Origin of the sequence: Flavobacterium chilense, from assembly GCF_001602525.1 — a bacterium.
Lineage (GTDB): Bacteria > Bacteroidota > Bacteroidia > Flavobacteriales > Flavobacteriaceae > Flavobacterium > Flavobacterium chilense.
In genome coordinates this window covers 1-57,671 of record NZ_LSYT01000011.1, presented here as the reverse complement: position 1 = coordinate 57,671, position 57,671 = coordinate 1, and the positions used below count along the sequence as shown (strand labels likewise).

At 34.1% G+C, this 57,671-nt stretch carries 40 protein-coding genes (1 of these 40 running past the window's edge); 21 read left to right on the top strand and 19 right to left on the bottom strand.

What is annotated here, in order from left to right:
• A protein-coding gene (locus A4F88_RS22035) for a SusC/RagA family TonB-linked outer membrane protein (RefSeq protein ID WP_068844930.1) crosses the window boundary here: on the bottom strand, nucleotides 1–821 show its start. The gene continues 2,332 nt to the left of window position 1, outside the view; the window shows 821 of its 3,153 coding nt (coding positions 1–821); its start codon is at nucleotides 819–821; its stop codon lies beyond the left edge, outside the window.
• A gap of 343 nt (nucleotides 822–1,164) precedes the next feature.
• On the opposite strand from A4F88_RS22035, the gene A4F88_RS22030 reads away from it, so the two are divergent.
• Nucleotides 1,165–4,044, top strand: a complete 2,880-nt coding sequence (locus A4F88_RS22030; RefSeq protein ID WP_068844929.1) for a helix-turn-helix and ligand-binding sensor domain-containing protein — start codon at nucleotides 1,165–1,167, stop codon at nucleotides 4,042–4,044.
• Nucleotides 4,045–4,088: 44 nt separating this feature from the next.
• Here A4F88_RS22030 and A4F88_RS22025 read toward each other — a convergent pair whose 3' ends face one another.
• Together A4F88_RS22025 and gldJ are read right to left on the bottom strand one after the other, a co-directional pair.
• The gene (locus A4F88_RS22025) at nucleotides 4,089–5,375 is read right to left on the bottom strand and encodes a UDP-N-acetylmuramoyl-tripeptide--D-alanyl-D-alanine ligase (RefSeq protein ID WP_068844928.1); all 1,287 of its coding nucleotides are present in this window, start codon (nucleotides 5,373–5,375) and stop codon (nucleotides 4,089–4,091) included.
• Nucleotides 5,376–5,607: 232 nt separating this feature from the next.
• Nucleotides 5,608–7,293, bottom strand: a complete 1,686-nt coding sequence (gene gldJ, locus A4F88_RS22020) for a gliding motility lipoprotein GldJ (RefSeq protein ID WP_068844927.1) — start codon at nucleotides 7,291–7,293, stop codon at nucleotides 5,608–5,610.
• A 213-nt stretch (nucleotides 7,294–7,506) separates the two neighbouring features.
• Between gldJ and porU the strand changes: the two genes are divergently transcribed.
• The 6 genes from porU to A4F88_RS21990 all read left to right on the top strand — a co-directional run bounded on the left by porU (nucleotide 7,507) and on the right by A4F88_RS21990 (nucleotide 17,896).
• A complete protein-coding gene (porU, locus tag A4F88_RS22015; protein WP_068845012.1) occupies nucleotides 7,507–11,343 on the top strand; it encodes a type IX secretion system sortase PorU in 3,837 nt (1,278 codons plus the stop codon).
• Between the two features lie 41 nt (nucleotides 11,344–11,384).
• Nucleotides 11,385–12,593 (top strand): type IX secretion system outer membrane channel protein PorV, encoded by a 1,209-nt coding sequence (gene porV, locus A4F88_RS22010; RefSeq protein WP_068844926.1) that lies wholly within the window; start codon nucleotides 11,385–11,387, stop codon nucleotides 12,591–12,593.
• A gap of 78 nt (nucleotides 12,594–12,671) precedes the next feature.
• Nucleotides 12,672–13,154, top strand: coding sequence for a cytidine deaminase (gene cdd / locus A4F88_RS22005; RefSeq protein WP_068844925.1), 483 nt, complete (start codon nucleotides 12,672–12,674; stop codon nucleotides 13,152–13,154).
• A 158-nt stretch (nucleotides 13,155–13,312) separates the two neighbouring features.
• Nucleotides 13,313–14,311, top strand: coding sequence for a pyruvate dehydrogenase (acetyl-transferring) E1 component subunit alpha (gene pdhA, locus A4F88_RS22000; RefSeq protein ID WP_068844924.1), 999 nt, complete (start codon nucleotides 13,313–13,315; stop codon nucleotides 14,309–14,311).
• Between the two features lie 4 nt (nucleotides 14,312–14,315).
• Nucleotides 14,316–15,935, top strand: coding sequence for a pyruvate dehydrogenase complex dihydrolipoamide acetyltransferase (locus A4F88_RS21995; protein WP_068844923.1), 1,620 nt, complete (start codon nucleotides 14,316–14,318; stop codon nucleotides 15,933–15,935).
• A 113-nt stretch (nucleotides 15,936–16,048) separates the two neighbouring features.
• Entirely contained in the window at nucleotides 16,049–17,896 is a 1,848-nt protein-coding gene (locus tag A4F88_RS21990; protein ID WP_068844922.1) for a hydrolase/aminopeptidase, read from the top strand.
• Between the two features lie 101 nt (nucleotides 17,897–17,997).
• On the opposite strand, the gene A4F88_RS21985 is transcribed toward A4F88_RS21990, so the two are convergent.
• Nucleotides 17,998–19,242 (bottom strand): glycosyltransferase, encoded by a 1,245-nt coding sequence (locus A4F88_RS21985; RefSeq protein ID WP_068844921.1) that lies wholly within the window; start codon nucleotides 19,240–19,242, stop codon nucleotides 17,998–18,000.
• Between the two features lie 112 nt (nucleotides 19,243–19,354).
• Here A4F88_RS21985 and A4F88_RS21980 point away from each other — a divergent pair, with 112 nt between their 5' ends.
• Nucleotides 19,355–19,936 (top strand): MiaE family protein, encoded by a 582-nt coding sequence (locus A4F88_RS21980; protein ID WP_068844920.1) that lies wholly within the window; start codon nucleotides 19,355–19,357, stop codon nucleotides 19,934–19,936.
• Between the two features lie 50 nt (nucleotides 19,937–19,986).
• Nucleotides 19,987–22,743: an AsmA family protein gene (locus A4F88_RS21975; RefSeq protein WP_068844919.1), complete on the top strand. Its 2,757-nt coding sequence runs from the start codon at nucleotides 19,987–19,989 to the stop codon at nucleotides 22,741–22,743.
• Between the two features lie 42 nt (nucleotides 22,744–22,785).
• Here the strand turns inward: A4F88_RS21975 and A4F88_RS21970 are convergent, their stop codons facing one another.
• The 3 genes from A4F88_RS21970 to rplU form a co-directional block, all read right to left on the bottom strand.
• A complete protein-coding gene (locus A4F88_RS21970) occupies nucleotides 22,786–24,078 on the bottom strand; it encodes a hypothetical protein (protein WP_245179195.1) in 1,293 nt (430 codons plus the stop codon).
• A gap of 132 nt (nucleotides 24,079–24,210) precedes the next feature.
• Entirely contained in the window at nucleotides 24,211–24,471 is a 261-nt protein-coding gene (gene rpmA / locus A4F88_RS21965) for a 50S ribosomal protein L27 (protein WP_068844918.1), read from the bottom strand.
• Nucleotides 24,472–24,495: 24 nt separating this feature from the next.
• The gene (gene rplU / locus A4F88_RS21960; protein WP_068844917.1) at nucleotides 24,496–24,933 is read right to left on the bottom strand and encodes a 50S ribosomal protein L21; all 438 of its coding nucleotides are present in this window, start codon (nucleotides 24,931–24,933) and stop codon (nucleotides 24,496–24,498) included.
• Between the two features lie 265 nt (nucleotides 24,934–25,198).
• Here rplU and A4F88_RS21955 point away from each other — a divergent pair, with 265 nt between their 5' ends.
• Both A4F88_RS21955 and A4F88_RS21950 read left to right on the top strand, forming a co-directional pair.
• Nucleotides 25,199–26,521 carry a M16 family metallopeptidase gene (locus tag A4F88_RS21955; protein WP_068844916.1) on the top strand — a complete coding sequence of 441 codons (1,323 nt, stop codon included), beginning with the start codon at nucleotides 25,199–25,201 and terminating at the stop codon, nucleotides 26,519–26,521.
• Between the two features lie 12 nt (nucleotides 26,522–26,533).
• Nucleotides 26,534–28,582 (top strand): insulinase family protein, encoded by a 2,049-nt coding sequence (locus tag A4F88_RS21950; RefSeq protein WP_178368497.1) that lies wholly within the window; start codon nucleotides 26,534–26,536, stop codon nucleotides 28,580–28,582.
• A gap of 220 nt (nucleotides 28,583–28,802) precedes the next feature.
• Here the strand turns inward: A4F88_RS21950 and A4F88_RS21945 are convergent, their stop codons facing one another.
• Complete coding sequence (locus A4F88_RS21945) at nucleotides 28,803–29,669, bottom strand: DMT family transporter (RefSeq protein WP_068844914.1); 867 nt, start codon at nucleotides 29,667–29,669, stop codon at nucleotides 28,803–28,805.
• Nucleotides 29,670–29,770: 101 nt separating this feature from the next.
• Here A4F88_RS21945 and A4F88_RS21940 point away from each other — a divergent pair, with 101 nt between their 5' ends.
• Both A4F88_RS21940 and A4F88_RS21935 read left to right on the top strand, forming a co-directional pair.
• Complete coding sequence (locus tag A4F88_RS21940) at nucleotides 29,771–30,154, top strand: heavy-metal-associated domain-containing protein (protein WP_068844913.1); 384 nt, start codon at nucleotides 29,771–29,773, stop codon at nucleotides 30,152–30,154.
• A gap of 256 nt (nucleotides 30,155–30,410) precedes the next feature.
• Nucleotides 30,411–31,121: a hypothetical protein gene (locus tag A4F88_RS21935; protein WP_143155081.1), complete on the top strand. Its 711-nt coding sequence runs from the start codon at nucleotides 30,411–30,413 to the stop codon at nucleotides 31,119–31,121.
• A 234-nt stretch (nucleotides 31,122–31,355) separates the two neighbouring features.
• On the opposite strand, the gene gldD is transcribed toward A4F88_RS21935, so the two are convergent.
• Genes gldD through mutY form a run of 4 tightly spaced genes read right to left on the bottom strand, consistent with a single transcriptional unit; the run spans nucleotide 31,356 to nucleotide 34,761 of the window.
• On the bottom strand, nucleotides 31,356–31,916 hold the full coding sequence (gene gldD, locus A4F88_RS21930; RefSeq protein ID WP_068844911.1) for a gliding motility lipoprotein GldD: 561 nt from the start codon (nucleotides 31,914–31,916) through the stop codon (nucleotides 31,356–31,358).
• 1 nt (nucleotide 31,917) lies between these two features.
• Nucleotides 31,918–33,213, bottom strand: coding sequence for a gliding motility-associated protein GldE (locus A4F88_RS21925; protein ID WP_068844910.1), 1,296 nt, complete (start codon nucleotides 33,211–33,213; stop codon nucleotides 31,918–31,920).
• Nucleotides 33,214–33,236: 23 nt separating this feature from the next.
• Nucleotides 33,237–33,677 carry a single-stranded DNA-binding protein gene (locus A4F88_RS21920; protein ID WP_068844909.1) on the bottom strand — a complete coding sequence of 147 codons (441 nt, stop codon included), beginning with the start codon at nucleotides 33,675–33,677 and terminating at the stop codon, nucleotides 33,237–33,239.
• Nucleotides 33,678–33,714: 37 nt separating this feature from the next.
• A complete protein-coding gene (gene mutY / locus A4F88_RS21915; protein ID WP_068844908.1) occupies nucleotides 33,715–34,761 on the bottom strand; it encodes an A/G-specific adenine glycosylase in 1,047 nt (348 codons plus the stop codon).
• Nucleotides 34,762–34,902: 141 nt separating this feature from the next.
• On the opposite strand from mutY, the gene A4F88_RS21910 reads away from it, so the two are divergent.
• Together A4F88_RS21910 and A4F88_RS21905 are read left to right on the top strand one after the other, a co-directional pair.
• A complete protein-coding gene (locus tag A4F88_RS21910) occupies nucleotides 34,903–35,193 on the top strand; it encodes an HU family DNA-binding protein (RefSeq protein ID WP_007805026.1) in 291 nt (96 codons plus the stop codon).
• Nucleotides 35,194–35,576: 383 nt separating this feature from the next.
• A complete protein-coding gene (locus A4F88_RS21905) occupies nucleotides 35,577–37,121 on the top strand; it encodes an Rne/Rng family ribonuclease (protein WP_068844907.1) in 1,545 nt (514 codons plus the stop codon).
• A gap of 224 nt (nucleotides 37,122–37,345) precedes the next feature.
• On the opposite strand, the gene pbpC is transcribed toward A4F88_RS21905, so the two are convergent.
• The 3 genes from pbpC to A4F88_RS21890 form a co-directional block, all read right to left on the bottom strand.
• A complete protein-coding gene (gene pbpC, locus A4F88_RS21900) occupies nucleotides 37,346–39,721 on the bottom strand; it encodes a penicillin-binding protein 1C (protein ID WP_068844906.1) in 2,376 nt (791 codons plus the stop codon).
• A gap of 152 nt (nucleotides 39,722–39,873) precedes the next feature.
• Nucleotides 39,874–40,464 carry a transposase gene (locus A4F88_RS21895; protein ID WP_068844905.1) on the bottom strand — a complete coding sequence of 197 codons (591 nt, stop codon included), beginning with the start codon at nucleotides 40,462–40,464 and terminating at the stop codon, nucleotides 39,874–39,876.
• Between the two features lie 124 nt (nucleotides 40,465–40,588).
• Entirely contained in the window at nucleotides 40,589–46,258 is a 5,670-nt protein-coding gene (locus A4F88_RS21890; RefSeq protein WP_068844904.1) for an alpha-2-macroglobulin family protein, read from the bottom strand.
• A gap of 208 nt (nucleotides 46,259–46,466) precedes the next feature.
• On the opposite strand from A4F88_RS21890, the gene A4F88_RS21885 reads away from it, so the two are divergent.
• Nucleotides 46,467–47,000 carry a hypothetical protein gene (locus tag A4F88_RS21885; protein ID WP_068844903.1) on the top strand — a complete coding sequence of 178 codons (534 nt, stop codon included), beginning with the start codon at nucleotides 46,467–46,469 and terminating at the stop codon, nucleotides 46,998–47,000.
• Here A4F88_RS21885 and A4F88_RS21880 read toward each other — a convergent pair whose 3' ends face one another.
• Nucleotides 47,001–47,444 carry a nucleoside deaminase gene (locus A4F88_RS21880; protein ID WP_068844902.1) on the bottom strand — a complete coding sequence of 148 codons (444 nt, stop codon included), beginning with the start codon at nucleotides 47,442–47,444 and terminating at the stop codon, nucleotides 47,001–47,003.
• 60 nt (nucleotides 47,445–47,504) lie between these two features.
• On the opposite strand from A4F88_RS21880, the gene A4F88_RS21875 reads away from it, so the two are divergent.
• Genes A4F88_RS21875 through A4F88_RS21860 form a run of 4 tightly spaced genes read left to right on the top strand, consistent with a single transcriptional unit; the run spans nucleotide 47,505 to nucleotide 52,028 of the window.
• Nucleotides 47,505–48,278 carry a hypothetical protein gene (locus tag A4F88_RS21875; RefSeq protein WP_068844901.1) on the top strand — a complete coding sequence of 258 codons (774 nt, stop codon included), beginning with the start codon at nucleotides 47,505–47,507 and terminating at the stop codon, nucleotides 48,276–48,278.
• Nucleotides 48,279–48,285: 7 nt separating this feature from the next.
• Entirely contained in the window at nucleotides 48,286–49,149 is an 864-nt protein-coding gene (locus A4F88_RS21870; protein WP_082815832.1) for a hypothetical protein, read from the top strand.
• Nucleotides 49,150–49,202: 53 nt separating this feature from the next.
• A complete protein-coding gene (locus A4F88_RS21865) occupies nucleotides 49,203–50,990 on the top strand; it encodes a 1-deoxy-D-xylulose-5-phosphate synthase (protein ID WP_068844900.1) in 1,788 nt (595 codons plus the stop codon).
• Between the two features lie 36 nt (nucleotides 50,991–51,026).
• Nucleotides 51,027–52,028: a DUF3078 domain-containing protein gene (locus tag A4F88_RS21860; RefSeq protein WP_068844899.1), complete on the top strand. Its 1,002-nt coding sequence runs from the start codon at nucleotides 51,027–51,029 to the stop codon at nucleotides 52,026–52,028.
• 89 nt (nucleotides 52,029–52,117) lie between these two features.
• Here the strand turns inward: A4F88_RS21860 and A4F88_RS21855 are convergent, their stop codons facing one another.
• Nucleotides 52,118–53,464 carry a deoxyguanosinetriphosphate triphosphohydrolase gene (locus A4F88_RS21855; RefSeq protein WP_068844898.1) on the bottom strand — a complete coding sequence of 449 codons (1,347 nt, stop codon included), beginning with the start codon at nucleotides 53,462–53,464 and terminating at the stop codon, nucleotides 52,118–52,120.
• A gap of 177 nt (nucleotides 53,465–53,641) precedes the next feature.
• Nucleotides 53,642–54,103, bottom strand: coding sequence for an Lrp/AsnC family transcriptional regulator (locus tag A4F88_RS21850; protein WP_042566180.1), 462 nt, complete (start codon nucleotides 54,101–54,103; stop codon nucleotides 53,642–53,644).
• A 157-nt stretch (nucleotides 54,104–54,260) separates the two neighbouring features.
• Between A4F88_RS21850 and metE the strand changes: the two genes are divergently transcribed.
• The gene (metE, locus tag A4F88_RS21845; protein WP_068844897.1) at nucleotides 54,261–56,585 is read left to right on the top strand and encodes a 5-methyltetrahydropteroyltriglutamate--homocysteine S-methyltransferase; all 2,325 of its coding nucleotides are present in this window, start codon (nucleotides 54,261–54,263) and stop codon (nucleotides 56,583–56,585) included.
• 98 nt (nucleotides 56,586–56,683) lie between these two features.
• On the opposite strand, the gene A4F88_RS21840 is transcribed toward metE, so the two are convergent.
• The gene (locus tag A4F88_RS21840) at nucleotides 56,684–57,361 is read right to left on the bottom strand and encodes an IS1 family transposase (RefSeq protein ID WP_068844896.1); all 678 of its coding nucleotides are present in this window, start codon (nucleotides 57,359–57,361) and stop codon (nucleotides 56,684–56,686) included.
• Nucleotides 57,362–57,671 lie beyond the last annotated feature (310 nt).

The following is a 57,671-nucleotide window of genomic DNA, read 5'->3' as shown; positions in this document are numbered from 1 at the left end:
ACACCACCACCATTAGTAAAAGCCTCGTTCATTATAGTAACATATTGGCTGGCATCTAATAAGTCTAATTTTTTAGCAGCCTGAGATGTTCCTGCAAATCCAGTATAATTTACAGAAATTTTACCTGCTTTACCTTTTTTAGTCGTTACCAAAATAACTCCGGCAGCAGCACGAGAACCATAAATAGCACCTGAAGCACCATCTTTTAATACCTCGATAGACTCAATGTCTGATTGATTTAAATATCCAATTCCTCCATTATCTACTACAACACCATCAACAACCCATAACGGGTCATTATTATTTAATGTAGTAAAACCACGAATACGAATTGTAGAAGCTGATCCTGGCTGACCTGCATTGGCAGCAATAGAAACTCCGGAAACTCTACCTTGTAGAGCCTGCTCTACTCTTGTTATAGGTAAGCTTTCTAAATCTTTAGCTTTTACACTAGAAATAGAACCTGTAACAACACTTTTCTTTTGAGTACCGTATCCTACTACTACAACTTCATTTAATGATTGAGATTCAGGACGCAATTTAATTTCAAGTTTTGTTCTTCCGTTTACTGCTTCCTGAACAGTAACATATCCAACAAAACTAACTGTTAAGGTTGAATTTGATGGAGCTGTAATTTGAAACTTACCATCAAAGTCAGAAGCAGTCGCTTTACTTGTACCTTTAATTAAGATTGTTGCCCCTGGGACGGGTAATCCACTTTCATCATGTATGATTCCGTTTACCGTAACATCCTGTGCCATTGCGATAACTGAAAACAGTAGAGACGAAATACAAAAAATAAGTAATTTTGTTAATTTCATTTTTCTAAAAATTTTGGTTAATTAATTAGTAATTTGATGCAATAATAAAGTTAAATTTTAACTATTTCGAATAAAATTTCCTTACAAAAACACATCAAAGTATATTTTCATACTCTACAAAAACACATCAAATTATTTTTAAATATTTGATTTTAAATATTTTATAAAAACTATTATATTGTTATAGAAATGTTAAGTTTAAAAATAAACACTACATTTATAAAATAATAACTATTTCGATATATATTTAAAATAATTCTGCAAAAGTGGAACATTGTAAATAATAAATCAAAAAACAAAAGCCTTTATAAAACATTTCTAATAAAAATACATTCTAATTTTTATGAAATTCATAAATACATATTTAACGCTAATTATTGTAATTTTCTCACAAACAAATGCTGCAGCACAAGTAAAAAACATAGGTTTACCCGCCATTAAAAACTATAAAAGGTCGGAGTATAAAGGCGGCACTCAAAATTGGAGTATTGATCAGGATAAAAAAGGAAATATGTACTTTGCAAATAATAGCGGCTTATTGCAATTTGACGGTTCAAGCTGGTACAAATATTCCCTTCCTGCCAAGACAGAAATTAGAAGCTTAAAAATTGATTCTTCAGGCAAAATATTTGTGGGCGGAAATAATGAATTTGGTTACTTTCAAAATAATGATAACGGAATTTTAAAATATCATTCTCTATCTGATCAGGTAAGTAAAAAAGACAGACAAAATATTAACCTGATCTGGAGGATACATATATTTAAAGGTGAAGTAATTTTTCAGTCTTTTACAAAGGTTTTTATTCTAAAGAATAACAAGCTAACCTTATTAAATGCTCCTCAAAAATTTCAGTTTTCTTTTCTGGTGAATAATCATCTTTATTTTCAGGATAAATCATTGGGAATTCTGGAATACAAAAATGGAAAGTTGACTCCTATAAAAGGTACAACTGTTTTTAATGATAAAGAAATCTGGTCGGTATTTCCATTACCCAATAACAAGATGCTGCTGGCTACTTTAGAAAAAGGTCTTTTTATATCAGATAATCAAACTGTCAAGCCCTGGGAAACTGAGGCAAACGCATTTATCAAAAAAAACACATCACTTGGAGGATCTATCATAAAAGGCAAATTTATCGTCCTCAACTCTGTATTAGACGGTGTAATCATTTGTGATTTGAACGGAAAAATAATTCAGCATCTTAATCGACAAAAAGGACTTCAAAACAACACCATATTGACCTCTTTTGTCGACAATAAAAACAATGTCTGGCTTGGTCTTGATAATGGTATTACTTTTATAAATGAAAACGCTCCTTTTTCTTATTTTGATTATAGTTATAATATAGGAACTGTATATGCCTCGATTACTTACAACGGCAATCTTTATGTTGCAACTAATCAGGGATTATTTTATCATTCCTGGAGCGGATCATTCAAGGATAGTCCGTTTACGAGAGTAGAAGGAACTATCTCGCAGGCATGGAACATTCAGGTATTAAACGGAACGTTGCTGTGTGCCAGTAATAGTGGTGCATTGGTTATTAACCAAAATAAGGTTTCAAAAATAATGGATACCAAAGGTTATTTTGGTTTCAAAAACATTCCAAATCATGAAAACTATATTATAGGAGAAAGTTACAATGGCTTTTCTATTTTCAAAAAATCAGCAAATGGATATGATTATTCACATCAGGTACAAGGATTTGACGAAACCACAAATACTTTTTCTATAGAACTGGATGATACTTATTTGTGGTTAAAAAAGAATCCATACTTATATCAAATGAAATTATCAGACGATTTGAAAAGATTTGATCTTATTCAAAAACACAAAGACATTTCATCAACATATAAAGGAATCAACAGCTTACAAAGCATTAATAATAAAGTATATTTTCAGGCTCAGAATCACTTTTTCAGGTTTTCTAAAGAACAGGATGCTTTTTTTGAGGATAAAAAAATAAGTAAACTATTCAGCAAAATACCAACCATAAATACCTTAATTGAGGATTCTGAGGGAAATTTATGGTATGCTTTTAATGAGTCCTTAGGTGTTCTCACAAAAAACTCAAATGGTACTTTTACAAAAAAACAAGCTCCGTTTTCGAACTTATCAGGAAATCTGGTTAACAATTACATTTCTGTAAATACCATAGATCCTCAAAACATTTTTATAGGTTTAACTGACGGTTTAACGCATTATGATTCTAAAATATCAAATACCTTTATTACAAAACCAAAGGTATTCATTGCCAGTTTTTCTTTTCCAGGAGATACAATTTTAACGGGCAATATAGCCGATAACGAAAAATCATACACCATACCATACAGCGCAAACCACGTTAAGTTTACATTTTCATCTCCAACATATGAAAATCAGGAAAATATAATGTACTCTTATAAACTGGAGCCGTTTGAAGACAATTGGCGCAGCTGGTCTCCAATATCCCTAAAAGAATACACCAATTTACGGGAAGGAACTTACACAATGAAGTTAAAATCAAAAAACAGTTATGGTATTGAATCAGATGTTAGCCAGATTCAATTTATAATTTCTCCGCCATGGTACAGGCATTTTCTGGCGTATTTGATTTATTTCATTCTTGTTGTTACCGGAATTTATGTAATATCGAACAGGATTAAACTAAAAATCAGAAAGAACAAATATTATGAAACCATAGAACAGCGAAGGCTATATCTTGAAAAAGAATCAAAAATCAGACACGAACAGCACGAACTAGAAAAAGAGATCGAAAAGCTTAAAAATGACAAGCTGCAAATCAAGATTTTATCAAAAGATAAAGAGTTAGTAAATAACTCATTACAAGTTGTAAAGAAAAACAAAATCTTAAACGGAATTATTAACAAACTAAAAGATATTGATACCAATATCCTGGATGATTCAACTAAGTTTGAGTTTAACAAACTCCATAAAAGTATCGTAAAAGAGGTAAACACAGATAAGAGCTGGAAAGACTTAGAAAAACATATCAAGAATGTGCATTTTGAGTTTTTAAAACGCTTAAAAGAAAAATACCCGACAATATCTCCACGCGAACTCGATTTGTCTACTTATTTACTCATGAATATGTCAACAAAAGAAATAGCTGAAATCATGAATATTTCAACGGGAGGAGTAGAATTAGCCCGATATCGTCTAAGAAAGAAACTTGGACTGAATAAGAAAGAAAACCTTATTGGTTTTTTAATGAGTATCTAACCAAAACAAGAAAGCCATTCGTGTGAATGGCTTTCTTGTTTTGGTTAATTTATAAATTCTAATGTTCGTTCCAGAGCCATTCCTCTCGACCCTTTTATTAAAATAGTATTTTCATCAAAATGTAATATCTTTAGATAAGCTGCAAAAGCATCAAATGTTTCAAAAAATTTAATTTTTTCATGAGCGGTTTCATTTTCATAAAATGACTTCCCAATTAAATAACATGTAGATTCATTTTGATTTAATAAGGAATCTACAATTATTTTATGTTCCTGCTGGCTTTCATTTCCCAGCTCAAACATATCTCCTAAAATCATTATTTTGTTTTGATTTTCTAATTGCAAAAAATTAGCAATTGCAACAGCCATACTACTTGGATTGGCATTGTAAGCATCCAGAATAATTTGATTAGAGCCTTTTTTCAACAATTGAGATCTGTTATTCTCCGGGATGTAACCTTCAATTGCTTCTTTAATATCGTTTTCATCAACTTTAAAATAATATCCCATAGCAACTGCCGCATTGATGTTATTTGCGTTGTAAAGACCAATTAAATGAGATTTAAGACTGAAATTAATATAGTCTATAGCAACAAATGGATTGGCTTCTATTTTTTTAATATTTACATTCGCTTCACTCTTATGGACTCCAAATGTAAAAGAAGTAATTCCTGCAGATTTTTCGATTTGAATTGGATCTTCAAGATTTACAAAAGCCTGCTTATTGTTTTTTGCAAGATATTGATACATTTCGCTTTTACCTTCTATTACACCTTCAATACCTCCAAAACCTTCTAAATGCGCTTTTCCAAAGTTGGTAATATAACCATAATCAGGCTGTGCAATTTCGCATAAAAATGCAATCTCTTTTTTATGATTTGCTCCCATTTCGACAATACCAATTTCCGTTTCTTTAGTAAAAGACAATAAAGTCAACGGAACCCCAATATGGTTATTCAAATTACCTATTGTTGCTTTGGTCTTGTATTTTTTAGACAAAACCACATTTATAAGCTCTTTGGTAGTCGTTTTTCCGTTACTCCCCGTTAAGGCTACAATGGGTAATTTTAAATAAGTACGATGAAACTTTGCCAATTCCTGTAATGTTTCCAGACTATTTTCGACAAGAATAGTTCTCTCGTCTATAACATAAGATACATTATCAACAACAACATATAAAGCTCCCAATTCTAATGCTTTTGCCGCAAATGTATTGGCATCAAAGTTTTCTCCTTTTATAGCAAAAAACATGGCATCCTTTTCAATCTTTCTGGTATCAATTGAAACAGATTTGCATTGTAAAAATAAATTATGAATTTCCTGAATATTCATTTAAAAACAATTTTATAGGTGATAAAATTAGAAAAAAACAATGAACTTATCCTGACTTTTTTTAATTGGCTTCAAAATGATCTTTTTATTTCAAATTACGTCCGTTTATTTATTCTGCAGCAGTATCAGCAGCAGAGAAAAGTCAAAATAAATACCATAAAAAAATTCCAAATTCCTTACTGAAATATTCAGCTTTGGAATTTGGAATTTTATATGTTGAAATTTCTAAAACTTAATTTCTAGGCGATTTTCTTCTTTCAGCTTTTGCACCTACTCTAGACATTGCACATCTAAATCCGATGTAATCTGTAGCCATATCCTGAGGGAAATATCTTCTTTGTGCAGGATCTAACCAATAAGCTCTGTCTCTCCAAGAACCACCTTTGTAAACTCTTACATTATCATCGATTAATGTGGTACGTTTACTAGAGTTGTCATATTTTCTAACCATTTGACCTAAACTATCTGTAGTAACATTATGCTTAGGAGAGTTGTACATTGCCTGATCTGCTTTTGAACCAGCTTCTGAATCTCCAAAGTCAAAATATTTAGATGATTGTTTATCACCATCTCTATAATTGATGTTGTCACTTGTACTGAAGTTTTGTCTCAGGTAAGTTTCATTTTCATCAACCGGAACCTGAGCAATTTCTCCTGGTAAGTTTGTAGCAACTTTTTTACCGTTACTTAACGTTTTGTATTGAACATTATCTTTAGTGATAATTTCAATTTTACCATCTTTTCCAATTTTGTTTTTAGCATATTGATTTCCTCTAAAGTAGTTAAAATCATTTGCTTCATTATCAATAATAGGTCTGTAAACATCGGCAACCCATTCGGCTACGTTTCCAGCCATATCGTATAATCCAAAATCATTAGGAGCATAGCTTTTTACAGCATTTGTAATATCTGCACCATCGTCAGACCAACCTGCAATTCCACCGTAATCACCGTTTCCTTGTTTAAAGTTAGCCAATTGATCTCCTTTGTTTTTACGTTTAGATGAACGTGTATAATCTCCGGACCAAGGATATTTCTTTTGTCCTTTATATATATTGTATTCTCTTTGTCCAACATCAGCTGCTGCAGCATATTCCCATTCTGCTTCAGTAGGAAGTCTGTATTCAGGAAGGATAATACCTGAAGAACGTTGTGCGTATACGTTTTTAGCTTCTGGAGTTGTACCGTCTTTTCCTGCTTTTAGTCTTCTTCCGTTAGGGTTTTTCTTTAAAACAAGTTCTTCGTTACCTCCGTAAGTAGTACTTGGAGAAGCTACATAAGCTTCAGTATTAAAGATACTTTCAGCAGTAACATCTTGTGTTTTTGCACCTTTTTTAAGATATCCGTTTTTCTCTAAAACTGCCTCGTTAACACGGTCAGTTCTCCATTTACTAAATTCAACAGCCTGAATCCAGTTTACACCAACTACAGGATAGTTTGCATAAGATGGGTGTCTTAAGTAATTATTAGTCATCGTTTCGTTATACCCTAAACGATTTCTCCATACTAATGTATCAGGAGATGCACCTTCGTAAATATTTTTGTAATTTTCTTCTGTTGGTGGGAAAACTTTCTTTAACCATTCCAGGTATTCTAAGTACATACCATTTGTAACTTCAGTCTCATCCATGTAGAATGACTGAACGTGTTGTTGAGTTGGAGTGTTATTCCAATCGTGCATAACATCATCCTGTACTTTACCCATTGTAAATGTACCTCCCTCAACAAAAACTAAACCAGGTCCTGCCTGTTGTTTTTTTCCTGCATTTCTGGCAGCAGTTCCATTCTGACTATCTACATCCCAACCAGTTGCTCTGGAAGCGTGACTGGAACTCGATTTTTTGCTACAACTAGCCGTGCCCAACATCAATACCATTGACATCATTAATTGCAAGACTACAATTTTGTTTACTTTCATACTCATTCTTAGGTGATAAATTTAGGTGCTGCAATATAATAATTAACATTTAATTAGCAACATCTGTTCTAATAATTTTATTTAGCTGTTTTTTACCAGAAAATAACCTATAGTTACGAACGCAAAAATATACTTTTTATTATTTACTATAACATGAAATACTATATTTTTACTTACCAAATTTTTTTTAATTTAAAACCGTTTTACCTACTGATGAAACAAGCTTTAATCTTATATCTTTTTTTGATTCCAATTATCTCATTTTCCCAGATAAATGGCAACTTCACACTAGATTGGCAAAACAAAAAAGACATGAGTTTTGGCGACTCAAAAATAAAAATCCCGTATTTTTCAGGAAACAGTTTTCGCTACGACACTACAAAAAAAAGCATAATATTATTGCTAAATCTGAGCGAAACGAATTATTCAAACAGCAATTCTGTTCAAATTACGAACATAATCTATGAGCCAATGTCTGTTGCTGACCTGGGCGACCTGTCACATGAAAACATACCTGAAAAACCAAATGAAACGTTAAAAACAACCACCTCAAGAGATCAAAAACAAACTTTTCTATCGCTGTCTCCTATAATAAAGGACGGAAATGGCTATAAAAGGATCCAATCATTTTCTTACATTACAACAAACTCGGCATCAGCAAACAACAACACTTCTTCTTTTCAAAAATCAAATGCTGTTTACAATTCCGTTCTCGCTTCCGGAGACTGGTATCGTTTTTACATTGAGAAATCAGGCGTTTATAAAATCTCTAAATCTTTTCTGCAAAGCCTTGGGTTTGATCCGGGCAAAGTCGATCCGAGAAGAATAAAAATTTACGGAAACGGCGGCAGAATGCTACCTCTGGCAAATAACATTTATTATCCGGAAGATTTAGCCGAAAATGCGATTCAAATTATTGGTGAAAGCGATGGCGTTTTCAACAATGAAGATTATATTCTTTTTTATGGCGAAGGAGTAAGCAATTGGAATACCGAAAGCCAAACCAATCTTAACTTATACGACAACAAATCATATTACTATATTACTGCCACTGGCAACGACGGAAAACGAATTTCAAATTTAAACCAGCCGTCAGGAAGCACTACTTTAGAACTAAACACTTTTGACGACTATCAATTTCATGAAATCGACAAGACAAACATTGCTCACCTGGGACGCCAATGGTACGGAGAATCTTTCGACATTAATCAGGAACAGGAATTTGAGTTTAATTTTCCTAATCTGGAAACCACAACTCCAGTAAAAATACAATTAAACACAGCTTCAGCTGCTTACACCCCTACTTCTTTTGCAATTTCAGCAAACGGACAAAATATCGGAACGCTTAACTTTCAGGCTTTAGTTCCAAATGGGGACCAAAAATTTTACGAACAAAAACTACCCGCTAACAGCACTTTTGCAGGCGCTGAAAATGTAAAAATAAAACTTACCTATAATAATAATGGTGTACCGGGATCAAAAGGATATCTGGATTACATTAATTTAATTGCAAAAAGAAAACTATCAGGCACAGGAAAACAATTTAAATTTCAATACGACTTAGCCGGTTCAACAGCAGGAATCGCAAATTACACTATTGGAAACGCTTCCGGGATTTCTCAAATTTGGGATATCACAGACCTATATAATGTATCCAAAATAGAAAACACAAATCAGACTAGTTTTAGCTTTAAAGCTGCATTGGGAGAAATTAGAAAATATATCGCAATTGATGCTACTGATTATTATACTCCACTAAAAGAAAATCAGCCAAAGGTTGCTAATCAAAACTTAAAAGGAACTCTTTTCAAAAACATTCAAAACAGCTTCCAGGATATCGACTATGTTATTGTCACACCTAAATTTTTAGTTAATCAGGCCGAAAAGCTAGCCAATTTTCATCGAGTAAATTCTAATTTAAACGTAAAAGTAATTTCATTAGAGAACATCTATCAGGAATTCTCTTCAGGAAAACAAGATATCGCAGCCATTAGAAATTGCATCAAATACATTTATAACAATGCTTCATCTTCAGAAAAAAGAATAAAATATTTAAATTTATTTGGAGATGCTTCATTTGATTATAAAGACAGAATCGCAAACAACAATAATATTGTACCTATATATCAATCTGTAGTTAGCAATACAACCGGAGAAGCTTCGTTTGCATCTGATGACTTTTACGGACTTATGGATGCTAATGAAGGTATTGTCGTATTTCCTTTTGGAGGAATTGACATTGCTACAGGAAGAATGCTGGTTTCAGACAATGCTCAAGCCGGAGAAATGGTTAACAAAGTTCTGGAATACTACGACACCAAATCATACGGAAACTGGCGCAATAACATTGTTATGGTTAGCGATGATTCTGATCGGGATTCAGATGCAACATTACAATCCCGTCAAAACAATCTGGCAGATGTTATTGCTGCCCAAAAGCCTTTTTTCAATATAGACAAAATCCTTTTAGACTCTTATACACAGGAAGCATCTGCCGGAGGAGCGAGATACCCAAAAGCAAAAACAGATTTATTTAACGCTTTTGAAAAAGGCGCTTTAGTTTTTAATTATCTGGGACATGGTGGTGAAGATGGGTTATCAGCCGAAAGAATTTGGGAAAAAGCAGATGGTCAAAACTTAAGCAATCAATATAAGTATCCATTATTTATTACGATAACTTGTGAGTTTTCGAGATTTGATGACCCAACACGACCAACAGCCGGCGAATATACTTTTTGGAACCCAAAAGGAGGAGCAATTTCAATGCTGACAACAATTCGTGCAATTGGGCAATTTAATGCCGAAAATTTCAATGATAGTTTGAGCAAAAATTTATTTTCGTACGGATCAAATCAATACAACACAATTGCAGAAACCCTTCGAATTTCTAAAAACGAAAATCCAAGTTCAGCCAGTAATGTCATTTTCTATATTGGAGATCCTGCCTTAATGTTAGCTATTCCAAAACCAAGAATCAATTTAACAAAGGTAAACGACATTCCTGTTTCGCAAACCCTTCCGGATTTTCAATCTTTGGCAAAAATTAAAATATCAGGACAAATTACAGATGAAAACGACAATCTTTTAAGCAATTATAACGGAGAACTGGCTACAGCCATTTTCGATAAATTAATTACCACTACTACCTTAAATAATGATGGATATAGCCCTGCAATGTCATTTAAAATTCTGGGAGAAACTATTTTTAGAGGAAACGCTTCTATAACCAATGGCCAGTTTGAATTTAGCTTTGTAGTGCCACGTGATATCCGAATCCCGTTAGACTATGGCCGAATTAGTTTTTATGCAAAAAAGAATCTGGTTTTAGAGAACCAGACAGGCTTTAATACAGCCATAAAAATTGGTGGAATAAATCAAAATGCACCTCAGGACAATATAAGTCCAAAAGTGAAGTTATATATGAACGATGAAACTTTTGTATCTGGTGGAATCACAAATGAATCGCCTTTTTTATTGGCGTTTCTTGAAGATGAAAATGGTATTAATACAGCAAGCGGAATCGGGCATGACATTGTAGCAATTCTGGACGGAGACGTTAGTAATCCTTATATTTTGAACGATTATTATCAAACAAAACTTGATGATTACACCAATGGAAATTTGCGTTTTCCGTTACGAAATTTAGCTCCCGGAATGCACACTATAAGCTTCACAGCATGGGATGTTTACAACAATCCCGTAACCAGTGAGATACAATTTATTGTTGTTGGAGATGAAACATTGACTTTATCACACGTTCTTAATTATCCAAACCCCTTTTCAACTTACACCCAATTTTGGTTTTCACACAACAGGCCATACGAGCCTTTAGACGTTCAGGTACAGGTAATGACGATAACCGGAAAGGTAGTCTGGACAAAAAATCAGGTCATTACAACTGAAGGTTTTTTATCCAGAGAAATAAGTTGGGACGGAAAAGACGATTTTGGTGACAAAATCGGAAAAGGTGTGTATATTTACAAACTCACAGTTAAATCTAATTTAACGAATAAAAAGGCAGAAAAATACGAAAAGCTTGTTATCTTATAATAATATATATATTTGTATCATAAATACCATTAAACACGTAAATGAAAAAAATATCACAACTACTAATTTGTTTTTTAGTTATTTCTTACGCAAAAGCCCAAACCATTGAACGCCCCATTACGACTGGAGTTCCATTTTTATTAGTAGCTGCAGATGCAAGAGCAGCCGGTTTGGCAGATCAGGGTGTCGCAACTTCAGCCGATGCTTTTTCTCAACAATGGAACCCTGCAAAATACGCATTTTCAGTGGACAAACAAGGTCTTTCCATTAGTTACACCCCTTATTTAACAGACTTAGCCAATGACATCTCGCTGGGCCAGCTAACGTATTACAACAAAATCAACGAAAGAAGTGCCTTTGCAGGTAGTTTCCGTTATTTTGGTTTTGGAGACATTGAACTTAGAACAACAGGAGACCCAAACGAAGCCGCAAGAATTGTTTCACCTAATGAATTTGCCTTAGACGGATCTTATTCATTAAAGCTTAGCGAAACTTTCTCTATGGCAGTTGGCGCAAGATATATTCGTTCAAACTTAAAAATCGCTTCAGAAGATATTGACGCATCAGCAGCAAGTACTTTTGCTGTAGACATTGCTGGTTTTTATCAATCTGAGGAAATTGCTTATTCTGACTTTAACGGAAGATGGAGAGCCGGTTTCAACCTGCAAAACCTTGGTCCAAAAATAAGTTATGACAACGACAATATAAGCTCTAACTTTTTACCGGCAAACCTTAGATTAGGTGGAGGTTTTGATTTTATCCTTGATGATTACAACAAAGTTGGACTTAGCGTTGAATTCACCAAATTATTAGTACCAACTCCTCCGGGACCTGGAACTCCTGTAGATGCTAATGGCGATGGCGATTATAATGACCCGGGAGATATTTCTCAGGAACAGGCAGATGCAGCAAACTACAAAAACTACAATAATATAGGTTGGGTTTCGGGAATTTTTAAATCTTTTGGAGATGCTCCGGGCGGATTTAGCGAAGAATTAAAAGAAATCACTTATAGTGCAGCAGCAGAATATATGTATCAGGATGCTTTTGCTTTACGTGCAGGATATTTTCACGAAAGCCCTATGAAAGGAGCGAGACAATTTTTCTCTTTAGGTGCAGGTTTTAAATACAATGTAGTAAAAGTTGACGTTTCGTATTTATTTTCGACATCAAAAGTTAAAAATCCGTTAGAAAACACCCTTCGTTTTTCTTTAACCTTTAACTTTGGCGACAAATACGAAGTATATTAAACGCAAAAAATAAAAAAAACAATAACAATCCAAATTTCTATTTCTTAGAAATTTGGATTTTTTTTCCCATAAAAAGAAATGAAAGAAATAAGCATAACATCATCTTTTACCGTTTACAATTCATTAGAAGAACTTTCAAAAGACACACAGGATTTAATGAACGAGGCAATTGAAATTCGTAAAAAAGCATACGCACCCTATTCACAATTTAGAGTTGGAGCCGCATTATTGCTCGATAATGGCAAAATAGTTTTAGGTTCAAACCAGGAAAATGCTGCCTATCCATCCGGATTATGCGCAGAACGCGTTGCCATTTATCATGCCGGAAGTATTTATCCCGAAGCCAAAATCCTAAAAATTGCCATTACTGCAGCTTCAGACACAAATCAGACAAAAGCACCAATTCCGCCTTGTGGTTCTTGTCGTCAGTCTATTGCAGAATATGAAATCAAACAAGACACCCCTATTGAAATTTATTTTATGGGAGAAATTGGCGAAGTTTACAAATCTGCATCCCTAAAAAATTTACTCCCTTTTATGTTTGATAAAAAGTTCTTGTAAAAAAAAGCCAAAAAGTGGCTTTTAAATTTTACTTCTTAAACGGAATGTCTTATTTTTGCATCCCGACCTTTCGGGCGCAAATTTGTGGGAGGAAACTATTTTGCGTTATAGGCAACAATTGATAACACAAACAAACTTTAGCAAAAGAAAGAATTCAGATGAAAGAAGTTACAAAAGAAGTATATTTAAAGTGGTACGAAGACATGCTACTTTGGAGAAAGTTTGAAGACAAACTTGCAGCATTATACATTCAACAAAAAGTTAGAGGTTTTCTACACTTATATAATGGTCAGGAAGCTGTATTAGCAGGTGCTTTGCACGCTATGGATTTGACCAAAGATAAAATGATTACTGCTTACAGAAACCACGTTCAACCAATTGGAATGGGCGTTGACCCAAGAAATGTAATGGCTGAACTTTTAGGAAAAGTTACAGGAACTTCTAAAGGTATGGGAGGTTCTATGCACATTTTCTCTAAAGAACACCGTTTTTATGGAGGTCACGGAATTGTAGGTGGACAAATTCCGGTAGGAGCTGGTTTAGCTTTTGCTGATAAATATTTTGAAACCGGAGGAGTTACCATGACTTATTTTGGTGATGGTGCTGCAAGACAAGGTTCATTACACGAAGCTTTTAACATGGCTATGTTGTGGAAATTACCAGTTGTATTTATCGTTGAAAACAACGGTTATGCAATGGGAACTTCTGTAGAAAGAACTGCAAACCACACTGATATCTGGAAACTTGGTTTAGGATACGAAATGCCTTGTGGACCTGTTGACGGAATGAACCCTGTAAAAGTTGCTGAAGCAATGACTGAAGCAATTGACAGAGCCCGTCGTGGTGACGGACCAACTTTCCTTGAAATGAAAACGTACCGTTACAGAGGACACTCTATGTCTGATGCACAATTATACCGTTCAAAAGAAGAGGTTGAAGAGTACAAAAAAATTGACCCTATTACTCAGGTTTTAGATGTAATTAAGGATCAAAAATATGCTACAGAAGAAGAAATCGAAGCAATCGACCAAAGAGTTAAAGACTTGGTTGAAGAATGTGCGAAATTCGCTGAAGAATCTCCATATCCGGACTTACAACAATTATACGATGTAGTATACGCACAAGAAGACTATCCATTTACACCTCATAAACTATAACATCATGGCGATTAAAGTAACAATGCCTCGTTTGAGCGATACTATGACGGAAGGAACGGTAGCGACTTGGTTAAAAAAAGTAGGCGACAAAATCAGCGAAGGAGATATTTTAGCTGAAATTGAAACAGATAAAGCAACTATGGAGTTCGAATCATTCAACGAGGGAACTCTTTTACATATTGGAATTCAGGCTGGAGAAACTGCTCCGGTTGATTCATTATTAGCAATCATTGGTAAAGAAGGAGAAGATATTTCTGCTCTTTTAGCCGGTGGTGATGCTCCTGCTGCTGAAGCAAAAACAGAAACTGCTGCTCCTGCAAAAGCTGCAACTGAATTACCAAAAGGTGTTATAGTAGTAACTATGCCACGTTTGAGTGATACAATGACTGAAGGTACAGTAGCAACCTGGTTGAAAAAAGTAGGTGACACTGTAGCCGAAGGCGATATTTTAGCTGAAATTGAAACAGACAAAGCTACTATGGAGTTTGAGTCTTTCAATGCCGGAACATTATTATATATAGGAATTCAGGAAGGAAACACAGCTCCTGTTGACAGCTTATTAGCTATCATTGGACCTGCCGGAACTGACATTTCAGGAATTGCTGACAATTATACTGCCGGAGGTGCTACAACTACAAGTGCTCCTGCTGCAGAAGAAACAAAAGCTGCTCCTGCTGCTGAAAAAGCAACAGAAACTGTAGCTGACAATTCAAACGGAGGAAGAATTTTAGCTTCGCCTTTAGCTAAGAAAATTGCTTCTGACAAAGGAATTCAATTAAATCAGGTGAAAGGTTCTGGAGAAAACGGACGTATCGTAAAAAGCGACATCGAAAACTTTACTCCATCTGCACAAGCACAACCTGCTGCAACTACAACTTCTGCTGCACCAAAAACTGAAACTGCCGCTCCTGCTGCACCAAAAGTATTTGTTCCTGCCGGAGAAGTTTACACAGAAGAGATCAAAAACTCTCAAATGCGTAAAATTATTGCAAAACGTCTTGCTGAATCATTATTTACAGCACCTCACTACAACTTAGTGATCGAAGTAAGCATGGATGAAGCAATGGGCGCAAGAGCAACAATCAATACTGTTCCTGATACAAAAGTATCTTTCAACGATATGGTAATCAAAGCTTGTGCTTTAGCATTGAAAAAACACCCAAAAATCAACTCTCAGTGGAAAGAAGATGCAATCATCATCAACCACCACGTAAATATTGGTGTTGCTGTAGCTGTTGAGGACGGATTAGTAGTTCCTGTATTGAAATTTACAGATGCTATGAGCTTATCTCAAATTGGTGCTTCAGTAAGAGATTTGGCAGGAAGAGCTAAAAACAAAAAATTAGGACCACAAGAAATGGAAGGAAGTACTTTTACAGTATCTAACCTTGGAATGTTTGGTATCACTGAATTCAATTCAATTATCAACCAGCCAAACTCTGCCATCCTTTCTGTAGGTGCAATTGTTGAAAAACCAGTAGTTAAAAATGGTCAGATCGTAGTTGGAAACACCATGATGTTATCATTGGCTTGTGACCACAGAACAATTGACGGTGCAACTGGTGCTCAATTCTTACAAACATTAAAACAATACATCGAAAGCCCGGTTACTATGTTGGCATAATTTTATTGTCAGCCGGAGCCAAGTCGAAGGTTATATTTAATAAAATCCCGTTTTGTTTATTCAAAACGGGATTTTTTGTTTAATTTTCATGCTCAAATTCAATACTTCATAAAATGAAAAAACTAACCCTTCTAATCTTGTTTCTTACAGCAATTGCCTGCCAGAAAAAAGACCAAACAGAAAAACCAACCGCCGTTATAGACGAACACAGCTATTCTAAACCCGAACTTGCTGTTGTAAAACACCTGGATCTTGACATCAAAGTTGATTTTGATACCCAAACCATATCAGGAAAAGCTTCGTGGTTAATTGATAACATCAGCAAAGGAAATGAAATTATTTTCGACGAAAACACTCTTAACATTACCAAAGTAACCCTGGGAGACGACGAAAAAGAAACCAAATTTGAACTTGGTACAGCCGCTGAATTTCACGGAAAACCACTTCATATTACAATCGAGCCTAACACAACCAGAGTAAACATTTACTACAACACAACAAAAGATGCCGTAGCATTACAATGGTTAACACCTGCACAAACAGCTGATAAAAAGAAACCTTTTCTTTTCTCACAAGGCGAAAGTATCTGGTCACGCACCTGGATTCCGTGTCAGGATTCACCGGGAATTCGTTTTACTTATAATGCAAAAGTTACCGTTCCTAAAGATTTATTAGCGGTTATGAGCGCTGTAAATCCACAAAAGAAAAATGATACCGGAGTATATACCTTTAAACAAGACAAAGCAATTCCGTCTTATTTAATGGCTATTGCAGTAGGAGATATTGAATTTCAGGCAATCGATAACAGAACCGGAGTTTACGCAGAACCATCGATGTTAAAAAAATCAGCCTGGGAATTTGCTGAACTTGGCAAAATGGTTGTTGCCGCCGAAAAACTTTACGGGCCTTACCGTTGGGGACGTTATGATGTACTGGTCCTTCCTCCTAGTTTTCCTTATGGTGGAATGGAAAATCCAAATTTAACATTCTTAACTCCTGGCGTTATTGCCGGAGATCGTTCTTTAACTAGTCTATTGGCTCACGAATTAGGACACAGCTGGAGCGGAAATTTAGTAACAAACGCTACCTGGGATGATATCTGGCTAAACGAAGGTTTTACAACTTATGTAGAACACCGTATTGGTGAAGCCATTTTTGGCAAAAAAGAATTTGACATGCAAAATGTTATCACACGCAAAGAATTAGTTGATAATGTAGCAGAATATGGAGACACCAATCCAGATACCCGCTTAAAAGTATCTCTGACAGGAAGAAATCCTGATGATGGAATCAGTATGATTCCTTATGTAAAGGGCTATGCTTTTTTAAGAGTAATTGAAAATGCTGTAGGTCGTGAAAAATTTGATATTTTCATTAAAAATTATTTTGATGCACACGCTTTCAAATCTATCACAACAGAAGATTTTGTAAAATACATAAACGAAAACCTTATTAAAGGAGACAAAACCCTGGCTGATAAAATAAAACTGGAAGACTGGATTTACAAACCGGGTATTCCATCTAACATTACACCAGTAAACTCTGCCGAATTTGATGCTATTGATAAAATTCAAAAAAGCTGGAGAGAAACCGGCGTAAAAGGTTTAAGTCAAAAAATAACAACAACCGCAGAAAAACAATATTTTATAGACCATCTTCCAACTGATATTACACCAAAAGAAATGGAAGCACTTGATAACGAATTCAACTTTACAAAAGGCGGAAATTTCATTATCAAACGCCAATGGTTTGTTCAGGCAATTCGCTATCAATATAAAGCTGCAAATCCTGCAATCGAACAATTTTTGATTGGAATTAGCAGAACAGGATCTGTAATGATGCTTTATAAAGAAATGATTAAAACCCCTGAAGGAAAAGTTTGGGCAAAACAAGTTTTTGACAAAGCCAAATCCGGATATCATGCTACGACAATTCAGGCGGTTGAAGGAATCTTAAAATAAGATCTCTCACTCAGCAAACTATTTATAGTTCTACTCAAAATATATAAACCTAAAATCCCCTGTTACAAATTGTAACAGGGGATTTTTTTTGATATAAAAAACTAATCTTTATTCTTAGCTTCTATCCATTTTGCCATATATTTTGTGCTTTTTAAAGTATGATGCTGGAGCAGACTCCCCATAAAATTATGCAGGCGATGATTTTCAGCATTGTTCAGCAACGATTCAACCGCTTCAATAAGTGAATCTGAGTATTTACTCTTTTGAAAACACTCATTTACAATATCAATTCCGTTTTTTTGAGATTGTTCCCATAGAGTTTTATTCTGATACAAAGCAATTGCCTGATTTGCAAATTCCTGAATATCATCGGCAATAAAGCCATTCCAGGGTAAATTAGCATGCATTGCCTCAGAACCTGTTAAAGTTGTTATACTTGGCGTTCCGCATTGCATTGCTTCGAGTAATTTTCCTTTTAAACCAGCACCAAAACGAATTGGAGCCAGAACAACTCTCGATTTTTTCACGACTTCATTTGCATCTTCAGCTCTTCCCATAATAAAAAAACCATTTTTGGGTTGGTGTAGTTGCAAAACTTTTTGAGAAGGATAAGCGCCATACACTTCTAAAACAGCTTCAGAAAATTGATTTCTGATTAACGGCCAAATTGTTTCTTTTAAATACTGAACAGTATTCCAATTGGGTTCATGAAGAAAGTTCCCTATAAAAACAAAGTTCTTTCTGTTCTCAAATGAAGGCAATCTCAAAAGATCCTTTTCAGACATTTGATCAACCAGAAAAGGCAAATAATACAGTAAAGCCGAATCGATTTTAAACACCTCATTCAAAACATTCATTTCGAATTCAGAAATAATCAAAGACAAATCACATCTTAAAATACTAGCAATTTCTCTTTTTGCTACTTCTTCAGACAACAAATCACTTAAAACAAATACCCTGTTTTCTTTAAATGCTTTTTGTCTCGCTGTTCGCAAACAATGCAAATCCTCTGTATCTAATAACCTAATTGCTTTAGGACAATTTTCAGACACGCGCCATCCAAACTGTTCTTCAATCATAAAACGATCAAACAAAACCACATCCGGATTGAGCGCAATTATAAATTCATCAAAACTTGAATTATTTAGTTCAATAGATTTTTTCTCTACACCCAATTCAGACAAATCAACCATAAAATCACTATCCAAAGCGGGACTCGCAAATGTAATCTCATACTTATTCTGCTTAAAAATAGAGATCAATTGCATCATTCTGCCTCCTGCCGCAGACGAATTTGGTTCAGGCCAGACAAAGCCAATGATTAAAAGTTTTTTTTCTTGATTCATTTTAATTCTTTCAAGCTACAAAATAATGCTTTTTTAAGCGCATTTACACGATATTTCCTAATTTTCAGTTCTAAAATGACTAATTTTGCAGGATACTTTTTTTCAATAAATTATGTTAGGATTAAAATTAGCCACAGACCCTCGTTGGGTAAATATTGTCGAATCAAATATCGAAGAAATTTTGACGGACCATGCCTGGTGCGAACAAAAAGCAGCTTCGAATGCCATAAGCCTTGTTACTTACAATTCTGAATTAGAAGAACTGGTAACCGAAATGCTTGTAATTGCCAGAGAAGAATTAGAGCATTTACAAATGGTTCACGACATTATCAAAAAGAGAGGTTTGACTCTGGGGCGCGAAAGAAAAGATCATTATGTAAATGAGCTTTTTAAATTTATGAAAAAAGACGGTAGCCGAAAAGATGCACTTTGCGATCGTTTATTATTCTCAGCTATGATCGAAGCCAGAAGCTGCGAGCGTTTTAAGGTACTTTCAGAAAACATAAAAGATCAGGAATTAGCCAAATTCTATCATGACTTAATGATTTCTGAAGCCGGACATTACACTACTTTTTTAGGATTTGCACGTAAATACACAGACAATATAGATATCGATAAACGCTGGAAAGAATGGATTGAATACGAAGGTTCTATTATTACCAATTACGGAAAAAGTGAAACCGTACACGGATAATTGATCCTTTAATTTTATTTACCTCTTACCTATAAATACACAAATTTGTTATGTCTACAAATAAAACGAAGTCTATTTTATTAAAAACGGCTAAATATCTAGGAATTACTTTTGTTGTTATTATTGGGTTATTGTTTTTGACACCTATTATTTTTGCTGATAAAATCAAGGAACAAATCAAAAAAACGGCTAATGAAAGATTAAGTGCAGAACTGAATTATTCTGATGTTTCTGTTTCATTTTTTCACCATTTTCCATCATTAACCCTAACATTAGACAACTTAAGTCTTAACGGATCAGCCCCTTATACAAACGAAAAATTCATTACTGCAAAAGAAGTTTCTTTTGGAATAAATATCGCGAGTTTGGTTTTTAGTAAAGAAGTAAAAATTGATCAGATCTATTTATCCGATTCGTTTATCAATGTAAAAGTAAACCCAAAAGGAGAAGCCAATTACAACGTTTACAAATCATCTTCACAAGCTTCAAAATCAAAAGACAGCTCTGAGACAGCTTTAAAACTGGAACGTATAGAGATTTTAAACAGTAAAATTATATACGACGACCAGTCAACCAAAGTTCATTTTGACGCTTTTGGTTTTAACTATTTAGGAAAAGGCGATTTAAACAAAGCTGTATTTGATTTATATTCGAAAGCCAAAATCGAAAAACTAAATATCGTTTATGAAAATGAGCCTTATTTAATGAATAAAAAAATTGATGCAGACCTGATCACAAAAGTAAATGTAAACTCGTTATCGTTCTTTTTTCAACAGAATAACTTAAAAATCAACCAGCTTTTGGTCGATTTCAAAGGGAAATTCGATTTCCTGAAAGACGGCTACAATATGGATTTTGTCATCAAATCTGACAACAGTGATTTGTATGATGTTTTTACCGCTTTTCCTCCAAAATACATTACCTGGCTTTCTAAAACCGAATTAAAAGGAAACACCAATTTACTTTTAACTTTAAAAGGAGATTATATTGCTTCAAAAAAAATAGCTCCGGATCTTAACTTAGATGTCAAAATAGACAACGGATTTGTAAACTATAACAAAAGCGCATTTCCGGTTTCTAATTTAAATTTAGACATAAAAACAAAAGTGCCGTCACTAAATCCGGACCTTGTAATTGTTGATGCTAAAAATTTATCTTTAAACATCAATAAAGATTACTTAAAGTCACAATTCTATATCAAAGGTGTGAACACTCCTGATATTAATGCTGATTTTAAAGCCAAAATTGATCTGGAAAAACTAACAAAAGCACTCGGAATCCCGAATATCGTTTTAAAAGGAAGTTTAGCAGGCGATATAAAAGCAAACGGAATATTTGATCAGAAAAACAAACGTTTTCCTGTTACAAAAGGAATTCTTGATTTAGAAAACGGGTATTTAAAAACACCTTATTATCCAAATCCAATCACCAATATTACTATAAAATCAAAAATCGAGAATCAAAAAGGAACTTTTGATGATTTAAGAGTGAGCCTGAAACCTACTCAGTTTACCTTTGAAGGCAAACCTGTTTTTGTTGAAGCCGATTTAAGCAATTTCGATAACCTTGCTTATGATATCAAAGCAAAAGGCGAATTGGACGTAAACAAAATATATAAAGTTTTTTCCCAAAAAGGACTTGATTTAGATGGTTTTGTAAAAGCTGATTTGGTTTTAAAAGGCAAACAAAGCGATGCTGAAAAAGGAAACTACAGCAAACTTTACAACAAAGGAACTCTGGAGCTTAGAAACATTGGTATCGCATCAGAATATCTGCCTAAGAAATTTATCATCAAAGAAGGTGTTTTTAAAATCAATCAGGATAAAATGTCTTTCAATAACTTTTTGGCAGCTTACGGCGAATCCGATTTTAAAATGAACGGTTATTTACAGAATGTCTTCAATTATGTAACCACAAAAACAGGCATTTTAAAAGGCTCTTTTAAAGTTACCTCGAGATACATCAATGTTGATGAGTTCATGTCAAGTACCCCAGCCAATACCTCTGTTACAGCACCCAAAACCGAAACCACAGCTTCTCAATCCGAAGCCAGACAAACCGGAGTTATCATAATTCCAACCAATTTGAATTTACAGTTTATCGCAAATGCCCAAAAAGTAAATTTTGACAAGTTAAATCTTCAAAATGCTGTTGGAAATTTAAACATGAACAAAGGAAAATTGAGCATGCAAAACACAGGCTTTAATTTAATTGGCTGCAATGTAAACATGAACGCCACTTATCAGGCCGTTACACCTCAAAAAGCAAATTTTGAGTACGCAATTAAAGCTGACGATTTTGATATTAAAAGAGCTTATAACGAAATTGAGGTTTTTAGAAAAATGGCGAGCGCTGCCGAAAAAGCACAAGGAATCGTTTCTGTAGATTATCAATTAAAAGGCCGATTAAATGGCAATATGGATCCGGTTTACCCTTCGCTTGTTGGCGGAGGAATACTTTCTGTAAAAGATGTAAAAGTAAGAGGATTAAAAATGTTTAATGCTGTAGGGAAACAAACCAATACTGAATCCATAAAAAATCCGGATCTTTCTAAAGTTGATATTAAAACTACGATTAAGAACAACATCATAACTGTAGAACGCTTTAAATTCAAGTTTGCAGGCTTTCGACCAAGAATTGAAGGCACAACAAGTTTAGACGGAAAACTAAACTTAAAAATGCGCTTAGGCTTACCTCCTTTTGGTATCTTTGGAATTCCGTTAACCGTGACCGGAACACAAAATAGCCCAAAAGTAAAAGTTGGCCGCAAAACAGAAGATCTCGAAGAAACAAAAGACACTGAATAATAAAAATCAAAACCTGTTCGACATGAACAGGTTTTTTTATTTTTAAGCTAAATATAACATTTGCGACACATACAAAATACCTTTTGCCAACAGCCATAACAATACTGCCATTCCCAAAAATCCCCAGGTCCAGGTGTTACTTCTTTTCCAACTGAAGAAAAATGATGGAATCTCCCAATATTTAATTACAATAAAAACACTTACTCCAATCAAAGAAACCCAGATCATCTGAGCCGAACGAATATTAAAACTATATACCAAAACAGCTGCAAAAAAGAAAACCGTAATAAATTGTATGTAATAGTAGTTTCTATAATTGCGTTTGAAATTATCTTTAAGCGACAACAACAAGAAGGATATAATCAACAAACTTGTCAAAGCAACGATCATATAAGAAAAAACAGGATTTTTGAGCCACACAAGCACACCACCAATAATCAAAGCCAAAACAACGCAGGCAGCAAGCGAATAAACACTTCTTTCTACATAAGTATCCTTATCTTTAAACGGAATAAGCACAGGATACATATATTTCTCCAAAGTACGCCAAAAAGGCAAAGCACAAATAAACGCCATACCTGAAACCACAATTTCATAATTGTATAAAGTATCAGCCGGAATTTTATATAGTATATACAAAAGCGCCATAGTAACAATAAGAGCTGGCAGGCAAATTGTTTTTAGCGTTTCCCATTTATCATTTCTCCAAAAATTATTCTTTATTTCGAAAATATACTTCTGAACTAAATATTTACGGGTAAAAATTGCCGTCGACTGACTCCATAACAAAAAGAGACCTGTATGAATTACTATAGCACGCAATGTCATTTCATCTATCAAACATCCACCAACAATACACACAACACCTATTAATAAAAGTTCGTAAGTCAATAAAATTGCCGAAAACAAAAGTCTGAATAATGGAGCAAATTGTTTAATCAGAATATCTATAAGTGAGTTCCAATAATTACGCAACAAGCCTATTATAGCACATATTGCAATAAATGCCGCCAGATATAACATCCAATTCGTGAGAGACTGTGCCTGCATCCATACCTGAACCACAGAATCCTTTACAGGAATATAGACAACATGGGAGTTGATATAGATCTCATTTGCCAAATAGTTTCTTGTCGTATCATTAATCCCGGGAAGCTGATTTTTATGACGCTCCCAATACACATTGCCATCAGAGCCATTTTTTTGCAAAACAGCAAATTCGTATAAAATCTTTTTTTGAGAGTCACTCAATGACGCTAATTGTTCTGTAGTATGAATTTCTTTTGCAAACAGACTTGTACAGAAAAGAAATAAAAGGAAAACTATATTTTTCAAGATTACGATAGATTTGTCTATCCAAAAATACAAATAATAAACCTTTAATAAGAAACTACATTGGGTTCATATTTCACCAAAACAAAAAACCCGCTCTTTTCAGAACGGGTTTTGTAATAAGTAATCTAATGATTATGCTTCGAATGGAAGGATAGATACATAAGATTTGTTATCTTTTTTCTTTTGGAACTTAACAACTCCAGCTACTCTTGCGTGTAATGTGTGATCTTTACTAATGTAAACGTTTTCACCTGGATTATGTTTTGAACCTCTTTGTCTAACGATAATGTTACCAGCAATAGCAGCTTGACCACCAAAAATCTTAATGCCTAAACGTTTTGATTCTGATTCTCTACCATTCTTCGAACTACCGACACCTTTCTTGTGAGCCATGACGTATGAGTTTAAATATTGTTATTATTCTTTAGTAGCTTCTTTTTTTGCTTTTGGAGCTGCTTTTTTTGCTTTTGGAGCTTCTACTTCTTCAGTAGCTGCATCTTCTGCTACAACTGCTTTTTTAGCTGCTGCTTTTTTAGTTCCTCCAGCTGCAGTAATACCTTCAATTACAATTTGAGTAAGATATTGTCTGTGACCATTTCTTTTTTTGTATCCTTTTCTTCTTTTCTTTTTGAAAACGATAACTTTGTCTCCTTTTAAGTGTTGTAACACTTTAGCTTCTACTGAAGCACCTTCTATAGCTGGGGCGCCTAAAGTTACATTTCCATTATCATCTAATAAAAGAACTTTGTCAAAAGAAACTTTTGAACCTTCTTCATTAGCTAAACGGTGAACATAAACCTTTAAGTCTTTGCTTACTTTAAATTGTTGCCCTGCTATCTCTACGATTGCATACATACCAAATTGATTTATTGATTTTTAAGGTTGCAAATATACAATTAATAATTTATTGTGCAATCTCTTATTCTAAAAATATTTTTTTGCCTTTAAAGTCTGTTTTTCAGGTTCTTTTAACAGCGTTTCTAAAAATAAACATATGTAAAATACTGTTAAAAAACTTATTATTCATATAAGATAAACAAAAAAGTTTACTTTTGGTGTAACGATAACCAACTCTTTACTACCTACTAAAAACAGGTAAATATAATTTTATTAATCTTTTATGAAAAATTCAATAATGATGTTAAGTGCAGCACTAATGCTTGGCGGAGTAGCTCACGCTCAAAAGGTAGCTTTTGAAGAATATAATTTAGACAACGGTATGCATGTTATCCTGCATAACGACACATCGGCTCCAGTAGTTGTTACCTCTGTAATGTATCATGTTGGATCTAAAGACGAACGACCGGACCGTACTGGTTTTGCTCATTTCTTTGAACATTTATTATTTGAAGGAACGCAAAATATAAAACGTGGAGAATGGATGAAAATCGTTACCGCAAACGGAGGAGTAAACAATGCAAACACTACTGATGACAGAACTTATTATTATGAAGTCTTTCCATCAAACAACTTAGAGCTTGGTTTATGGATGGAATCTGAAAGATTAATGCATCCTGTAATTAACAAAATTGGAGTTGAAACCCAGAATGAAGTTGTTAAGGAAGAAAAAAGAATGCGTTACGACAATCAGCCTTACGGGAATATACTTCCTGAGGTAAAAAAGAATATGTTCAAAAATCATCCGTACCGCTGGACAACAATTGGCTCCATGAAAGATCTGGATGCCGCAACTCTGGAAGAATTTCAGGCGTTTAATAAAAAATTCTACACTCCAAACAATGCAGTCCTGGTTGTAGCAGGGGATTTTGACAAAACCAAAGCCAAAGAATGGATTCAAAAGTATTTTGGACCAATTCCAAAAGGTGAAGTTGTAAAAAAACAAACTTATACCGAGGAACCAATCACCCAAACTATAAAAGCAACATACGAAGATCCTAATATTCAGATTCCGATGATTGTTGCTTCTTACAGAACACCATCAATGAAAACAAGAGATGCCAGAGTTCTGGATCTAATCTCTTCTTATTTAAGTGATGGAAAAAGTTCAAAACTGTACAAAAAAATAGTCGATGACAAAAAAATGGCACTTCAGATTGGAGCCGTTGGTTTTAGTCAGGAAGATTATGGTATGTACATTTTATACGGCTTACCAATGGCACCAAACACAACAGCGGACATTTTGAAAGAAATGGACGAAGAAATTGTAAAAATCCAAACCGATTTGATTTCTGAAAAAGATTATCAGAAATTGCAGAATAAATTCGATAATAATTTTGTGAATGCAAATTCAAGCTTAGAAGGAATTGCTGACAACCTGGCTTCTTTTTACTTACTTTATGGAGATGTAAATTTAATTAACACTGAAATCGACCTCTACCACTCTATTACAAGAGAAGAAATCAGAGAAGTCGCTAAAAAGTATTTAAATCCAAATCAACGTTTAGTTTTAGATTACATCCCTTCAACAAAAGCTCAAAATTAAGACCATCGAATCATGAAAAGAATACATACATTTTTAATCCTTTTATTCCTAACTGGAATTATGCAAGCACAAGACCGTCCACAACCAAAACCAGGCAATGCGCCCGTAGTCAATATCAAAAAGCCACAAACTTTTGTATTGGCAAACGGTATGAAAGTTTTGGTAGTTGAAAATCATAAATTACCAAGAGTAAGTTTTAACCTGACCTTAGATAACGCTCCTTTTACTGAAGGGAATAAAAAAGGCGTTGATGAGTTAACCAGCAGTTTAATTGGTAACGGAACTAAAAAAACAACCAAAGAAGCCTTTAACGAAGAGATTGATTTTTACGGTGCTAATATCAATTTTTCATCTTCGGGAGCTTATGCAAGTTCGCTTTCTAAATATTCAGGACGTGTTTTAGAACTTTTGGCCGAAGGCGCTTTACAACCTAACTTCACCCAAACTGAATTTGACAAGGAAAAAGCAAAATTACTGGAAGGTCTTAAAGCCGACGAGAAAAGTGTTCCGGCAATTGCAGGCAGAGTTGTTGATGTTTTAGCCTTTGGAAGAAATCACCCTTCAGGAGAATATCTTTCAGAAGAAACTGTAAAAAATGTTACACTTGCTGATGTTCAGACTAACTACTCTACTTATTTTGTTCCTGAAAATGCTTATCTAGTTATCATTGGCGACATTAAATTTAAAGAAACAAAAGCAGCTGTAGAAAAACTTTTTGGCGGATGGAAAAAGCAAGCTGCTCCAAAAAACAGCTATCCAAATCCGGAGAATGCTTCTAAACTTCAAATTGACTTTGTAGACGTTCCCAATGCAGTACAATCTGAGATCTCATTGGTAAATACAGTTAATCTAAAAATGAGCGATCCTGATTTTTTCCCTGCAGTTATTGCCAATCAAATTTTAGGAGGTGATTTTAATAGTTACCTAAACATGAATTTACGTGAACAACACGCCTGGACATATGGCGCAAGTTCAAGCATTGGAGCCGGGAAATATGTAACAAAATTCAAAGCTTCATCTGCCGTTAGAAATACCGTTACCGATAGCGCAGTTGTTCAGTTTATAAAAGAAATTAAACGAATCAGAACCGAAAAAGTTACTGAAGAAATGCTACGAAATGTGAAAGCGGGATACATTGGACGATTTGTAATGCAGGTTGAAAAACCACAAACTGTTGCCCGATACGCCTTAAACATTGAAACCGAAAAGCTTCCTGTAGATTTCTACGAAAAATACATTCAGACTGTAAACAACGTTACGGCAGATGATATTTATCGTGTTGCCAACAAATATTTCTTATTAGACAATATGAGGATCGTAATTGTCGGAAAAGGCTCTGACATACTTACAGGTTTAGAAAAACTACAAATTCCGATTTTTTATTTTGACAAATACGGAAATCCTGTTGAAAAGCCTGTAACTAAAAAAGAAGTTCCGGCAGGAATTACAGCCAAAACCGTTTTCGAGAATTACCTAAAAGCAATTGGAGGAGAGAAAGTAGTTGCTACTGTAAAAACTTTATCTATGAACGGTTCAACTACGATTCCACAAGCTCCAACTCCTTTAACTTTTACTTCTAAATTAGATTCAAAAGGAAAAATGATGGTTTCGCTTGCAATGGGAACAATGAATTTAATGAAACAGGTTGTAAATGAAAAAGGTGCTTACATAGAACAACAAGGACAACGCAAAAATCTTGAAGGAAACGATCTTGTCGAAATGAAAGCGAATGCTGCTCCTTTTGAAGAATTACAACTTGTAAAAAGAACAGATTTAAAAGTAGACAGAATCGAACCAATAAACGGAAGCGATGCTTATGCCATAAAAGATGACAAAACAACTTATTTTTATGATGTTAAATCAGGCTTGAAAGTAGCAGAATCTAAGGTACGTGAACAAGGCGGAAAGTCTGCAACACAAATTACAAACTTCAATGATTACAGAGAAGTAAAAGGTGTAAAAGTTCCCTTTAACTTAGTTCAGAATGTAGGCTTTGAATTGGATATCAAAATGTCTGACATTAAAATAAACGAAGGAGTTTCGGATAAAGATTTCTTATAGAAAGACTCAAAGGCACAAAGACTCAGAGCTGCAAAAGCTCTGGGATGATTTCCTTATAAAGCTCTCTCAAAGTACAAAACTTTGAGAGAGCTTTTTTTTATACTGTTTTGTCAGGCTGAGCGGAGTCGAAGCTTCGTTCCGGTTGACACTCCCTTCAACTTCGCTCAGGCTAACATTCATAGTCATTTTACAAATCACATTTCACATTTCACAACTAAAACTACTTCTTAGCTGACAAATAAACTCCTATCAGAATAATAAAGGCACCAAAAAACTGAATTGGCGTTAGCATTTCATTATCCATTAATCCCCAGAAAAAAGCAACTATAGGAATTAAATACGTTACTGATGTTGCAAACACAGGCGAAGACATTTGTATTAATTTAAAAAACAATACATTCGCTATTCCGGTTCCTAAAACACCTAAAATCATTACGAAGAAAATGGAATGCTGTGTAATATCTATATTTATTCTTTGTGAAATATCTGTCGTACTTAAGATAATAAGTGCCGGTAAAAGTAAAACTGCAAAATTCCCTGTTGTGATACTCAATGAGTTCAGATCAGATAAGTACTTCTTGATTAAATTTACATTTATAGCATAACAAAGTGTAGCAATTACCACCAAAATCACATAATAATAGTTTTGACCGGGATGAGATGAAGCTCCGCTTAAAACCAGCAGTAAACAGCCTGCTAACCCCACAAAAACGCCTAAAACCTGTCGTTTTTGAAATTGGATTCCAAAAGCAATTATTCCCAAAACCAATGTATTCAAAGGTGTAAGCGAGTTTAATATTGCAACGATTGAACTGTCAACCTGAGTTTCTGCAATGGCAAAAAGATATGCCGGAGTAAAAGTGCCAAAAACAGACGTTATCGCGACAAATTTCCATTGTCTGCGCGAAATCTTCTTCAAACTTTTAAAGCCAACGATCAACAGAAACAAAGCCGCAAAAATAATTCGGAAAGATCCCACCTGAACAGCTGTTAATCCTACCAAACCTCTTTTTATTAAAATAAAAGAGCTTCCCCAAATAAGTGAAAGCACAAATAAATAAAGCCACTTTAATTGCTTTGCATCCATAAAACGTATTTTACTGCAAATTTGTAATAATTTTATGAACTGACCACTTCATTTTTATTAATTTTGCAAAGAATACAACTGTCTAATTAAAATCATATATAATGAAATTTACGAAGATTATAGCAACTTTCGCCATAGCAAGTTTAGTATTAGTAAGCTGCAAAAAAGAAGAAGATAAAAGCTTAGCTTTAATTAAAGCTCAAGCCGAAAAAGAAGCTCCAAAAGAACATAAAGTAATTGCTGCTGAAAACGCACAAACTGCAAGTTTCACCATCGAAGGAATGACCTGCGCTATGGGATGTGCCAAAACAATCGAAAAAGAATTATCGAATTTAGACGGAGTAGAAAAAGCTACTGTTGATTTTGATAAAAAAACAGCTACTGTTGTATTTGACAAAACTGTTCAAAATCAAGAAAACCTAACCAAAGTTGTTCAGGCAACCGGAGACGGAAAAACATATAAGGTTTTGAATTTTAAATCTTAAATTCGAAATTCAACAATTAAAAAAGGCGTTCAAATTTGAACGCCTTTTTAATTTATATTTGCTAACAAACTTTGCATTCACGAGCAAAATGCTCGCCAGCATGGGGAAGAATAAATATGTACAATGAAATACAAAAAAAACTTTTAATCATATATTTAGTTGACATTACAGCCTGATGGAATTCTATTTACACCACATCGAAAAGTTTAAATTGTTAGCAGTAATTTTATATCACTCCAAAAAAAAAAAAAAAAAAATGAACCAAAAAACAATAGAGGAACGACATCCGTTGTTTAAAGAATTATATAGTCGAGTAAATGATCTAATTTATGTAGGCAATTGTTCAACTTTCAGATTACTTACTGATTTTTATAAGGATGATGTTCCTTATACAATCCAAAATATGTATGGAGAATTGTTAAATAGTTATCCAGATTTAAAAGATATACCTTTTGCTGAAGAGTTTAATTTTAACGATAACGACAAGGTATTACTTATATCACCTGAAAATTATATTACGTTTATTGACCGCAACAAAGACAATAGTTACAAGACAATCTGTAATTCAATTGAACAGTTGTTAGAGAAACATCAAGTTGATGAAGTTCCATTTAATCATGATATCAATCATATGAAATCAATGGGGCATAAATATCAAATAATCACGAGTGACATAACAATTGAAGATATTTTGCCTTCAGACCGATATATTGAATTAGATGAAAATGGATATTATACAATTGATGATTACAAAGAATTAATATTAAAAATTTTTCTTCTTGATAGAGATTCCAAAGACATCTATTCTGTAAAGATAAATACATCAAAGACTGAAAGCGATATTAAGCATGAAATTATCTTGCTGAAAAACAACAAAACTGACAATTTTGATTTAAAGGAATCAGAAGAACCTAACACATTCAATAGTGATGATGGTTTTCTGAGTTATGACTTCATCAAAAGCTGACAAATTATTTCGCTATTAATAAAAGCGAAAATTCCTTTTTTATATTTACAGAAACTCCTAAAGCTTTTGCCCAACACAAGGAATATTTTGTATTTATTAATCAAGCTGAATTTGAGCAATTGATTAAATGTAGCTTTCGATTTAGATTTTAAAACTACAACTGCTGCCGCGAGCATCTTGCTCGTGAACGCAAAGAAATTTAGACAAAAAAAGAATCCAAATTGGATTCTTTTTTTATTTCCATTTCAATGTTTCCATCAGCCTTTGCATATCATTCCGAATATAACTTGCCGCCGGCATAACCGAATCAAAATTGGGTTTTGCATAAAAGTAAACAGACCCTGTTATAAAGTGCTTTGTACTATCTGTAACATAAAATTGTGAGTTTGTAGCAGCATTTCCGTCAACCTGATAGAACATTCCGTAAACCTTTTTTTGAGGATTTAAATAGGGCTGTTCCAATATATCATCTGCCTTAATCACATGCTCGTAAGTTAACTTCTGAGCATCTTTAAGCAATTTTTGTATATCGCCATGTACTGGCTTATATGTCAGATAAATTGTTGCTTTCATTTTTGGGTAAGTAATGGCAAATCCACAATCTTTTTCCCCTTTAATTACAGCAGCTTCATTCATTTCAAAAGTAAACGGACAAGTATTTTCGAAACCAACATATTTTGCTTCGGGATAATCTAAACGTAAAAAACCAGCCGGTTTAGGTACTACATCATCCTTGCAACTTAAAACAGTCAATGCCAGTAAAATTGTCGCTATTGAAATTGTTTTTTTTAACATTCTAATCTATTGTTACTTTTATTTGTTTTACACGCTTTTTATCGACAGTTTCTATAGTAAAGACACAGTTTTCAAAAGCAATTTTTTGATCTTTTTTAGGAAAATTACCCAGAACTTCTAAAATAAATCCTGCCAGTGTTTCGGCTTCTCCTTTACGGGATTCAAAAACATCTTCGTTGACATCAACGATTCTGTAAAAATCCTTCATGTTTATTTTTCCTTCAAAAAGGAAGTTTTTTTCATCAATTTGAGAGAAATTTAAATTTTCATCATCAAATTCATCACTAATATCCCCTACTATTTCCTCAATAACATCTTCTAAAGACACTAATCCCGAAGTTCCGCCATATTCATCCACCACAATTGCTAAATGGCTTTTAAGGCTCTGAAAATCCTTTAACAAATTATCCAGTTTTTTGTTTTCCGGAACAAAAAAGGCCTCTCTTACTAAAGTTGTCCAGTCAAATTCTTCTTTGTCAATATGAGGCAACAAATCTTTTACGAACAAAACACCTTCTATCTGATCTATATTATCACGATAAACCGGAATTCTCGAAAATCCTTTCTCGATTATTTTAGGACAAATGGCACTAAATGATTCTGATACTTCTAATGCAAAAATATCGATCCTTGGACTCATAACCTGTTTAGTATCTGTGTTTCCAAAAGAAACAATTCCTTCCAGTATTTTTTGTTCTTCACTTGATGTTCCTTCAGAATCTGTAAGTTCCAGGGCCTGCGAAAGCTGGTTTATCGAAAAACTGTTTTTTTGTTTCCCCAGTTTATGGTGCAAATATAGCGTAACACTACGCATAGGCAAACTAATTGGAGAGAGTAATTTATCTAAAACAGCAATTGGGTATGCAACGCGTTTTGCAAATTTTATATTGTTACGACTGGCATAAATTTTAGGTAAAACTTCGCCAAATAATAAAATCAGAGAGGTAACTAAAATTATTTCGAGAATGAACTTTATTACAGGGGAACTTATCTGAGCAAAAATGTTTTGCCCAATCAAAGAGAACAAAATCACTACACCAATATTAAAAAAGTTATTGGCTACTAATAAGGTCGCTAAAAGTTTTTTGGGTTTATCTAAAAGATTAGAAATAATTTTTCCCTTTGAAAGGTTTTCCTGTAAAGTATCGTCAATATCTTTTTGAGATAAAGAAAAAAGTGCTACTTCGGCACCTGAAACGATTGCTGACAAAAACAGCAAAACAAATATTCCGACAAAACCAATAATTAAATTGACGTCTAAAGTTGTAGCAAAAAATAAACTGGGCTCCGGGTCCAAATTAAAGAAGATTAGTTAAACAATCAAAAAGGCAAATCATTTACAGGTAAGCCTTCATTCGTCGCATCAAAGTTAGTGTTTTTTGCGGATTCAGTATCCTGATGTGGCTTATGATTTCCAGTTTCTTTTTTGGTAGTCAAGAAAGTAAACTCCGTAACCTGAATTTCTGTAGTATATTTCGTTGTACCATCTTCGGCTTGCCACTGCCTTGATTTGATACGTCCTTCAACATAAATCTTATCTCCTTTAGAAAGATATTTTTCGCAAATTTCGGCCGCTTTATTGCGTACAACTAAGTTATGCCACTCGGTTGAAGTTATTTTTTCATTGGTCGTTTTATTGATATAAACTTCGTTTGTAGCCAATTGAAAACGCCCAATGCAATTTCCTCCATCAAAATAATGCATTTTTACATCATCACCTAAATGGCCAATTAGCATCACTTTATTTAATGTTCCGTTCATAATTATTTAGTGGTATTTATCCCAAAGATACATTTTTTTAGCAATTTATTTCCTGCTTTTCAATAAAATTATAAATCACTATAGGAAAAGGAAAAGTTTTTAAATCACTGATATTCAATCCATTTTTAATAGTTTCCGCAATTTTAACCTTCCAGAACTGAATATGAAGATGTTGATGCGAAAGTTTATGGATTACTGTCGCTTCAGTACATTCTTCTATACCTAATATAGTATAGGAAGAAAAAACATCATTTCGAACTGCATTTGAAACAATGTCAAATCCTGCAATTTCAGTAGTTTCAAAAAGAGGAAACTCATATAAGTTGTGCCAAATTCCTTTAGCTGTTCTTTTTTGAATTAAGGTATTTCCCAAAACATCTTCTAAAACCAGGTAATTAAAGAAACGATTGGTTACTTTAAGTTTTTTAGATTTTACAGGTAATACCGAAACTTTCTTTTTCTGAAGTGCCACACAACTATCATTAAAAACACAAACCGTACAATCCGGACTTTTAGGTACACATTGCAAAGCACCAAACTCCATAATAGCCTGATTAAAAATAGCCGGGTTATCTTTTGGCATTAATTCCTGTGCCAGTTCTGTAAACTCTTTTTTAGTTGCAGGCAAAGCAATATCCGATTCGATATCAAAATAACGGGAAAGTACACGAAATACATTTCCATCAACAACAGGAACAGCTTCATTATAAGAAAAAGAAGCAATTGCCGCTGCTGTATATTCACCAACACCTTTTAATTTTAATAAATTTTTAAAATTATCCGGAAAAACTCCATCTAGCTCATTTGCGACATATTGAGCCGTTTTATGCAAATTTCTGGCACGAGAATAGTATCCTAATCCCTGCCAAAGTTTCAAAACCTGCTCTTCGGAGGCATTTGACAGGTCAAAAACAGTAGGAAATTCCTGTGTAAATGCAAAAAAGTAAGGCATTCCCTGCGCAACTCTGGTCTGCTGCAGCATAATTTCTGAGAGCCAAATATGGTACGGATTGGTCGTTTTTCGCCACGGTAAATCACGCTTGTTCTGTAAATACCATTTTATCAATATGTTAGAAAAATTCATTGCAAAATACTTAGAATACAAAAGTAAATGTTTATGTAATTAAAATTTAACGAATTAGCTTGATTAATTATTTTTTTAATTCCTATATTTGCAAACTCAAAAAAATAGTACACCATTTATAAAAATAAAATAGGAAAGAAAATGACGAAAGCAGATATCGTAGCGAAAATTTCAGAGAAACTAGGTCTTGAAAAAGGAGATGTTCAAGCAACAGTAGAAACTTTTATGGAAGAAGTTAAAACTTCATTGGAAACTGGAGACAATGTTTACCTTAGAGGTTTTGGAAGTTTCATTGTAAAAACAAGAGCTGAAAAAACAGGTAGAAACATTTCTAAAAACACCACTATCAAAATTCCAGCACACAACATTCCTGCGTTTAAACCTGCAAAAGTTTTTGTAGAAGGAGTAAAAACGAATAACGAAGCAAAATAATACTATTAATTAACATAAAATCTGACACGATATGCCAAGTGGTAAAAAAAGAAAGAGACATAAGGTAGCTACTCACAAACGTAAAAAAAGAGCGAGAGCTAACCGCCACAAAAAGAAAAAGTAGTTTTAAACTACTTTTTTCTTTTTAAACGTTCATTGAAATTGAAAATTAGTATTCAGTCATCAGTTTTTAGTTTTCAGTCTGCTGATTACTCCGAACTGCAAACTGCCAGCTAGTTTTCCCCGGGTTCAATACCTGTTAAAAATATTGTTTAATCCATCCTTGTAGAAGTTGATGGTTTTTGGTTTTTAGTTTTTGGTTTCTTTTACCAACGACTATCAACAAACAACCGACAACCTATTCACGGATAAAAATTTACAGTGTGAATAAAGAATTAATCATTAGATCTAGTTCTGAAGCCGTAGATTTTGCCTTATTAAAAGATGGAAAACTAATTGAATTACATAAAGAAGAAGAGAAAAGCAACTTTCAGGTGGGCGATATATTTATTGCCAAAATCAGAAAACCAGTTGCAGGACTTAATGCTGCTTTTGTAAACGTAGGCTTCGAAAAAGATGCCTTTTTACATTATCATGACTTAGGACCAAACTTAGCTTCTCAACTGAAATTCATAAAACTTGTAAGCGCAGGTAAAATAAAAGATTTCTCCCTAAAAACCTTTCAGTTTGAAAAAGAGATTGACAAAGATGGCATCATTACTGATATTTTAAGTGCCAATCAATCTGTTTTAGTTCAAGTTGTAAAAGAACCTATATCTACCAAAGGTCCAAGAATAAGCGCTGAGCTTTCATTGGCAGGAAGATTTATTGTTCTCGTTCCGTTTTCTGACCGTGTTTCTATTTCTCAAAAAATAGAAGATAAAAAAGAAAAGGATCGTCTAAAAAAACTTGTTCTATCGATCAAACCTAAAGGATTTGGTGTTATTGTTCGCACAGTAGCCGAAGGCAAAAACGTAGCCGAATTAGAAAAAGATTTGCAGAACCTGCTTGGCAGATGGACTGCAATGTGTAAAAAATTACCAACTGCTCATCATCCCTCAAAAGTATTAGGAGAACTCAACAGAGCTTCTTCGATATTAAGAGATGTATTCAACGATACCTTTAGTGGTATTCAAATAGATGATGAAGAGTTGTACCATCAAACGAAGGAATATCTGCAAGAAATTGCACCTTCAAAACAATCGATTGTTAAGTTTTATCAATCAAATGACACTCCAATTTTCGAGAAATACAATATAGAGAGACAAATCAAAACTTCATTTGGCCGAACCGTTTCCATGAGTAAAGGCGCCTATCTTATCATTGAACATACTGAAGCGCTGCACGTTATAGACGTAAATAGCGGAAACCGTTCAAATAAGGCGACTAATCAGGAAGACACCGCCATGGAAGTTAATATGATTGCTGCCGCTGAAATTGCCAGACAACTTCGTTTGCGTGATATGGGCGGAATAATCGTAGTTGATTTTATCGATATGTCTAATCCAGAAAACAGGAAAGTTTTGTTCGACTTCTTGCGAGAAGAAATGAGCGACGATAAAGCAAAGCATAAAATTTTACCGCCAAGTAAATTTGGTTTAGTCCAGATTACAAGACAGCGCGTAAGACCAGAAGTTAACATCAAAACCAGAGAAGAAGATCCTAATAAAGTTAGTGGTGAAATTGAAGCACCGATTTTAATTATTGACAGAATCACCTCTGATTTAGAAAGACTTTTAAAAACCCACAAAAATGTAGTGCTTAACACACATCCATTTGTGGCTGCATACCTCAGTAAAGGTTTTCCATCATTACGTTCAAAATGGTTTTTTGAACATAAGAAATGGGTGAAAATCATACCTCGTGACGCTTACACGTACTTAGAATACCATTTCTATGATAAAAAAGGAAATGTTATTTCAGAATAAAAATCAAAACCGCCTTTCGTGAGACTGGCGGTTTTTTTATGCTTTTTTTTGCCTCGAATTCACTAATTAAATTTTTATAATGATTCATGAATTCGTGGCAGAAATTTATGTTCAAAAACTATATTTAAAAAGTTATTTTGAATGCTAATATACCCTGAAAGAAGTCGAAGGGCGCTCCAATTAGCATGTAGGCTTCGACTTCGCTCAGCCTGACAATTCGCTACTTATTCTCTTATTATTTCAATTTTTCTTCTAATTTCATTTCCAGAAGCATCTACAACGGTAATGTAATGTATTCCGGAAGTTGGCGTAATTGGGAGTTCATGAAATGTTTTTGTTGTTGCTTTGTAAACATCGTCTACATACCAAAACAATTCTTTATCTCTTTCTGAATAAGCTACTTTTAGAATTACAGGCTGAACTTCACTATTAAAATTTTTCGTTAAATAGATTTTACTATTCGTTTTGGGGTAAATAAAATCCATTGTAACGGTTTGCGTTCCCTCACAGCCTTCTTTAAACGGCGGTAATGGCAAATATTCAATATGCTGACCTTTGTAATACCATGCCATTACAGGAGGCAAAACAAACCAATTTTTTGTTACAATGTTTTCGACGCTTTCGCAGCTGCTATTAACCTGAAACTTTTCTGTTTTATCTAAATGAATTGTTTTATGATACGGACAAACCACAGTCGATTTTCCTTTTTTAGAAACCCATTGTTTAATTTTAGGACAACCTTCTTTTGCAAGATAACCACTCAAACGGCATACCTCAACTTCTGCCAGATCTTTATAAGGCGTTTGAAACCACTTTTGTCGTGGCAATAAATTAAAAACATCAAACAAAATGGGAGCTGCACTTGTCACTCCGGTCAAAGTTGGCCTTCCTTCGCCTGTTGCATTTCCAACCCAAATTCCAACAACATATTTAGAATTTGTACCAATCGCCCAGGCATCTCTGTTTCCAAAACTTGTTCCGGTTTTCCAGGCAATTTTCAGAGAACTGTCATAAAACTTCCAGGCTTCATCTCCTTCTGGCCTGTTAACCTCTTCCATTGCGTTATAGGTTAACCAAATCGATCCGGCGCCTATTATATTCTTCTGATCACTTTCTGAACCAAAATCAGGCTCGAAACCATTTTTATAATTCAGCTCTGTAAATTCCTTAGTTCTATACTTTCCCTGATTTTTAGTATAGTAATTCACTGTTGAAGATAAGCTGGCGTAGGTCCTGCACAAATCCCACAGATTACTTTCGGCACCACCTAAAATAAGTGACAAGCCATAGTGATCAGGTGTTTTATTGATATCTCTTAATTTGAATTTCTGCAGTTCTTCATAGAATTTGTTTACTCCAAAATCCTGCAGCATCAAAACCGCCGGAATATTTAAAGAACGTGACAAAGCACGGTGGGCGGGAACAGCACCATCAAATGTCAGATTAAAATTTTGTGGTGTATAACCCGCAATTTGTGTTGGAATATCAGCCACTAATGTATTGGGCAAAATTTCTCCATCATCCAGCATCCCTGCATATAAAAGCGGTTTTAAAATACTTCCTGTACTTCTTGGTGCGGCAATAATGTCTACATCTTTTTGATGATCTTTATCTGTGGGAGCATTCCCCACATAACTTATCACATTCCGATTTGAAACATCTATGACCAAAATCGCCAAATTATTTACCTCATTCTGCTTGTATTGATTGTAATAATATCTTGCAATTTGGTTCACTCTGTTTTGCAGGGCGTAATCAATAGTTGTCTTTACACGCGTACCTTCTTCAGCTTTAGCTACACGTTGTAACAAATGCGGTGCTATTTGAGGCAAATCATAAGGTTTTTGCGGCAAGGGTTCTTCGATTGCAAGTTCGTATGTTTGCTGATCGATTATTCCTTCCTGACGCAATTTCAGCAAAAGTCGGTTTCGTTTATTTAATAATTTAATTTGATTTTTTCCCGGGTAAATCAAACTTGGTGCATTCGGCAAAACAGCAAGTGTAGCACTTTCTGCCCAGGACAACTGATTTGCTTGTACGCCAAAATAACGCCAGGCAGCCATTTCAAGTCCTACAACATTCCCTCCAAAAGGTGCATGAGCAGCGTATAATTCCAGAATTTCGTTTTTAGAATACCCTAATTCTAATCGGGTCGCGAGAATAACTTCGATAACTTTTTCAAAATAAGTTCTGCCTTTTCCTTTTCTGGACAATCGAATCACTTGTTGCGTCAATGTACTTCCGCCTCTGACTACTTTTCCCGCTTTCTTATTCTGTTTTATAGCATTTACCATTGCAACCGGATTAAAACCAGGATGCTTATAGAAATACTCATCTTCAAAATAAACAATACATTTTTTAAATTTACCCGGAACACTGTCCTGTGCAGGAAAACGCCATTGTCCGTCACGGGCAATTTTCGCGCCCAGTAATTCGCCTTCTTTGCTTTCAATAACCGTAGAATAGGGTTCCTGAAACAAAGTTCGGGGTATCGAAAAATAGTAAATCAGCAAGAGCAGAAATGCAATTGCTGATTTTATTTTATTTCTTTTTATCCAGTTTATGATGCGTTGGAAAAACGCTATAAGTTTATTTTTCAAAATTACATTGCTATTTCGTATCCTAACAGGTTTCCAAAACCTGTTAGGTATTCCTTATTCATTCCTAAAAGAAAAAATAAAAATTTCTTCTCTATATCGATAAAATACCTAACAGGTTTTGGAAACCTGTTAGGATAGTAGAATTCAATTTTCTATTGATCCAGTAAATTTACATCACTAAGCACGCCTTCATAAATCAACTTTCTTTCATCATGGCAAAATATAAAATTTTCTAGATCGTTGAATAATTTTATAATAAACTCTCGATCTATATTGCTTGACTTATCAGATAAAAAAGAACGATAAGATGAATGCCTATACGATTGGAAATCTTTAGAAAATTGATGTTTTACAGGATTCAAATGAACATATAAAATTAATTGTTTCAAGTATTCTTCATTTTCGATTCTATTTCTCTGTAAATGCTCTTGAAATAAACTTCCAGTCCGATTATAAGCTTTGTTTATACTCTTGGAATAAGAATTAAATAAATTCGAAAATGGCAAATGGATTTTTTCTTTAAACTTCTCTGGAAGATCAATTTTATCTTTTATCCGTAGAACAATATGAAAATGGTTTTTGAGTAAACAATAGGCATAAATATCAGCAATTGGTAAAATATATTTTTTAACCTTTTCTAAAAAGTAGTTGTAATTTCTCTCTTCAATAAAAATATTCTCACTATTATTTCCTCGATTATAAACATGGTAATATTGCCCCGCCTCAAAAACATCTTTCTCCACTTCTCCTATTCTTTATTATCCTAACAGGTTTCCAAAACCTGTTAGGTATGTTTTTTCTTTTCCTAAAAACTTAATATGATACCTAACAGGTTTTGGAAACCTGTTAGGATACGTATGCTAAATTTTACTTCACCACCTCAACCCAGAACCCTTTTGTTCTGGCTAAGAATGTATTATCATACATCGCTTCACATTGTAATCCAGGTAAATAATAATTCCCTAAATACGAAGCGTTTAATAAAATCCTGAAGACTTTTGTTTCTCTGGATTTCATACCAAAATAGAAATTAGTTCTGTCATCGCGAATATCAATGTAGTCTGCAATGTTGTTTGTCGCATCTCCATAATCTGTGAAACGTGTATTTACAATTTCGAATCCTGAAGGTAAAATTTGAGATAACGCTACATTCTGAACACTTTCATTTCTTTGGTTTTTAACCGTTACTTCAGCAATAAATTCGGTTCCCTGATTAATTTTAGAAACATTAATAATACTTCCTTTTCTATTTTTGAAAACAATAGCTGCCGAAACATCGCTTTGAATTGCATTTTCCTGTCCTATTGGCAAAATCCCTGTATTTAAAACACGAACATAAATGGTATTATTTTTATTGTTTTTCAAAGTAACACTATTTGAACCAGCCAGAACAGCCAGACTTCTGTCGGCAATTGTTTTTTGTGTACTTATGGTCTCGCCTTTTCCGTTTTTACTAAACTGAATATTAATTCCTCTCGGACCATTTCCGGCAGCAAATTTCGACATTGCATATAAAGAATAAGCAGTTGTTTGCGTACTCATCCATTCATTATTAGACATTGCTTTGGCTAATTTTGAAGCCATTGCAAATGCTTTTTGCTTTTGTCCTAACAGCAACATTGTTTCCAAAGCCATTGCCCTGTTTCTCTCAACTGAACCATAATAATAGTAATTGTAATCATTCGATTCATTGTCTATACTAGTATTAAATAACAGACTTTGTCCTGCTGATTTTTGTCCTGCCAAAACATAAGCTGCTGCCAAACGTAACTTGCTTTCATTTGAAATACCTTTTGTTTCACGTAATCGGTTCATCGATGATAAATCGGCATTTCCAGCCAGCGCCAGTGTATATAACCTGTAAGCCTGAGCTAAATCATTTCCGTATTTTGGTTCAAAACGCCATTGTTTGGCTTCTTTTTGCTGGTACGAAATCCACTTTGATTTAAAATTAATAGGTAATACATATCCTTTTTTCTCTGCTTCTATCAGGAAATGTCCAGCATATGAGCTTCCCCAGTCGTCAGCAATAGTATTTCCCTGCCAGTAAGGCAATCCGCCATTTGACAATTGAAAAGTTCCTAATCTGGCAATTCCCGCTGTTATATTTTTTTGAATAATCTCTTTGCGGGTTGCATCAAGATCAACAACATCATTTAAAAACAACTGTGGAAAAACAGATGAAGTCGTTTGCTCTACACAACCGTGCGGATATTGAATAAGAAATTGCAATCTTCCATTTAAATTAATGGTTGGCATGGACGAAACTTCTAATCTTGCTTTATTGCTTCCAGCTACTCCAAATGTTTGCCATGAAATAGTTTTAGTACTATTTGGAGGCAAGATAACATCGGTATAAGTACTGGTAACCGGATTAGGATTGGTCATATCAATCTCAACATCATAAACTGACTTTTCTTTTCCTGAAGTCGCAATAACCTGTACTTTGGCAATTCCTGTTACTGATCCTACTACCAGATTAAAATAAGCCATTTTCTCATCTGGTTCTGCAAAAGTCAGCGATTGTGTTGCGCTGCCCATTACTTTTAATCCGTTGCTTGTTTTTAGCTGAATCGACACATTTTTAATGCTTTTTTCGGTTGCAAAAATCGTAACCGGAATCGTTACTTTTTCTGAAGGTGAAATTTTTCTTGGTAATGATGCTAAAACCATCAATGGGCTTTTAACGGGAGTTGCTTTTTCGACACTTCCGTATGCACTTGTATTGGCATCACCGGCAACCACCATAGTTCGCACAGAACCAATGTATTTTGGTAATTTTAACTGATGTGATTTGGTTTGTCCTTTTTCTAATTTAAATGGACCGTAATACAATACAACTGGTTTAAAACGATTGGCTTTTTTAGCTTTTCCTCCGCCTAAATCCTGGTCTCCTCCAATACTAAAAATCTGATTTATTTTTCCGCCATAAGCGCCAATTACGTCATCGTAAATATCCCAGGTTTTTACTCCCAAAGCTTCACGAACATAAAAACTATCCCATGCGTTTGGTGTTTTAAAACGTGTTAAATCAAGCAAACCTTCATCAACAACTGCAATGGTATAGGTCATTTCTTTACCCGTTTTTTCACCCACTTTCACAGTAAATGTCTGTTCTGGCTTTAGAACATCCGGCATTGAAAGTGTAGGTGCTAAAATGGTATTTTTATCCACAACTTCAATTGGAACAATTCCATACATACGAATAGGTGAATCGTTTTTAGTCGAAGCATGTGGTTGCAGAAGTGTAATATTAAAATACACATTTGGGGCCATTGCTCCTGTAATTGGTACTTCGACTTTAGTTTCTCCCTGTTTTGTTTTAGCCCAAAGTGTCTGTACTACTTTTGAGCCGTTTTCGATCGAAATCAAGGCACGGCCTCCTTCACTTGAAGGAAAAGATATTTGTGCTTTTTCGCCAACAGCATAGTTTTTCTTATCTGTTGAAAAAACCAGCATATTAGCTGTTGATGCATCTCTGTTACGTGTTTTTCCGGACCATATTGGCCAGTCTATATTTACAGTCAAAGCAGTTGCATGTCCGTCTGTATGATCTGAAACACGAATTAAGTAACGTCCCCATTCTTCATCTGTTAATGAAAACTGTACAGCTCCTTTTCCGTTTGAATCTGTATTAATGATAAAGGTTTTGTATGAAGTCGTTGCATTTGAAGAATTATAATTCGATAAATTATCAGTCGAAGCGTCCCACCACCAGCGCCAATCTACTTTAAATACTTTTACTTCCAGATTTCGTACTGATTTTGGTCTTCCATTTTCATCAACCGTTACAATATCAAAACGATTATTCGTTCTGGTTTCGAGCATATTGTATTTGTTTAGTTCAGGCGCTTTTATTCCTACATAGGTTTTATATGGAGAATAAGTTGTAGAAATAACATCTGTACTAAAATCACCTCCTTCTTCGTATACTTTTGTAATGAATGAGGCACGAAGCATTCCAGGAGCCTGTCCTTGTAACTTGGGTTCAATGTTTACTGTTGCTTTTCCGTTTTCATTTAATTTACCTGAGAAAACATTAATTTCTTCTGTACTGAACTGGCGAACCAAATCATCAAAACTAAATTTCTCATATCCTTTGAACGTGGTTGTTTGCTGCGAAAACTTAGCCTGCATTTCTACATTCAGATTTTTCGCAATAGCGCCATGAAGCCATGTAACCTCAAGATTACTGGTATTTGGATATGAGGATGAAAGTGTTTTTCTGGAGAAATTGTTTTTGATTTTTAAACGATTTGGTTTTATCGTTTCAATTTTAATGCTTTTATAAAACTTAGCTCCACCTACACTTATCATGGCTTCCCAGTTTCCTGTTGGTGCTTCGGCACTTGTTGGAACTATAAAGCTGTAATGATTTAAATCGTTGGTTTTTTGAATGGTCTGATAGGTTGTTTTTCCGTTTGGATCATTTAGTCTAAGTTTAATTGGATGTGATTTTGGAAGCTTGTTTGAAGCATCATTTAAGATGAAAGACAAATACAAATTGTCTCCCGGACGCCAAACACCACGCTCTCCATAAATAAAGCCTTTTAGACCTTTTTGTAACGTTTCGCCAGACACATCAAAATTACTCACAGATAAAGAAAGTCCGTCATCTAGTTTTACGTACGTTGACTGATCTCCTAAAGTAACGATCGCAAAATAAGCGAATTTATTCAACTGAAATGATGCAATTCCCTCACTGCTTGTTGCGGCTGTAGCTATTTTTTGTTGTTGATAGGTATACAAATCAACTCTGGCATTCGAAACAGGTTCAGTCGTTACAATATTATTTACAGCAAATAAATACGATTTATTCTCCCCTCTTTTGGCAATTACCCCTAAATCTGTCGCTAAAATGTTTGTTGCTATTCTGGCATTATAATAATACGAGCTAGTACACGGATCCTGACTTTCTCTCCAGTTGTAATCGTCATAGTAATAATCGTCATAAGAGTTTCCACTATAATTTACATCATTTTCATCAACATCTTCTTCCTCTTCATCGTTTTCATCTGTCTCAGAAGCAGCGCATTTGTATAATGAGTATTTCTTTTTATAAACAAACTCTACTCTGTAAATTGCACCTGGTTCGGGCGTAATTATTTTAGATAAATCTAAAGCAAACGTGTTCCATTTTGCTGGATTTACCAAAGCGCTTTCGTTTAATTTAAGTGTTGTTTTAGCAACGGGCTGAGCCACTTTTTTAAGATTCTGACTTCCGTTTAATTCATTGTACTGAAGAAACTGAAGTATATTATTCTTGTAAATCTTGTATACTTTTACATCAACAGCACTAAGATTTACAGCTTCAAAATTCAGTTTTAAATTATTAGAACTTGGCAGAATTGTTCCGTTTTTAATGAAACGAATACTTGGTTTAATCTGGTCAAAAGTAATTTTCTCACTGTAATTCGAGTCCATTTTTTTTCCGTACTGGCTTTCGATTCCCTGAAAAACCTCAATCACTAAATCACCCGCTACAATTTGTTCCGACTCTGACTCTTCATTCTGAACTACTTCTACAGGCTCGTCAACTACAGCGGCCGCACTATCTACCACAACTGTTGCCGAATCAGCAAGTGCCACTGTTGATTCTTCGACCACAGCAGGAACGGCTTCCTGTTTTTTTGCCGGCGCTTCGTTACTAAAGTATACTTTGAGCACATTTCCCTGAGTCGAGAATTTTAAATTATTAGTATTTTGAATCGCAACTAATCCTTTAAAATCCTGTCCTTTTTCCAGAGGTTCTGAGAAATTAATTAAAACAGATTTATTGCTTCCTTCCGGAACTTCGACTTTTACAATTTTAAATTCGCTTATACCAGACACCGCATAATCGATTTGTCCTTTCTGATCAATATCAAAATCACTTCCATCATAAGCAATTTCAAGGTTGGTTGCCTCAGAATAACGTTGGATGCTATCAATTATAAAATTGAATTCTTTTGCTGAACCTGATTTTTTTTCGAATTTAATTTTGAGATTATTCCCTTTTTGGTTTGCTGACACTAACTTTTTAGCCGTTTCAAGATCAATATTGTCTGCTGTTTTTAACACACAATTTAAATATTGATATTCTTTGCTGTACGACTGTATATCGGCAGTATTTATTGTAAAATCCTGCTTGATTGTTTTAACGGTAAAGTTGAACTTCGAAAGTTCTTTTTCTTTCTCTTTTGGAATCGTGATGAGTTTATCCAGTTTTAAAGTAACCTGATATTCTGTTCCGGGTTTTAACTTTTTCTCCGGAATAAAAGCAATGGTGTTTGTTGAAAGTGCTACCACTTTTCCATCAACACTTGGCGAAATGTCAAACAAATCGCTATCTAAAACCTGATTGGCTTTCCATTCTTTTTTATCAAAAGCCAAAACCACCCTAATATCAGATTCCGAAGAAACAATGCCTCCGGTAAAACTGACTATATACTCTTTAAATAATGAAAAATCGGAATTGAAATCTGCAGCTGATTTTCTACCGCAGGATTGAAAAATAAAAAACACAAAAAATACGAGAATTAATCCTTTTGCTTTCACTTTTATTTAGAGTTAATGGTTAACAAGCTAGAAATTTAATACGATTTACCGTTAAAAACATTAACAGCAAAATACAAATTAAATTGCGATAAAAGTAAAATATTTTTAGATTTTTTTAGAAGAAAATTCTTTAATAAATATTGTTGGAATTTCATAACAGGTCAAGGCAAAAATGTATTATATTTCGCATATTTTTAATTTTTATGTTATGTCAAACAACTCTCAAAAATACTCTTCTGAAAATGAATTCATTATAAAAAATAAAAATACAATTATATATTTGCTCGGTCTAATAACATTTTTTATTTTGATCGCTTTTGCAGATTATTATGCTTTGCCTGCCTCAAAGACTAATGATGTAATTACTCATTACGCTCTAAGAACTTCCGGTAAATCCAGACAAAAAGTTTCTTATCATTATTTTACACAAAAAGGATTTACTTTTTCTACAGCAAAAGAATTTATTGAAGAAAATAATATTGTAATTGAAACGTCTTTACTATTTAAATCAGTAACAACCGTAAAATCTAAGACAAGAAATTATACGAATATACTTTCTAGCGGTTTAAGTATCAATGGAATTCAATTCTACATTTGTCTAATCCTGCTTTTTTCAATCGGAATAAGTATAAAAATATTGCTTTCGAAAAAAGGATTTTCTGAAAACACGTTTTACAATATTATCTGCTTTAATTCTTTTATGCTCTTTATATGTGTTTACATGGGAGGATATTTGTTTTAACTACTTACGTCTTTCAAGGAAAAAACGTTTCATTAAATCGGCTGCTTCATTTGCCATCACACCCGAAACTACAGTCGTTTTTGGATGCAGTTTAGTTCCCATAGTTATAAAACCACGTTGTTCATCACGGGCACCAAAAACAATTTTCGAAATCTGACTCCAATACAAAGCTCCGGCACACATTTGGCAAGGTTCGAGCGTTACATACAATGTGCAGTCTTTTAAATATTTTCCGCCAAGAAAGTTTGCTGCAGCGGTTATCGACTGCATTTCGGCATGAGCCGTAACATCATTTAGGAGTTCGGTTAAATTATGACTTCTTGCAATGATCTTATCTGCCACAACAATTACAGCTCCAACAGGAATTTCGCCTTTATCAAAAGCCATTTCAGCTTCCTGCAAAGCTTTTTTCATAAAATACTCGTCGGTGAAGGGATTTATCATAATTGCAAAAATAAGATTTTAGTATTTATTTTTATTACATTTAAATCTTGATATTCAAATATGGAAAGAAAATACAAAATAACAGTTCCTGAGCCCTGCCATGAAAACTGGGATGAAATGACTCCTAAAGAAAATGGCCGATTTTGTATGAACTGTTCTAAAACGGTTATTGACTTCACTACCATGTTACCGGAAGAAATTCAACATTTTTTTATTCAAAATCAAAATAATAAAGTTTGCGGAAGATTTAAAAATGAACAATTAGATTCTGTCATCGTTCAAATTCCAAAGCAGGTCTTACATACACAAACCAATTATTATAAAATGTTTTTGCTAGCATTATTTCTAACAATGGGCACTACTTTATTTAGTTGTCAAGACAAAGATGGAAATAAGAAAAAAATTGATAAAGTTGAAGTTGTAGAAGATGTCAAACCAGAACAACATGCTACGACTGGAATTATTTTGACGCCCCTACCTAAACTAAAAGCGGAAGATTCTCAATCTGGAACAGAGGAACCTCAATCTGGACATTACGGAATTATTTATAATTCAAATGATTTGGATGTTGCTGCTGTTCCAAAAAATGGAATAAAAAAATTCAATTCTAATTTTTCAAAAAAACTTATCACAGCAAAACAAGGAGAAATATCCGTTTTATTTGTAATTGAAGGCGACGGAAGTCTCAGCAATTTTAATATACTTGAAAATACAACTTCAGCAAGTGAAAAAGATATTATCGGAATTTTAGAAAAAACTCCAAAGTGGATTCCGGGTAAACGAAAAAATCGAGTTGTTCGCTCCACTTACACTTTGCAAATTCCATTTAAGTAATTAAAAAATGAAAACTAAAATAACCATTCCTGAACCATGCCACGAAAACTGGGATGAAATGACTCCTAAAGAAAATGGCCGATTTTGTATGAGCTGTTCTAAAACGGTTATTGATTTTACATCGATGATGCCGGAGGAAATTCAGCATTTTTTTATTCAAAATCAAAGAAATAAAATTTGCGGGAGGTTTAAAAAATCACAACTAGATTCCATAACAATTCAGGTTCCAAATCGTATTTTGTATTCTCAAACTCATTATAGTAAAATATTTCTTTTAGCACTGTTCATTGCTATGGGAACGACTTTGTTTAGTTGTCAAAATAAAGAGGGTAAAAAGCAAAAAATAGAAAAAGTAGAAATTGTATCAGATACTGTAACGAAAGAACAAATTGTTGTTGGAGATATTCCAGTTAACCCAAAAGATTCTTCTAAGACACTTGTTCCACCACCTCCGCCACCAAAAGTTGATCACGTTAAATTCACAATAAATCCTGTAGAAAAAGATAAAGAAGAAAAAGCAAAATCAATAAAAGGCAACAACAAGAAAACAATAGAAGAACCTGTATATAATGGTGGAATCGCAGTTGAAACAAATGCCGAATTTCCAGGCGGAATTGAGCAATTCTATAATTTTTTTGAAAAAGAATTTAAAAAACCACAAAGCGCAGAAACCGCAAAGCTCAAAATCAATCTCTCTTTTGCAGTAGAAAAAAACGGATCTGTAACTTATCTTCAATCTGTTCCTGAAATTGACAGTTCTACAGAACAGGAAATTAAAAGAGTTTTGGGTTTATGCCCTAAATGGCAACCAGGAGAAACGAATGGCAAGAAATCAAGAAGACTGTATTCTTTACCAATTGTATTACAATAAATCTCGGTAATAAAAATTAAATTTAAAACCGTAAATTTGCTTTTTACCTTACAATGAAAAGCGATTTACTTTCAAACATATACAATCCAGCTGATTTACGTTTACTCGACGAAACTCAATTGCCACAACTGGCGAAAGAATTACGAGATTTTATAATTGATATTGTCTCTGTAAAGGAAGGACATCTGGGCGCCAGTCTTGGAGTGATTGAACTAACTATTGCTTTGCATTACGTTTTCAATACGCCTGAAGATTTATTAGTTTGGGATGTTGGACATCAGGCTTACGGACATAAAATACTAACTGAAAGAAGAGAAATTTTTCATACCAACAGGCAAATAGACGGAATTTCAGGGTTTCCAAAAAGAAGCGAAAGTATTTACGACACTTTTGGGGTTGGACATTCTTCTACGTCTATTTCTGCGGCATTAGGGATGGCGATTGCATCAAAATTAAAGGGTGATACGGACAAACAGCATATTGCTGTAATTGGTGATGCTTCTATTGCATCAGGAATGGCTTTTGAGGGGTTAAATCATGCAGGAGTTACAGATGCGAATGTTTTGGTTATTCTAAATGATAATGCAATTGGAATTGACCCTAGTGTTGGTGCTTTAAAGAAATACTTAACAGCTGTTAAAAACGGTAAAAATCCGAAGCAGAATAACATCATCAAATCTTTAAATTTTGATTATTCGGGGCCTATTGATGGTCATGATCTTCCTGCTTTAATCAAGGAATTAAACCGATTGAAAAAGATTAAAGGTCCAAAATTTCTTCATATTGTAACCACTAAAGGAAAGGGCTTACAGCAGGCAGAAGAGAATCAGGTCAAATACCATGCTCCCGGAAAATTTGATGCTTCGACTGGAGAAATCCTTTTAAAATCTGAAGAAAACCTTCCTCCTAAATATCAGGATGTTTTTGGCTTGACTATTTTAGATTTGGCACGAAAAAATAAAAACATCATTGGAATCACACCTGCAATGCCATCCGGAAGTTCTTTGAAGTTTATGATGGATGAAATTCCCGAACGTGCTTTTGATGTTGGCATAGCCGAACAACATGCTGTAACGCTTGCTGCCGGAATGACGACTCAGGGTATGATTGTGTATTGCACTATTTATTCGACTTTTTTACAGCGTGCTTACGATCAGGTTATTCATGATGTAGCTTTACAGGATTTACCGGTTATTTTTTGCTTAGACCGTGCAGGTTTGGTAGGAGAAGACGGTGCAACTCATCATGGTATTTTTGATATTGTTTATTTGAGGGCAATCCCGAATATGATTATCTGCGCACCAATCAACGAAATTGCATTGCAAAATATTTTATACACGGCTCAATTGGGCTTAAATCATCCTATCGCAATTCGATATCCGAGAGGTCGTGGGGTTATACCAAATTGGGAAGTAGAAAATTTCGGACATTACGAAAAAATTATAATTGGTCAGGCAAATTGTTTAAAACAAGGTACAAAAACAGCCGTTTTATCGACGGGAACAATTGGAAACAATGTGACTTTGGCCATTAATCAATGCTCTAATCCTGAAACGATTGCCCATTTTGACTTTCCTTTTATTAAACCGCTAGACAGCAACACATTACACTTTATTTTTTCTAATTTCGAAAGGATAATTACCATCGAAGACGGAACAATAAATGGTGGTTTTGGAAGCGCTATTTTGGAGTTTGCCGCAGCAAATAATTTTAAAAATAAAATCGAAGTTTTAGGTATTCCGGACGTATTTATTGAGCATGGAACGGTTAGTCAGTTACAACAATTGTGCAAAATTGACGTTAAAAGTTTAATAAATCTTTTTTCTAACGAGACAAAATAATTATTTTGCGCTACCAAAAAAAAAACTAAAATCATAATGAAATTATTGCGTTCTACCCTTTTGCTTCTAATGCTTTTGTGTACCTCACATAACTTTGCCCAGATTATACAAACGACATTAGCTCCAAATCAATTGCCTCCTCCACCGTCTAACTGGAGTAAAAAAAATCAGTTAGGTTTTGATATCTCTGAAATCGCTTTTGTTAACTGGAGCGCGGGGGGAACAAGTTCTGTTTCCGGTTTATTTAAAGGTGAATTTAACAGAACTTACGTTAAAGGAAATCATAAATGGGTAAATGAACTTATTGTAAAATACGGTTTAAACAAACAAGACGGTATTGAACTTAGAAAAACTGACGATGCTGTTTTACTAAACTCTACTTACGGCTTTAGAAAAGATTCTGTTACCAACTGGTATTACTCGGCAAAATTTAATTTCAATACACAGTTTACCAACGGTTACAATTATCCAAACAGGGATATTGCAATCTCTAAACCATTTGCACCGGCATATATCTTTTTAGGAGCCGGAGCTGAAAATTCGAATAAAAAGAAAAACAGAACATTTTACTTCTCTCCAATTACGTTAAAAACTACTTTGGTATTAGATCAGAATTTAGCCAATCAGGGATCTTTTGGTGTTAAAAAAGCGACTTATGCGCCTGATCCGCTAGATCCTAATAATCAAATTTTAATTGATGAAGGACAAAAAGTAAAAGCTGAATTTGGTATTTTGTGTACTGCTTACATGAAAAATGAGATATATAAAAACGTTTTTTACGAAAACAGACTAAGTTTATATACCGATTATCTGAATAAATTTGGGAATGTCGATATTGATTACGACACTCGTTTAGATCTTGTTGTAAATGCTTATGTAAAAGCAAATATTGGTGTTCATCTAGTTTATGATGACGATATTAAAACTAAAAAAGATATTATTGATCCTGCAACCGGGTCTAAATCTCAGGTAAATGATGGACCAAGAATGCAATTAAGACAAGTTTTAGGTGTTGGTCTGGTATATGCTTTTCAATAAAAAATAAATTTCTCCAATACTTAGAAAATAAAAAATACCCCATAAATATTTACGGGGTATTTTATTTTAAAGAAAACCACCAATGCGGTTTAATTGTTTTTTCTTCCGTTAATTGTTTCAAATAATTCCAGCGCATTTCCGTCTGTTAATAATGAAACATAATGGCAAATATGCAGTAAACGTTCGTATAGATTCGTTTTTTCTAAATGATGTTTCTCCGGCAGCATTTTTAAAAGCAGCTTATCGTAATTAGAAGCCGTTCCTTCGAATTTGTTATTAAAAGCTGTTATAAATTTATCCAATAAAGTCTGGATGATTTGATAACCTACAATTTCTTTTTCGATTACTTCACGGCTCTGGTAGATTTTCTCCACACTTAAATTAATGATATCATTCATCTGGGCTTTGTACTTGCTTTTATCTGTTAAGGCAAAAGGAAAGTTTCCAGCCAGAATAGCTTCTTCATTTTCAATAAAAACATTTACAGCATCATTAATCAAAGTTCCAATCGCCAGGGCACGCAAATAACTGATTCTATCTTCTTTAGTTTCTAAAGTCTTGTATTTGGCAACTCCGATATTATCTTTTACAAGTTTGATTAAATATTCTAAAGCATAATCTTCAGACACTAAACCTAAATTTATTCCGTCTTCAAAATCAATAATAGTATAACAAATGTCATCAGCTGCTTCAACCAGATAAGCCAGAGGATGTCTTTCAAAACCAATATCTTCTCCAGATTTATTGGCGATCATTCCCATATCTTTAGCTACTTCTTCAAAAAATGTTTTATCAGTTTGAAAGAAACCGTATTTTTTGTCGGCTATATTCTGAGTTGGCTTTTTAGGCAAACTTTCTTTAGGATATTTCATAAAAGCTCCCAAAGTGGCATACGAAATTCGAAGTCCGCCTTCGATTCCCGGGCGGCTCGCGGTTAAAACCGAAAATCCATTGGCATTTCCTTCAAAATCAACTAAATCCTGCCATTGTTTAGCTGTTAGCTGTTCTTTGTATTTTAATCCGTTTCCTATCGAGAAATATTCTCCTATTGCTTTTTCACCTGAATGTCCAAAAGGGGGATTCCCAATATCATGTGCTAAAGAAGCCGCAGCTACAATAGCGCCAAAATCATTCATATGATATCCGTGAACTTCTTTTAAGTACGGGTATTTTTCGATTATTTTTTTTCCTACCAAACGCCCTAAAGAACGCCCCACAACCGAAACTTCAAGACTGTGTGTTAATCTGGTATGTACGAAATCTGTTTTTGAAAGCGGAATTACCTGTGTTTTATCCTGTAAAGACCTAAATGCAGCCGAAAAGATAATTCGGTCATAATCAACCTCAAATCCCAATCTCGTATCATCTTGTTCTACACGTAATCTCTTGCTAGTATCGCCTTGGCGTTTTAGTGATAGAAGTTGTTCCCAGTTCATTTTTTTATTTTAGATTGTAGATTATTGATTTTAGATTTAAGGAGGCTCAAAAATACGCTTTTATTTTAGGATAAAAATAGGCCACAGATTAATTTGACTTAAGTTTTCTTAGCCACGAATTCACGAATTATTACAAATCATTGCGGTTAGAATAATTCACGAATTCGTGGCAAAAAATCAAAATTCTAAAGCTGTACTATGTTTGATTTCTCCCATTACAAAAATACTGTTCGTGTTTCCGATGTTTTCGATCGTCGATAATTTATTCATTACAAAATCCTGATAACTTGCCATGTCCTGAACCAGAATTTTAAGCATAAAATCATAATCTCCGGCAATATTATAACATTCGATGATTTCAGGAAGAGCGACAATATCTTTTACAAAATTACTTCCCACATTTTTTGCATGTTCCTTTAAACGAACATTACAAAAAACAGTCATTCCGCGATTCATCTTTTTCTTGTCCAGCAATGCCACATATTTAGTTATGTATCCGTCACGCTCTAGCCTTTTGATTCGTTCATAAACAGGCGTTACGGTTAGGAATAATTTGCTGGCAAGATCTTTTGTATTAATATTTGAGTTTTCCTGAAGATGTTTCAGGATCAATAAATCAGTTTTATCAAGGTTTTCCATAGTTTTTTTTACGGCTAAAGTTTCATTTAAAAGGTTTTAAAAGTAATATAATCTTCAAAAACATTGTTTTAAAATACAAATTACTTAAATAAACATCAAATATAAGTTTTAAAACCTAAAACAATAAATTTGTTCAGTAAAAAATACTGAAATCAAAATGAAAACAAATAATTTAGGTTACCCAAGAATTGGTAGCAACAGAGAATTAAAAAAAGCCAGCGAATTGTACTGGGCAGGAAAAATTACTGTTGATGAACTTATCGAAACCGGAAAAGACATTCGTCGTAGAAACTGGCATTTGCAATCTGAAGCTGGAGTAGATCTTATTCCGTCTAATGATTTTTCTTTTTACGACCAGGTTTTGGATTTGACTTTGACTGTTGGAGCCATTCCGGAACGTTATAGCGAACTTGCCAAAACAAACTCTGCTGTCGATTTGTATTTTGCCATGGCAAGAGGTGCACAAAAAGACGGTCAGGATGTTGTAGCAATGGAAATGACAAAATGGTTCGATACCAACTATCATTATATTGTACCTGAATTTACTAAGAATCAGAAATTCGAATTGTTTTCAGAAAAAGTAATTAATGAATTTAAAGAAGCAAATACTCTAAAAATTGCTACAAAACCGGTTCTAATTGGACCTGTTTCTTATTTACTTTTAGGAAAAGAAAAAGAAGAAGGTTTTCACCGAATTGACCTTATCGACAAACTACTTCCTGTTTATTTTGAAATTTTCGAAAAATTACAAACAGAAAATGTAGCATACATTCAATTAGACGAGCCTTTCCTGGCATTAAATTTAACTGATAAAGAGAGAAATACATTTACAAAAGTTTATAACGAAATCAACAAACGTTTCCCAAAAATCAAAATTATTTTAGCGAATTATTTTGATTGCTTTGGAGAAAATCTTGCAACGGCTTTAGCGCTTCCTGTAGATACTTTCCATTTAGATTTAGTTCGTTGTCCGCTTCAGTTAGATGACATTTTAGAATCCGGGAAACTGGCTTCAAACGTAAATCTTTCATTAGGAGTGGTTGACGGAAGGAATATCTGGAAAAATGATTTCAAGAAATCATTAGAATTAATTAAAAAAGCAACTGATGTTTTAGGCGAAAACCGCATTCTGGTTGCTCCATCCTGTTCTCTGATCCACAGCCCGTGCGATTTGGATTTAGAAACAAACGATGAGACTCTTACGCCTGAAATCAAGCAATGGCTGGCTTTTGCAAAACAAAAAATCAATGAAGTTGTTTTATTAAAACAATTCGCTTCTGGTGAAACCGACATTAAAAACTCTGTTGATTTTGAACAAAATACGATCGCAAACGAAAATCGTAAAACATCAAAATTAATTCATAACAACGAAGTTAAAACACGTGTAGCAGGAATTACAGCATCTGATGACAAACGTAAAAGTGTTTTTGCTACGCGACGAAAAAGTCAAATCGAAGCTTTAAATCTGCCATTATTTCCAACTACTACAATTGGATCTTTCCCTCAAACTGCTGAAGTGAGAAGCTGGAGAGCGAAATTCAAAAAAGGTGAATTAACTACTGAGGAATACAATGATTTAATCGAAAAAGAAACTGAAGCTACGATTCGTTTTCAGGAAGAAACCGGAATCGATGTTCTGGTTCACGGAGAATTTGAGCGTAATGATATGGTGGAATATTTTGGAGAACAATTATCCGGATTTACTTTTACCAAAAATGGCTGGGTTCAGAGTTATGGTAGCCGTTGTGTAAAACCTCCTGTTATTTACGGCGATGTTTCGAGACCAACTCCTATGACAGTAAAATGGTCAAAATATGCACAATCTCTAACTCCAAAATGGGTAAAAGGAATGCTTACAGGACCTGTAACTATTTTACAATGGTCATTTGTTCGTAACGATCAGCCTCGTTCTGAAACTTGTACACAGATTGCTTTGGCGATTCGTGATGAAGTTGTCGATTTAGAAAAAGCAGGAATCAAAATTATTCAGATTGACGAACCGGCAATTCGTGAAGGTTTGCCGTTACGAAAAGAAGAATGGGCAAACTATTTAGACTGGGCAGTAAAAGCTTTTAGAATTTCGGCAAGTGGTGTAAACGACGATACGCAAATTCATACTCACATGTGTTACAGCGAGTTTAACGATATTATCCAGAATATTGCCGATATGGATGCCGATGTGATTACCATTGAATGTTCTCGTTCGCAAATGGAACTTCTGGATGCTTTTGCCAACTTTAAATATCCAAACGAAATTGGTCCGGGAGTTTATGATATTCACTCTCCACGTGTACCATCAAGTGCCGAAATGGTTCGTTTACTGGAAAAAGCTTCGGCGGTTATTCCGGTAGATCAATTATGGGTAAACCCTGATTGTGGTTTAAAAACCCGTCATTGGGATGAAACTAAAAAGGCTTTAATCGAAATGGTTGCTGCTGCCCAAGAAATGAGATCAGCAGTTGAAAATCCTGTTAGTTTGTAATTTTTATTAAATATATTTTTGTTTTTTATGCCAGCTTAGTGGAGTCGGAAGTTAGTTATGATTTAGTTTCGACTTCACTTTGGCGGGCATTTTATATATTAAAGCCAGAAGTAAATCTTTAAAACCGAAATTAAAACTATTTGGCTTTTGCTAAAACAAATCGTTCGACGATTTAATCTTTTTAGATGTGTTCTTAAAGTCAAATTTTTCCTTTCAATATGATTGGTCCCAAATCGTTTTACAGAATGCAGCTTCTTCTCAATCAAATATCTATAGTTTTTCAATCTGTCGGTATATATCTTTTTTGCTTCTGATAATTTTAAGGTATCCAAAACACGACATAATGTTTTATTGGTACGCTTTCCAACATTAAAACTTACAACATTTCCGGAATTCTTTTCAAGAGCATAAACCAGCCAGATGTAATTTTTCTTGTGTCTTATGTAAGTGCAAAGCTCATCAACTTCATAAATTTTACCTCTGCTGATAACTGGTTTAGAAATATCTCTGGCAATTGATACAATTCTTTTCAATAATGTTGTCGTTGAAATTTTTAACACTCTTGCTGTACTTCTTATTCCTAAACCTTCTTTGGTTAACTGAATAATATTTTGATTTATATCTAATTTATAAGCGTGATATGCATAATTGTCAACTCTGGTTTTCCTGCATACTCTGCAAACATACCTTTGATTACCTGACTTTGTCTTTCCATACTTTATCATGTTAGGAATGTCACCAACACATCTGAAACATCTAGTCTGGTTTAATCTCATTTTTTTCGATTTAAGGTATTATAAAATAAAAAAACAACCCGAAGGTTGTTTTAATTTTTTATGCGATATTAATGCAAATATCTGATTATCTGAAAATGTCAAATACAATTGTTTGCCACCAACACATCTGATACATTACCGATTTCTTTTACAAAGGTAGAGAAATTAAACACAACTCAAAAATACGTAAAAACCTACAATTATTGAATTAATAACCCCATATAGATTTATATGGATTTAAAAAGTCAACATATTAAATATCAACATATTATGGATTTTATATAGATTTATATGGATTTAAATTTGACTC

Excerpts from the sequence above, each read along its gene's own strand:
- rplU (WP_068844917.1), bottom strand. The coding sequence starts at position 24,933 with ATGTATGCAATCGTAGAGATAGCAGGGCAACAATTTAAAGTAAGCAAA.
- A4F88_RS21910 (WP_007805026.1), top strand. The coding sequence starts at position 34,903 with ATGACGAAAGCAGATATCGTAGCGAAAATTTCAGAGAAACTAGGTCTT.
- A4F88_RS21990 (WP_068844922.1), top strand. The coding sequence starts at position 16,049 with ATGAAAAAACTAACCCTTCTAATCTTGTTTCTTACAGCAATTGCCTGC.
- A4F88_RS21940 (WP_068844913.1), top strand. The coding sequence starts at position 29,771 with ATGAAATTTACGAAGATTATAGCAACTTTCGCCATAGCAAGTTTAGTA.
- metE (WP_068844897.1), top strand. The coding sequence starts at position 54,261 with ATGAAAACAAATAATTTAGGTTACCCAAGAATTGGTAGCAACAGAGAA.
- A4F88_RS22025 (WP_068844928.1), bottom strand. The coding sequence starts at position 5,375 with ATGAATATTCAGGAAATTCATAATTTATTTTTACAATGCAAATCTGTT.
- A4F88_RS21950 (WP_178368497.1), top strand. The coding sequence starts at position 26,534 with ATGAAAAGAATACATACATTTTTAATCCTTTTATTCCTAACTGGAATT.
- A4F88_RS21860 (WP_068844899.1), top strand. The coding sequence starts at position 51,027 with ATGAAATTATTGCGTTCTACCCTTTTGCTTCTAATGCTTTTGTGTACC.
- gldJ (WP_068844927.1), bottom strand. The coding sequence starts at position 7,293 with ATGAAAGTAAACAAAATTGTAGTCTTGCAATTAATGATGTCAATGGTA.
- mutY (WP_068844908.1), bottom strand. The coding sequence starts at position 34,761 with ATGAATTTTTCTAACATATTGATAAAATGGTATTTACAGAACAAGCGT.
- A4F88_RS21955 (WP_068844916.1), top strand. The coding sequence starts at position 25,199 with ATGAAAAATTCAATAATGATGTTAAGTGCAGCACTAATGCTTGGCGGA.
- A4F88_RS21865 (WP_068844900.1), top strand. The coding sequence starts at position 49,203 with ATGAAAAGCGATTTACTTTCAAACATATACAATCCAGCTGATTTACGT.
- A4F88_RS21885 (WP_068844903.1), top strand. The coding sequence starts at position 46,467 with ATGTCAAACAACTCTCAAAAATACTCTTCTGAAAATGAATTCATTATA.
- rpmA (WP_068844918.1), bottom strand. The coding sequence starts at position 24,471 with ATGGCTCACAAGAAAGGTGTCGGTAGTTCGAAGAATGGTAGAGAATCA.
- cdd (WP_068844925.1), top strand. The coding sequence starts at position 12,672 with ATGAAAGAAATAAGCATAACATCATCTTTTACCGTTTACAATTCATTA.
- A4F88_RS21840 (WP_068844896.1), bottom strand. The coding sequence starts at position 57,361 with ATGAGATTAAACCAGACTAGATGTTTCAGATGTGTTGGTGACATTCCT.
- pdhA (WP_068844924.1), top strand. The coding sequence starts at position 13,313 with ATGAAAGAAGTTACAAAAGAAGTATATTTAAAGTGGTACGAAGACATG.
- porV (WP_068844926.1), top strand. The coding sequence starts at position 11,385 with ATGAAAAAAATATCACAACTACTAATTTGTTTTTTAGTTATTTCTTAC.
- A4F88_RS21920 (WP_068844909.1), bottom strand. The coding sequence starts at position 33,677 with ATGAACGGAACATTAAATAAAGTGATGCTAATTGGCCATTTAGGTGAT.
- A4F88_RS21985 (WP_068844921.1), bottom strand. The coding sequence starts at position 19,242 with ATGAATCAAGAAAAAAAACTTTTAATCATTGGCTTTGTCTGGCCTGAA.
- A4F88_RS21945 (WP_068844914.1), bottom strand. The coding sequence starts at position 29,669 with ATGGATGCAAAGCAATTAAAGTGGCTTTATTTATTTGTGCTTTCACTT.
- A4F88_RS21850 (WP_042566180.1), bottom strand. The coding sequence starts at position 54,103 with ATGGAAAACCTTGATAAAACTGATTTATTGATCCTGAAACATCTTCAG.
- A4F88_RS21995 (WP_068844923.1), top strand. The coding sequence starts at position 14,316 with ATGGCGATTAAAGTAACAATGCCTCGTTTGAGCGATACTATGACGGAA.
- A4F88_RS21935 (WP_143155081.1), top strand. The coding sequence starts at position 30,411 with ATGAACCAAAAAACAATAGAGGAACGACATCCGTTGTTTAAAGAATTA.
- gldD (WP_068844911.1), bottom strand. The coding sequence starts at position 31,916 with ATGTTAAAAAAAACAATTTCAATAGCGACAATTTTACTGGCATTGACT.
- A4F88_RS21870 (WP_082815832.1), top strand. The coding sequence starts at position 48,286 with ATGAAAACTAAAATAACCATTCCTGAACCATGCCACGAAAACTGGGAT.
- porU (WP_068845012.1), top strand. The coding sequence starts at position 7,507 with ATGAAACAAGCTTTAATCTTATATCTTTTTTTGATTCCAATTATCTCA.
- A4F88_RS21875 (WP_068844901.1), top strand. The coding sequence starts at position 47,505 with ATGGAAAGAAAATACAAAATAACAGTTCCTGAGCCCTGCCATGAAAAC.
- A4F88_RS21975 (WP_068844919.1), top strand. The coding sequence starts at position 19,987 with ATGTCTACAAATAAAACGAAGTCTATTTTATTAAAAACGGCTAAATAT.
- A4F88_RS21980 (WP_068844920.1), top strand. The coding sequence starts at position 19,355 with ATGTTAGGATTAAAATTAGCCACAGACCCTCGTTGGGTAAATATTGTC.
- A4F88_RS21880 (WP_068844902.1), bottom strand. The coding sequence starts at position 47,444 with ATGATAAATCCCTTCACCGACGAGTATTTTATGAAAAAAGCTTTGCAG.
- A4F88_RS21855 (WP_068844898.1), bottom strand. The coding sequence starts at position 53,464 with ATGAACTGGGAACAACTTCTATCACTAAAACGCCAAGGCGATACTAGC.
- A4F88_RS22030 (WP_068844929.1), top strand. The coding sequence starts at position 1,165 with ATGAAATTCATAAATACATATTTAACGCTAATTATTGTAATTTTCTCA.